Consider the following 57,261-nt stretch of genomic DNA (forward strand, 5'->3'; position numbering starts at 1 on the left):
GGGTGGCCCTGGTCATTCCACGTTCTCGCATCCCGGCAGGCGACTTCTAACGCCCAGTGCCCCATGCTGTCGATCAGTCCGATGTCCTCCGCGATGGGAATGAACTGCAAGGGCGAGACCAGGCCCATTGTGGGGTGACTCCAGCGCATCAGCGCTTCCACTCCCGTGACAATCCCGGTAGTCAGATCGAGCTTGGGCTGGTACACGAGGAACAACTCGTCTCTCTCCAGCGCGCGAGGCAGGCAACTCTCGAGCGCCAGTTGCTGCTGGCCCTGTGCGCTCATTTGCGAAGAGTAGAAGTGATGGTTTCCCGGACCCATCCCCTTGGCTCGATACATCGCCGCGTCGGCGTTCATCAACAGGGTCTCAACATCCTGCCCGTCGTCCGGAAACAGGCTGATACCGATGCTTGCCGTGGTCGGCAGCTCGCGCCCCTTGACCTCGAAGGGACGGCTGAACAAGCTCACGACTTTCGCCAACGGTGCAATCACGTCGTCCGCGTTGTCCAGCCCCTCTAGCACCAACACGAATTCGTCCCCGCCGAATCGAGCCACGGTGTCGCTCAGGCGTACGCCCTCCCGCAGGCGATTCGCACAGGTCCGCAGCAATACGTCGCCGGCACTGTGGCCGAGGCTGTCATTTATGGATTTGAAACGGTCGAGGTCCATGAACAGCACGGCGACCTTGGTTTTCCGCCGTGCGGCGCGCTGCATGGCCTGCGCCAATTGCTCCTGCAGCAAGGCACGGTTGGCCAGGCCGGTCAACTCATCGTGGTGGGCCGAATGCCGCAGCGCGGCCTCGGCTTGCTTGCGCCGCAGGTACTGGGCCAACTGACTCGCGATCGAGCGCATGAAATCCTCGATCTCACCGTCGATGGTGATCTGCGCGTGGCTGAAGAATTCGAGCGCCAAGAGCTGCGCGCCTGCAACGACCGGGATGACCACAGCCGCATTCAGGCCGCAGCGGGCAGCGAACTGATCCCGAACGTGTGACGCGTCGGCCCCATGGATCGCGCGCCACAGCGGGTTGCCGGCGGCCCAGGCGGCGTCAAGGTTCCCGTCCGGGCGCGGTCCGCTGAAGACGCCCATGGCCGCGCTGAACTCATACGATGGAGCATCGTCGGACGCCGCCCAAGCACCCAGGCAGCGCACCCGGGAGTCAGCATCCACGCCCCAGCACACCGCGGCCGCCCAATCCATCCGCGCGCCGATCGATGACAGGATGAACGCCATCGCACTCTCGGGCTCGACATCCGCGGCCAGTTCCTGGGCGACGTCGTGAGCCAACGCCAGGCGCAAGGCCGACTTCTTGTTGGCGGTCTCGTCGCGCACCGCGGCGCGCACGGTGGTGACGTCGTTCTGCACAGATCCTTGAAAGGTGACGTGGACCCACCGATCGACCCCGTCACGTGCGTTCACGCGGTGCTCGAGCTCGAGGGGGGCGTCGCCCTGTGCGGCCCGCTGGATCGCCTCGTGAAGTCCCCCCCGCTGAACCGCTGGTACGAGCGCCATCAGGCGAGCCAACGTGAGGTTCTCGCTTGTCGAGATGAACCCATAGATGCGGCGAGCCTCGTCGGAGCAGTCGATCTGGCCGGTTTCTGGATTGAGCACCCAACTGCCCAACTTCGCCAGCGCCTGCGCTTCCGCAAGTCGTTGCTGGCTGGCCCGAAGGCGCTGAGACAGTACTTTCCCATCGTCCAGAGACTTGTTCTTGGTTTGCAGGAGGAATAGCAAGTCGACGACGGGGTCGTGTACCGCGAAATCGCTGAGTGACAGCCCGAGTCGGCTAATTTCGACCATTTCGGCCACCCAGGGCGAGCCCAGGAAAACCAGTCGCCGATCCTGGACGACGAACTGCCCTCGCAGGCGCAACGGCCTCGCGCGATGCTGCAACACGAATAGCGATTTCTCGTGCAGGTGGATAGCGTTGTAGTCCAGGCGTTTCAGGACGGGACGTTGAACCATGAAGTGCTCGTCGAGCCGGGCTCCTTCGATCAAATCGGGGCACAGTCGACGCAGCACCGCTCCGGTCTGCAGTACTCGCAGCTGCTCGTCGAACGCGACGTGAAAAGGGAACGCGGCAGCGAACTGCTGAGGTGACAGGTTGAGTTCGAGGACTGACATCACTGCGTGAGCGATGGGTCGGCATCGACGTAGTCGATGCGGAAGACGTCGTGGTCGTCCGTCCCCTGAAAGGCCGTCTGTTGCACAATGATTTCTTGCGCAAAGCGCTTGCTCAGGCCCTTCAGCAATCCGACCACCATCGGCGCCAATCCCGTGCGCTCACTGCGGTAGTGCAATAGCAACCCCGTGTCGCCCTCGATCTCTTCTACCGTGAATGAGGGCGGCCTCAAAGCAGGAAAGCTCATGCCCACATGACTGTGAAGATTGTCCAGATTGTTGAGGAACGACCGCAGATCCGAGCCAAACATGGCGAGCATCTCGCCGTAGCCCGACTGCGCTGTATAGAGCACCCAATGCTCGCCAAAGGCCTCCAGGACCTGAGTGGCACCGAGGCCCAATACGTCGGTGGCTGCACCGACCAGCCTGTACGTCGTTTCGTCCGGGTAGCCGTCCATCGCGATGAACATTTCATGGTTGATACCCGCACCTTGCCGAATCCTGTCCCAGGCTGAAGTGCCGTACCCTTGGATGACGAAATCCTCAAGCGCCTGGTTGACCAGTCCATACATAGCATCACCCCCAAAAATCCGAAATGCTCGTCGCACCTGCCTCGGATGCCGGGCGCAGGGAGCCACTGGCACAGTTTAGTCCGTTCAATAAGTCGCGGCCCCGACGTACTGAGGACTTTTCGCTCGCCGCATGATCCATGTCAGTCTGAGCTGTGGCATCGGTCGCTACGCTAGCGCGCGATCTTGCGGCGGGCTTCACAGAGGATAGCCCGGTAGGAGACGTTCGCGAACGACAGCTGTTGCCGCCTGAAGTGGCCGTCGGCAGGAACGGGTTTGCGAAAGCAGCCGTTTGGGCAGTGCTCGGTCTGTCAGCTTCGCCCCCAACGCCTGCATCACCGAAATCGTCTTTTGTACATTTCAAGACTATCCCATCAAATACGCTCCAGAGCTTGATGCGGTTGCTCAGGAAACCGTACAGTGATGAAATCTCCTGGCATCACTTGGCCGCCCTCGACTACCACCCCCATGACGCCTGCCTTCCGGATCAGTGAACCGTCGACGGCCCGTTCCAGAACCGCTTGCGTCAGGCCATTTTGGAAGTCGTCAAGTTGCTTGCAGGGATTCCGCAAACCGGTCAGTCGTACACGGGCGGAAGCACCAATTTGCAGTTCCGTGTCGACCGGCAGGCTCAGGAGGTCAAGCCCTCTTGTGGTGATGTTTTCGCCGATGTCGCCGGGGGCGATATCGAAACCTATTGCAGCAAGTTCGTCGAACAACTCGGCGTGCACCAGGTGGACTTGGCGGAAGTTGGGTTGCAAGGGGTTCTGCGCCACACGCGACCGGTGCTTAACAGTCTCGCCACAGTGGGCATCCCCCTCAATGCCAAGCCCCTTCAGAAGATGAATGCTTTCCGCCCTGACCTTGGAGAACGTATGTGTTTGACTCAGGGAGACGGAAACCACAAAAGGTTGAGGGGGCAATGTGAGATGCATGCTTGCAGGTCCAATATCGAAACTCGCCCTACGACTTACCACCAACCCGTGGATGTGAGCATTTCTGGAAGATTGTCAGGCCACACAGTGTCGTCGGTTGATTCCAGGTCGGCTGCAGTCCACCATTTGTGGTCTGCCATAACTTCAAGTTCCAAGGCCGTGTGCTGGTTTCGACAGATATCCTGAACTGCTGTGAGGACGACGAAGAACTGCTCCTCAGACACCACATCTTCTCCGTCAGGAAGCTGCATGGTGAATTCGCGCTGGGTGATTGGGTCACCGACGCTGGTAACCACCATGCCCGTTTCTTCCCTCAGCTCGCGGATGGCTGCCTCAGTGAAAGTTTCACAAGACTCCACCTCGCCACCGGGCGTCGCCCAGTATTCTTGCCCAGCCAGCGCGCCTTTTTTGTGCACGAAGCGAAAGAGCAGCAGGCGGCCGGTTGGGTCCAGAACGAGCAAGCGGGAGGATGGGCGTCGGCGCAAGGTTGTATTCCAGTGAGGCTATTCGCTGGTCACCTGTAGGCTCATAATGGTGGGCGCACTTGATGGACCCACCGTTGTACCGTCGGTCTCTGCCACTGGTGTTTTGCATATACCACCAGTCTTTCCGGCACTGAATCGCCATTCAGAATAAGGCGGTTGAGCATCAACGCAAGGTCAACATCGGCGATGGACCATTGGCCACAGATGTTTTCAGCACCATGAGAAAGCAGCGTTTCTGCGGCTGAGAACAACTTTTCCGCAGATTCCCGTGCAGCCTGAGACAGAAGTGCTTTCTTTACCCCGTAGAAGACTACCTCAGTGGAGCGTTCCTGGCGAATAGGCATGAGGTCGCTGCGCAACCAGGCCTGGATCTGACGAGCCTTCGCTTTACGATGCGGCTCTAAAGGATACAAGGGCGCACCGGGAAAAATATCGTTGATGTACTCGGTGATTGCGGACGACTCCGACAGGGTGAAGCCATCGTGATGCAAGCTGGGCACCCGTTGCGTCAACGAAACATCCGCAAAGCCTGCGGTTTGTTGTTCGTTGGCGCCGAGGTCTACGGTCGCAATATCAAACGGCAAATCCTTTTCATGCAGTGCAACGAATACCGACATTGCATACGGACTGGCAAATTGGGCATCTACATATAAGCGGAGGTTTGGGTGGGGCATAACGAGCTTCAGCGACGCGTGGATGGATCCACATCTTATCCATCTAGATCAACGCATAGGATCACAAGAGCCTTTCATGAGCTCCTATCCTAGTGGCAGTATCGGAGCTCCTGGCAGAGGTGCCTCCACCGCTCCCGCCGACGAAAATCTCCCCCATGCAAGAAAGCGGGGTACGCTCCGCCACAATGAACGATCACGACCATGAATCCTATGCAATCCACGAAATTTTCCCTCCTGCCTCTCGTATTCGCCGTAGCCGCAGGCACCTTGGTGCCCAGCTTGGCGACTTTTGCAGCTGATCGCCCAGCAGCCAAGCCTGGTGCCCACAAAAAGTCCGCAGTCGAGGTGCCAGCCTCAGCGCCGTTGGCCGGGCAATCCGTCGTGGCCGGTGGCGCGCCGGCCATCCCCGCCAAGGCATGGCTGTTGATGGACTTCGACTCCGGAGAGGTACTTGCCTCAGCCAACCCCGACGAACCGTTGCCGCCAGCGTCACTGACCAAGATGATGACCAGCTTCCTGGTCGAGCAGGCCCTTCGCTCAGGCAAACTCAAAAAGGACGATCTCGTTTCGGTCAGCGAGAACGCCTGGTGCCGGGGCTCGAGCACCGAGTCGTGCATGTACCTGCCGCTGAACAGCCAGGCCACGGTGATGGACATCCTGCGCGGCATCGTCATACAGTCGGGTAACGATGCCTCCAAGGCGATCGCCGAACACATGGCGGGCTCCGAAGAGGGCTTCGCCAAGCTTATGAATGCCGAAGCCAAGCGCCTTGGGATGGCGAACACGAATTTCGTGAACCCCACAGGCCTGCCCGACCCGGCGCACAAGTCGTCTGCCCGCGATCTCGCCATCCTCGCGCGGGCGATCATCCGTGACAGCGCCGATTACTACCCGATTTACGCCGAACGCGAGTTCAAGTACAACGGTATCAAGCAAGGCAACCGCAACGCCTTGCTCTACACCGACCCCACTGTGGATGGACTGAAGACGGGCCACACCGAGGAAGCCGGCTACTGCCTGGTCACCTCAAGCAAGCGCAACGACATGCGCCTCATCACGGTCATCCTCAACACCAACAGCACAAAGGCACGTGCCGACGAGACCCGCACACTGCTGGGTTGGGGATTCAGCCACTTCGAGAAGGCCACCCCCATTCAGCCGAACGCCGTGGTCACTAATGCCAAGCTCAGGTTTGGCAAGGCCGACACCGTCGCCGCAGGCCTGGGATCGCCATGGACGTTGACCGTCCCGCGCGGTCAAAAATTGCAGACCTCGGTGCAGGTAAAGCCTGACCTGGAGGCGCCGGTCGCCAAGGGTGCCGTGATCGGCAAGGTGATCGCAGAATCGAACGGCAAGCCGATTGGTGAAACTCCGCTAATTGCACAGGCGGATGTGGAGCGCGCGGGCTTCATGCTGCGCATGTGGCAGCACTTGGTCAAGTAACTCGGGAGTGCCCCGATGGGGCTTCAGCCAAGACGACGGACACACAGGTGTGCATCGGACAGGTGACCAGCAGGTTATCGAGTTGGGCGGCTAGGAGTAAGAGTGATTGCATCGAGGTGTTGCTGCAGCCAGCTATTGGCCGCGACAAGTGTGCCGGGCGCGACGAATGCTCAGGCGTTGTCTTCGATTCCATCGACGCCGACGGCAATCGCCGTCTAAAGCCCAACACGTCAGCGGAGGAGCCGCACCGGCCCTGGATCTCGATGTAATAGCAACTCGAAGCAGCGTGCGCGTATTGCAACACGTGCGCGCAACTTGAATCCGCCGCCCGAAGCCGACACAAGGTTGGCCCATTTAGAAGTTTGCAACGTAGCGGAAGCTGTCATTCAGTTTTGAAGACTTATCTCCCTTTATTGTTTAGGTTTATCCGACATCTGCCCGAGCATGAACGCGACGGCGGCTTGACGGCAGATGTCGGATAAACCTAAACAACTGTAGCCGGTCGACCCGCACGTCGCATAAGGCTGTTGGGCAGGCAAATCAGCCGTTGCTATCCTAATAACCGAGCTGCTGCACTGGACAGCGTCCCCTCCATCCGGAAATACCCCAACACCGTAGCCACGCTATGGTGGCCGGTCATCGCCATAGTCTCCGCCAGCGGCACATTCTGCCGCCCAGCCTCGGTCACAAATCCCGAACGCAAAGAATGCGCAGAAAAATCCCCCTCAATGCCCGCAAGCGTACAGCGCATTTTCACAATATCGCGCACGGCAGCAGGGGAGAGCGCGTGGCCTACATGGCCGCCTCTGCGCACCCGCCTAAAAATCGCCCCGGAAGTGATGCCGCTGGTCTGCAACCAGGCCTCCAGGGCCTCCGCCGCAGGGCCGAGGACCGGCTTGGTGTTCTCCGGTTGATCGGCACCGGATTGGTTGGTCTTGGAAAAGGCGAGGGTGTAGCTGAACCCGTCAGGGATGCGCTTCAAGAACTGCATGTCGGCCCCAGCGACTTCCGAGCGCCGGCGACCGCCGCTGGCCCAGGCAAACAGGAGGAGGGCGCGGTCACGCACGCCCCCTGGCGAGTCGTCGCAGGTGGCCAGCAAGGCCTGCAACGGATCCTGGGTCAAAGCATCTTTTTTCTGGGGTAGGGCGCCCCGCTTGGCATAGGCTTTCCGAGTCCGCGACAACAGCTCGCGCACCTTGGGGTCATGGCAGGGGTTCTTCAGCTCACGCAGCTGGTGCGCCTTGGACAGCACAGCGATGCGATGCACCAGGGTGTTGTGCGCCATGGCACCGAGACGGCCTTTATAGCCAGACTGCACCAGGGCTTGGTCGATTTCTGGTGGCAGTTCGGACACCAAGCCCTTGGCTGTGGTCCGCTCGGCGTGGTCGACGATGAACTGCAGTACACAAGTCGTTGGCAGTGGCAAGCCAATCTGACCGCCATAGCGCAGACCGTACCAGGCCGCCCAGTAGCGCAAAGCGCCACGGTAGCTGGCCAGGGTGTTCTGCGATTCCCCTTCGCGCAGCAAATCCTCCACAGCCCGTTGGGTGACGTCCGTGAGCTCGGTGGGCTGCAGGGCGGGCGTTTTGCGGAGACTGGGTAGGCGCATATTGCTTCAAACTTATATTTTGTTATTTATAAAATGTAGTATGTATGATCTATTACATAAATTCCATATAAACCACGATAACAATCTCTTATCGTTGGTAAATATTAGACGGAGTAGGGCGATGCCACAGAAAAATATGCGGGGTGTGCAGCAGGACGATGTCTGGGCGGCGGCGGACGCCTTGATCGCCGAGGGCCTGCGCCCGACCATCGAACGCGTGCGCCTGCAAATGGGCCGCGGCTCGCCGAATACGGTGGGGCCTCTGCTGGAGGCCTGGTTCGCCACGCTGGGACCGAGACTGGGCGTCGGCGAGGCCAAGGAGGAGGCGGGCGGTCTTCCAGCGGCCGTGCAGCAGGCCAGCATCAAACTCTGGGAGGCCGCCCTGTCCCAGGCACGCAAGGAGATCGACATAGCGGCGGCGGCCGCGCGGCAGGCACTTATGGACGAGCGCGCTGTCTTCGAATCCCGGGTGGCCGAGCTGGCTCAGCAGGAGGCGGTCTTTGCGGAACGACAGGCGGCGACCGAACGCGCCCTGCTGGTCGCACAGGAGCAGATGGCGGATCTGGGCCAGCGCTTGCGGGAGGCACAGGCCCTGCTGACTGAGCGGGACCAAGAAATCGATGGACTGCTGTCCCGGTTGTCGGCTGTAGAACAGCAACGGGAAACAGAGCGCCGGCGCACCGATGAGGAGGGTCAACGCCACGCCGAAGAGCGAGGGAGGGTGGAGGAGCGGGCTGCAGCGAATGAACGCCGCCTGATGCAGGACATCGATCGCGAGCGGCAAGAGTCGAAGCTGGCCAAAGCCGCGTTGGCGGCGGCAACGCAGCGGGCGGAAGAATCCCACCAGCAGTCGGAACTGAACAAGAAACAGCTGACCGACAAGTTGTTGCATGCCGACGCGGAACTGCGGTTGATCCGCCAAGCACTGGCGTCTACCGAGGAACGCGCATCGGAACTCCGTGCCTTGCTGGATACACAAGCTGCAGCGAACGCAGCCACCCTGAAGCAATTGGACCTACTCGTAGCAAATCAAACCGTCCCCAAACCAGTGCCTACCACCAAACGGACACGGAAATTGAAGCACACCTCGGATCACAGTACAGACAAAATCCAGGAATGATCCAGGGCAGCCGAGCGTTGCAGTTGAGCATATGCTTGGCCTGCTTACGTTATGCGGCATCACCATGAAATTGCAGTGGCCGGTGCTGTCGCTGCTATCACAAGATTAGGCTTCGCGGCCAAAGGCACGGCTTAAAAGGCTACATACGCCCCCAAATAGGTATTTATCCGGACCGTCTCAAGTTGCGACTTTTATGCTCCAGAACCTCTGGTTTCTCAGTCTCTACTGCCGGATTGCATGCGAGGCAGTTAGACTGCAACTCGACCTCTCAAAAACTGGCGGGCAGCTACGATGGCAACAAGTTTCGTATTACCAAAACGAGCGTTAGAACGTATTCAGATTGGACAAGCATTTGCTGAGTATGATCTGATTCGCAATGAGCCGGAATTGTTTGTTTCCACGCCAGCTGCATTGGCAGCTCTTGATCAATCATCACAGAAGTGTTTTTTTGTAGGCCGGCGAGGTGCTGGAAAAACAGCGATCACCTATGAGTTGCTTCGTCGTACCACGGACTCTATCTCCATAGTTCCACAGATTTTCGATCTATTGGAACTGCCGTTGGCGCACGACGAATTTCGCGACACAAGACAGCGTCCCTTCAAGTCCCTTACGCACACATTCGAACGGGCGCTTCTGGATGAGTGTGTTCGTCATTTACTGGCATCCGGTCGCGTAAAAGAAAGAGCCCTCCCACCCACAATTACCAAAGAGCGAAATCTTATCGAAGATTGCGATTTTGATCAGCGCATTCTAAGCTTAACTCAAGAAATATTTGACGCATATTCCAAGTCACAGGACAAGCTGTGGCTGAGGCAAATTAATCGTAGCAAAGAATTATCAGCGGAGCTAAACTCACTCAGCGACAAGGGAGGGCTACGCGTCACACTTTTAATTGATCGCTTAGATGAGTCTTGGGATGGCTCAGAGTCGGCGATTATTTGTCTAATGGCATTAATGCATGCCGCTGTAAGGCTCTGCGCATCCACTCCAGCAGTTCGACCATATATATTTATTCGCGAAAATATATACGATCGCATCCGCTCGATTGACAATGAGTTTGCCCGACTAGAGACGGCAGTTGTATTTCTGGACTGGTCTGAGCAAAAGCTTGTTGAGCTTGTTGAGCGACGTCTTGTCCGACCATTTCCGACAAAGCCAAAGTTGGGTGGAGAGGCCTGGGCTTGCTTCTTCGAGGAGTCAGCTGAGCGCAGTAGTCGAGCGGCAGTGATGGCACTCTGCCAACACCGACCAAGAGACGTACTAATGCTGACAAGCTATGCAATTGAAGCTGCTATTAATGGCGGTCATCAAATGATGATGTTGGCGGATGTGGAGACTGCATCGAGAAGATATAGCACAAGCCGTCTCAAAGATCTTGGCGATGAATTTGCCGAAAACTATCCGAATATTAGCGTCCTCCTAGAGTTTTTCTATGGACTTGGAAATGAGTATTCGTTGATTGGCATCGAAGACTTTATTGCCAAATTGCTAGTTAACGACAAGATAAAAAAGCATTGCGCGTCGTGGTTCTTTGACTACACAACTGCATCAAGGCTCGTCGAGTTGCTTTATGGCATTGGGTTTCTAGGACTTCGACGTGCAGGTCGAACCTTCTTCAAGGAACCCGGAAAAGACTCGAACGCCAAATTGCCTATCGATCAGGCGACTCATTTTGTCGTTCATCCGACGTACCAGCCAGCACTAAACCTACGCAACATTCTCATTCAGACAGTTTCCAAGGATACCGCCCTGAAAAATGAGGGAGTATTAGAGGAGCTACCTGACAACTATAGATTCGACCAATACAAAGATGAACTTAAAAGCGCGCTTGAGGATTTAAAGACGCTCCCATTGGGACATGCTGGGGCCCAAGAATTCGAAGAAATCGTGGGCAAAGTGGTAAAGCTTTGCTTTTTTAGATCGCTTACAAACGTTCAATCGAAGTGTCGAACTGCAGATGGTTCTCAGATACGTGATTGGATAGCGTCCAATCGAGCGAGTGGCGGGTTTTGGGATATTGTTCGAGCCAAATACGGTGCAACTCAAGTTGTCTTTGAATGCAAAAATTATGAAAACCTCTCTGCCGATGATTTTCATCAGGTTCAGTATTATTTTAGTGAAACCTTCGGTCGTTTTGGTTTAATATTTTTTCGCGGGAATGAGATCAGAGACTCCTATTTGAAGCACATTGCAAATGTCGTAAATAAAAACCAAGCGGGATTGATCCTTCCATTAACGCAGAGAGATTTGGAAGTTTTTCTTCGACAAGCTATTAATGGCGTCTTTAAAGAGAGTCATATACAGGACAAGTTTGATTTTTTGGTTCGCTCGATTTCATAAAACTCGAGTCAAATCGCAACCATTTCTCGGCCTCAGCAGAATGCGAAGACGTATTAACAAGATGCTGCTAGCTCGGCAGCATCACAGTGCATGGCAGGGGAAGACCGCTTTCATCCGATACTGATGCAACTTCGCCTCAGGGGCGGCTTCACAAGGATTACCAGTCCGAGACGTCACAAACCGCCTGGCCGCGGCCATGATCGCCTCCGCGGTATCCCTCAAGCTGGGACAGATTGCCGAGCGATGCAAGCCGTTGGTGCGGGAACTGTACCGTTTTCATCCGGTCAAGCTGGCCGCGACGTACGGGGGCTGATGCTGCAACCATCCCGGCAAACCAATTGCCTGCGCCTTGACGCTCGTGCATATAAGCGTAGCTCTGGGCGATAGCTCGTTTCCTCGGCCTTGGAATGATTGCCACATTGAACACGATCTGGTCTTCAACAATCCTATATCGATGCAGTTTGCAAAAGGGCCAATTCCGGGGCACGGAGAGAAAAGGATCGCAGATGGCTCGACCATGACCTCGCGCAAGTTCGGTGGCACTTCACAGTGCCATTAACCATCGGTTCACCATGGGGTATGGCGCATTGACCATGAGTTAACCAGTGGTCGGGCAGAGACCAGCTAAATCAAGGCCTGTGGCCAACTGCCGTCCAGGCAGCATTCGCGGCGACCAGAGATATCCAAAGGTGTTGGGCTCTGACCAGATATACGCCACTGGGGTGGGCGATTGGCCGGGCGTTACCCTCAGGCATGATCTTGTGGGTGGGGTGGCTAGAGCCAAGCCTGGTTCATGGTCAATGGCACTGCAGTCGGCCAAAGACCAACCCAAACTTTGCTTAAAAACTGTTCGAAAGATTGCTTAAGACACCTAGAGCCGGGGCTGATCGATCGCCTTTGCGCCTACGCATTACTTTATACGATGTATATTATGTTAAGTTTCAAATCATGAATCTTAGTTTGACTAGCTGGCTGCACTGCCATTGACCATGAGCCGGGCCTGGCTCCAATCAGCCCTTGCACTTGGCCATAGCTAAGGGGAACGACAGGCCAACTGCCCCCTCCCGTGATGTATATCAGGTCGGAACCCAACACCACTGATCCTCATATGTCGCTGGTCGGTGCTACATCGTGCGGCATTGGCCGACGAATGGGCAGCGTGACGCGAAACGTAGTGCCTTGCCCTATGGTGCTTTCCACCTCAATGCGTCCCTGGTGTTTTTGCACAATGCCATATGACAACGACAGTCCCAGTCCGGTACCCTTGCCCACCGGCTTCGTAGTGAAGAAGGGTTCAAAAATGCGTTTGAGCGTGTCTGGTGGAATACCTGCACCATTGTCGGCCACCTCCAGCCACACATCCTCTCCCGCGGAGCCTGTACGTATCGTGATGCGCCCGCGTGCATCACCCATGGCATGTGCTGCATTGACTACCAGATTCATCACCACCTGGTTAATCTGCGAAGCCAAGCATTCGACGTCAGGGATATCTCCAAATTCCTTGACCACATCAGCCTTGTATTTGACTTCGCTGGCCACCACATTTAAGGTGGATTCAATACCATGGTGCAGATTGGCCCATTCCCATTCCTGTGTCGAATCCACGCGAGAAAAGTCCTTCAGATCTTGCACGATCTGGCGCACCCGCATAATGCCTTGTTGCGATTCGCGCATCAGCACGGGAATATCCTCTTTTAAGAAATCCAACTCAATTTCTTCACGCAGCTTGCGTAACCTAATTGCAACCTCAGGAGCAGCTATGCTGCCTTCGGCATTTTCAAATGCCTCCAGCATCTGGAAAAGCTGGGTCAAATATCCCTCCAGTGTGCTGAAGTTCGAAAAGATATAGCCAATCGGGTTGTTGATCTCATGTGCCACACCAGCTGCAAGCTGACCGATGGAGGCAAGTTTTTCTGATTGCACCAGCTGACCTTGCAGATGCTTGCGTTCCTCTATCTCTAGTTGCAATGCTTCGTTGCTAGCACTTAACTCCCTGGTGCGTTCGCGCACAGCCTCCTCCAGCCGCGTAACCTGTTCGGATGAGTCTTGTGCCATCTGCCACTTGGCAGTCAATGAAGATGCCAGTTGGTAGACCTCAATCGCGTCGAACGGTTTCTTTAGAATCAACAGCCGATCGCGCGCGTCCAGCCGGGCCAGCACCTCATCCCAGGAGGCATCTGCATATGCTGTGCAGATCACGATCTGCAGTCGCGGATCCTCCCTCCACAGGTGCTCGATAGTTTGCACGCCATCCCAGCCTGGCGGCATACGCATATCGACAAAGGCCATCGCGTAAGGCCTTGAGTCATGTAATGAAGCTTGCACCTTGGTCAGCCCTTCTCGTCCCTGATAGGCCGAATCAAGTAAGAAGGCATCAACGGCGGGCTGATCAGCATCACCAAACAAAGCCCTCTCTACCGCACCGAGCTCGACACGCTCCGACACCTGGGGCGCAAGCACCTTGCGAAAATCCTCGTGGATGGCGGGCATATCGTCAATCAGCAAAATACGCCGATTAGGTAGTTGGTTCATTGCTATCCCTCTTGGGTGTCTATAGGAATATCGAGGGTAAACGTAGCTCCTTGCCCAGTTCCACTACTATGCGCAGACAAGCTTCCGCCCATTTCCTGCGCCGCTATTACACAGCTGTGCAGACCGAAGCCGTGCCCGGTTTTTCGGGTAGTGAAACCATGCGCGAAGATGCGCGTCATATTTTCTGGCGCAATGCCTTCGCCATTGTCGGCCACGGTGATGCGCAGCGCCCTCCCCTGTTCCGAAATGACAAGGCGGGCTCCCAGCGTGATAGTGGGATTGGCTAGCCCCAGACCATCCAGGGCTTGCTTGGAATTGCCGATCAGGTTCACCAAAATCTGCAATACGCGATGTCGATCCAGCGAGAGAGCGGGCAGTGCATCAAAGTCTTTGACGATCTGCACTTTATGGCGCACAAGGGAGCTGACATTCATACGCAGCGCATCCTCCACCAATTCATTCCAGCGTACCGATTCAACCACGCGCGGGGCACTAGCGTGCGACTGCTGAGTCGCGACGATTTCCTTGATATGGTCAACACTCTTGGCCAGCAGGACAAGTTCTTCTGCCATGGCCCTATGTTCCAAGTCCAATGTCTGGGCCAATTCACGCAGGTAAATCGGTAACAACTTGCCCCTTGCGTCTTTCGTCAAAAATTCACTCAATGCATCAGCATGTTCATCTATCAGGCCCACAGCACGCGTCAGGCCTTTGAGTTTTGAGTTCCTCAACTGTGCGCTGAGCATATCCGTGGAGACATTGACACTATTAAGAATGTTGCCCACGTTGTGTAGCACGTTGGTAGCAATCTCGGCCATGCCTGCCAAACGTGAGGCATCGACCAGCTTTTTGTGCACGTCTTCGATCGTTCTCTCCGCCTCTTTCAATTTGGAGATGTTTTTAGAGGTACCAAATGTGCCAATGAGGCGTCCATCTCTGTCACGCCAGGGGCACTTTGTCGAGAGATGCCAGTCAGCCTGTCCGTCCGCATTGACTGCGACGATTTCGCTCTTTTCGATCATAGGCTGCCCCGTGCGCAGCACCTCCTGCTCATCTTTTGCGAACTCTGCCGCATGCTCGATGCCGTAAATATCAGCATCTGTTTTACCAATGACATACTCCTTGAACGCATCGACACTCTGCAAATGCGGAGGTAAGGTGTCGTCCGCATCCGCCGGTAACGCAGCACGAAATCGGTTTATTGCCGTTTGCATAAGGCTGCTGATCTCAGAACGGCTGAGCTGAACGAAGCGTGATTGCAGGTCTTTAAAGAATATCGAATCCGGCAGGTTTTCCATAAGTGTCGCGAGTAAATCCCGCTGGTAAGCCAACTCCGCTTCTGCTTGCTTGATAGCCGAAATATCCTTGGTAATACCAAACGTACCAATAATCACACCATCTTTATTGCGTAACGGCATTTTGGTGGTTAGCGCCCAGGTATCCGGTCGGCCGTCTTGCCAAGTTTCCCGCTCCACCTTGTTGATGATGGGTTGACCGGTCCGGATGATTTCCTGTTCATCTTCATACGCAGGGCGAGCATGCTCTTCGGAAAAGATATCGAAATCCGTCTTGCCCACCAGCTCATCTACAGACCTTCCTCCAAATTGGTGGGCCTGAGCCGTGCTGCACTTGATAAAACGCGATTGGATGTCCTTGAAATAAATGTGATCTGGAGAGCTGTTCAACAGCATCCACAACAAGTCTCGCTCGTAAATGAGCTTCTCCTCGGTCTGCTTGCGCTCCGTCACGTCTTGGCATGCCCCTTGGATACGGACAATCAAGCCGGCAGCGTCCCGCGCAGCTTCGCCCATACCGCGAACCCATATGTGCCGGCCTTTGGCCGTGAGCACTTCCAATTCCAAGTCAAAAGACGTGCCCTGCTGAACACATGCGTCAAAGGCATTACGGGCAGCGGCTTGCGATTGTGGAGCATAAAAACCGAAAACCTGCTCAAGCTCAGGAGCCGTGCCTGGAGGCAGGTCATGGATCGCGCACATCTCGTCCGACCAACTAATGCGGTTGTCCGGCAGATCAACAGTCCAACCACCCAGCTGTGCAATGCGTCCGGCCATGTTCAGCAGGGTTTGGTTTAGAGGATTTTCTTTTTCTTGGGCCATGGCAGTATGAAGTCCTCTTGGAAGTTGCTTACATTTGTCATCCCATCTCGGTCCGACAAAGTAGAGTGAAGTGGCATCTAGACCTTCTTGCGCACGATGCAGAACGACACGGAACGCCCCATGCAGGCGGTCGGTTGCTCTTACAAAGGTTGCACTATGCAGGCAAGTAGGCTCTTGGTGGCATCCATATGTAGGGGAATGAGGGTTTTCCCTTGGTGCAACCCACGACAGTTTGCACGGAACCCGATATCACGCGTGGTTGCATTGGGTCAGTTGCCCATCCGCTTGGAGTGAAGCATCCTTACTCATACAGCCTTGTTTCTTTCGGCGTTCAGCAACTGTCTTAACGGCTCTAAGTTCGTGGCAAAGTTGATATGGTTTGCCCACAGAGTTAGATTCTGGGTGTAAAGTGTTTCGAGCGGCTGGGACGGACGGTAGTGCGTTCGACACGCTGCAGGAGGCCAAAGACATATGGATGTTCCAATGCACAACATGCTTGCGTCCCCCCCTTTTTTGTGCGCGACGACCAAGTACTATCTAGGCCCGGCGCGCAAGCGGTACTAAGTATCGTATGAACAGCGCAATACCTGTCCCCTCTGTGGAGCCTCTGGATCAGCACGCAATGTTGGCCAATCTATCCACCGATACCTATCGGCTCTTGATGGATCACGTGCAGGCTGCCGTGTTTGTCGTACAGCATGATCGCTTCATCTATGCGAATCCAAATCTGACCCAACTGTTTGGCTACCCGTTGGAAGAAATGCTTGACGGAATGGATCCTATATTGCTGACAGCGCCAGAGTACCGTGACGCGGTGCGTATGCGTTCGCAGGCGAGGATGGTGGGAGGTGGCGGCGACTTTTACGAGATCGAATGCCTGCGTAAAGATGGGGCACGTTTTTCGGCCCAGGTCCGGGGTATACGGATTGAGTTGCCTGGCGGGGCAGCTAATCTGGTGACCTTGCACGATGTCAGCGATATCAAGCGCACTTCCCGTATTGCAGAGTCCAGGGCGCAGCTGCTAAGCAATGTGGAAGAAGTGGCCCGCATTGGCTCAGCTGAAATGGACCTAGCCACGGGGGCTGTGACGCTGTCCTCTGGAATGTTCAATATTTTCGGTGAAACGCCCAACGAGGCCATCGTGACACGAGATTGGCTGTTTTCGCGGGTACCGGCAGTGGACCGCCCATATGTACAGGCCATCAGCGAAGGAGTTTCTCCTGGTGAAATTTGTGAATTTCAGCACCGCATTGTGCATGCTGATGGGAGCTTGCGCACCGTACTGCACCGTGGTGTCGCCGAGGCCGATATTCAGGGGCGGACCGTGCGATCGGTCACCATATTGCAGGACATTACCGTACAACGCGCCGCTGAGCAACGCCTGGATGCGATGGCCAATACCGATGAGATAACGGGCCTGCATAACCGCAATGCCTTCAGCCAGCGTCTGGAAACGGTGCTGCATGAAGCCGACAGAAAAGAGGCCCAGATTGCCGTACTTGGCATCCAGATCGGTCAATTGAAATTGGTGAGCGAATCTCTGGGTAAGGCGGGTGGAAATCTTTTGCTGGCCGCCGTGGCGATGCGACTGCAAGAAAACATCGAGGCTGGCGATGAACTGGCACATTTTGGCAGCGGCGAATTTGCTGTTCTCAAGGCGCGTGATGGCGCAGTAGATGAAAACATGGCGGTGCAGCTTGCTGCGAACTTGATGGACGCATTAGCTATGCCTTTGGTGGTAGCAGACAACGAAATCAGGGTGAATTGCGCCATGGGAATTGCGTTGTTTCCCATGCATGGCCGGGAGCCTGAAGAACTGTTGAACCACATGCAAGCCGCGACCTACCATGCTGAGGCCAAAGGCAAAAACGAGATTGGTGTCTTTAGTGAGGATATGCAGTCAAAAGCGGTGACACGGCTGGCGTTGGAGTCCGGTCTACGGCGCGCGCTGGAGCGCCAGGAGTTTGAGCTGTATTACCAGCCCAAATTGGATCTTTCGAGCGGTGCGGTCATAGGGGCTGAAGCCTTGTTGCAATGGAATGCACCCGAACTACCGTCGGGTACCCGCTCTGCATTTCTGGATGTTGCGGAAGAGACCGGATTGATCGTGCCCATTGGGGAATGGGTGCTGCGCACATTGTGCGAGCAGTCTTTGGAATGGCAGCGCTTAGGGCTAACGTTAGGGAGGGTGGCGATGAATCTGTCTGCAAGGCAACTGCTGCAGCCCGATATCGTACGGCGTATACAAGCCATATTGACAGAAACCGGACTTGAGCCCCGCTATTTGGGCCTAGAAATCACTGAAGCAGTATTAGTCGGTGAGCGCGTGCACGTAACACGTGTCCTGAGCGAGCTGAACGCCCTGGGTATTGAAATATCCCTGGAGGATTTTGGCACTGGTTACTCCAATCTGAGCTACTTGCGCACCCTTCCCATCAATGTGGTCAAGGTGGACCGTTCTTTTGTACACGATGTCACCGCCGCTTCGCAAGATGTCTCCATTACCCGAGCCATTATCAACATGGCCCACAGCTTGCAAATGAAAGTGTTGGCCGAAGGCGTAGAGACCGAAGGGCAGCTTGCCCTGTTGATAGCAAACCACTGCGATCAAATGCAGGGACACTATTTCAGCGCATCTATATCGGCCAATGCGATGAGTGAAATACTGCGGCAAGGTCGGCAACTGCCCGAACACCTTTTACTACGACGCACGCACCAGCGCACCTTGCTGCTAGTGGACGATGAGGACAATATTGTTGCCGCACTCAAGCGGCTGCTGCGTCGTGATGGCTACCATATCGTGACAGCCAACAGTGGCGCCCAGGGTTTGCAACGATTGGCCGAGCATTCGGTGGATGTAATCGTATCCGACCAGCGTATGCCTGGGATGACAGGTGTGGAATTCTTGCGCCGTGCCAAGGAGCTGTATCCCGATACCGTGCGCATGGTGTTGTCAGGTTATACCGAATTGCAGTCCATCACGGACGCTATCAATGAGGGTGCCATTTATAAGTTCCTGACTAAGCCCTGGGACGACGAACGCTTGCGCGGCCACATTGCAGAAGCCTTTTCGCATAAGGAAATGGCGGATGAGAATCGCCGTCTGGGCAGCGCGGTGATCGTAGCGAACCAGGAGCTGAGTGCGGTGAATGAGCGTTTGCAAAAGCTGCTAGAGGCTCAACAGGCGCAGATCAGCCGGGAATCAAACAGCCTGGTCGTGGCACGCGAGGTGTTGGACTCTATTCCCACTGCTGTCATCGGCCTGGATCTTTCGGGAATGGTGGCTTTCGTCAACGCCGATGCTGAAAAACTGTTTGGCAGTGGCGCACTGTTGCTGGGTTGTGATGCGGAAGAGGTTTTCTCACCCGAGCTGCTGCAAGTTTGGCGTGAGGGAGATGGCAGCTACCACCAACTGCACTTGTTTGAGAAGACCTACGGAGTTGTATGCCGGATGATTGGTGGGGCTGGTCAATCACGAGGCAAGCTTCTAGTATTGACATCAGTCGACGCTCAGTTATCAGTGCACTAGCGATGCAAAAAAATACCATCCCTTTAATAGATGTGCCAGAAGCTGCGGTTCTGGCAGAGCCGGTGCTGGATGCTCAGCAGCAAGTTTTGCTGCCTGCTGGAGCCGTATTAACACCCGCTCTGGTGGCTGGTTTGCGTGATCGTGGAGTGGTCGCCGTGTCTGTGTTGGCGCCTGTTGAGCCGGAATCCGAAGCCGTCCGGGGCGAACGCCAAGTGGCGATAGAACAGCGCCTGCAGTACCTGTTCAGGTATGTACATCAGTCTGGTGAAGCCAACCCGCTGCTTAAATTGGTATCTGCATACCGGCAGGAGAGTATGCCGTGAACACTTTATCGACCGAGGATATTTTGCTTAGCGCGCGTGGTTTACCTGCGCTGCCTGCTATCGTAATGGAGCTAATCCAGTGCATGAACGATCCGCATGTCAACATGGAGCAATTGGCACTAAAGATCTCGCACGACCAAGCCTTGACATCCAAGACGTTGCGCTTGGCGAATTCTTCGTTTTATGGTTTGTCGCGTCAAGTAACTTCGATTGCAGAAGCAACCCCTATTTTGGGTATGCGTACACTGCGCAGCATTGCAATTGCGGCAGGTCTAGTGGATAAGTTGCAACGACAGGCAGATTCCAATTTTGACCTTGCTTCCTTCTGGCGGCATTCAATAGGCACCGCTTTGTGCGCTCGTGCTTTGGCGCAAGTCGCAGGTCTAGACGAAGATACTGCTTTTACCCTAGGTCTGCTCCATGATATTGGCCGCTTGGTCTTAGCCACACGACACAGCAGGGACTATGCCGCAGCCATGGCATACCGGCGTGAGCAAGATTGCTCCAGTCAACAAGCCGAACAGTTTGTATGGGGGACGGACCATACACAGGTTGGAAAAGTGGTAGCTGAGCATTGGAATTTCGCCCCCGCAATTGCAGATGCGATAGCGAACCACCACAATCCTTTGCCTCAGCCGAAAAAAAGCCTGGTCGATGTGCTGCATGTGGCTGACAACATTGTTCATGCGTTGGACTTGTCGCACTACAGGGAGGATATGGTGCCGCCGCTGTCCATGGCTGCGTGGTCTCGCTTGGCGTTGGATGAGAGTGCCTATACCCAAGTGTTCCGGGCTACGGAGGCGCAATATGAATCTATGTGCCAGATTCTCTTAACCTAGGAGACGCATCTTGACTACAAATAGCCATGCTTTGGCTCCCGCTGTGGGAGATGTGGGGGCGCTATCTGATGTGAGCGAAAATTTGACGGGAGACCAGGTTAAGGAGCTACTGCGTGCAAATGAAGAGTTGAAGCAAGTCAATGCTCGACTGTCAGACGCTCAAGACAAACTGATGCAATCCGAGAAGTTAGCATCGATTGGCCAATTGGCTGCCGGTGTGGCCCATGAAATCAACAATCCGATTGGCTTCATTTTTTCTAACTTCGGAACACTGGAGCGTTATCTTGACGATCTGTTCCAGATGCTGTCGGCCTATGAACAAGCCGAACCAGCATTGGCGGGTACGCCGCTGGGAGGGCAGTTGAAGGCTTTACGCGAGAAGGTTGAACTAGACTTTCTGAAAGAAGATATTCCGTCGCTGATGAACGAGTCTAAAGACGGCATCACACGAGTACGCAATATTGTGCAAAATTTGAAGGACTTTTCGCGTGTAGACACCACGCAGGAATGGGTCCAGGCGGACCTGCACCATGGCATTGTTTCGACCTTGAACATCGTAAACAATGAGATCAAATACAAGGCTGATGTGCTCAAAGAATTTGGTGAAATTCCAGATATTGAATGCCTGCCGTCCGAGCTCAACCAAGTGTTTATGAATTTGCTAGTAAATGCTGCGCATTCTATTCAAGTTGAACGGGGCACCATCACAATCCGCACGGGACAAGAAGGCGACAATGTGTGGGTAGAAGTTCAGGACAATGGTGGCGGCATTTCCAAGGAAAATCTGGGTCGGATTTTTGATCCATTCTTTACCACCAAACCGGTCGGCAAGGGAACTGGCTTGGGCTTGTCTCTTTCTTATGGCATTGTGAAAAAACATTTTGGCCATATCGATGTTTCTAGCGAGATAGGCGTGGGAACCCGGTTCAAAGTAACCCTTCCGATAGTTCATCCACGAGAGGCTGAGCTGTGAACACTGCACTCGAATCGGTAAGTAATCAGCCTACGAGTGTGGCGGACGAGAGTTCTGCCGCGGCAGACTTGCCTGCATGGCGAATTCTGTGTGTGGATGATGAGCCGAATATCGTGGCCGCATTACGCCGACTATTTCGCGGTAGTGGTTACAGCGTTATTACGGCAACCAGTGGTGCCGAGGCGCTAGAGCTACTCGCGCAGTCGCCTGTAGACCTGGTTTTCTCCGACATGCGAATGCCAAATATGGATGGAGCCCAATTCCTGGCGCAGGTGCGTGAGCGATGGCCGCTGACCATACGGGTACTTCTTACGGGCTATTCAGACATCAAGTCCACTATTGCGGCAATCAATAGTGGCGAGGTGTACCGCTACATCACCAAACCTTGGGATGATGTCGAAGTTCTTACAACAGCCCGACAAGTATTTGAACGCCAAACACTTGAGCGTGAAAAGCGTCGACTGGAATCCTTGCTCCAAGACAAGAACAAGGAGCTCACCGAGCTCAATGTGACCTTGGAAGAAAAAGTAATAGCGCGCACCAGCGAGCTGTCACTATTGACCCAGAAGTTGAAAAAAAACTATCTGACCTCAATCAAGGTATTTTCCAACGTCATGGAGTGGCGGGGCGGACAATTATCTGGACATGCGCGGCGGGTGGCAGACTTGGCGCGACGTACCGGGCGCGCCATGGGTATGGGCGAAACCGAGCAGCAAGATCTATTTATTGCCTGCTTGGTGCACGACATTGGGCAGATCGGCCTGTCCGACAGCATACTGGCGCGACCCGTGGCGCGGTTGACCGTGGATGAGTTGGCGCTTTACCGCAAGCATCCTGTGCTGGGTGAGCAGGCCTTAATGGCCATGGACGATATGCATGGTGTGGCGACCCTGATTCGTGCACACCACGAACGACATGATGGACAAGGCTACCCTGACGGTATTGCAGGTGATGCTATCCCGTTGGGGGCGCGTATCTTGGCCGTGACGGATACCTATGACGACTTGTTGCATGGTCATCTAAGTACAGGCAACTTGGCCGCGCAGGATGCCCGGGCCATGATTTCCCGTGGGCGGGGCACACAGTTCCATCCCGAAGTGGTGGATGTGTTTTTGCAGGTGCTGCTCAAAGCCTCGTCCGTGGATGAGGCTCCGCCGGTGATGACATCTACAGAGAATCTGCGGCCAGGCATGGTGCTCGCGCAGGATCTACTTTCCAGCGAAGGGGGCGTGCTTATAGCGGCTGACCATGTTTTCTCCGTAGAGTTGATTCGGCGGCTGCGCTTGCGTGAAAGTCGTGACGGAGTGCATATGCTGCTACCTATCAAAAAATCGTCCTGGAGGCCCTGATGCAACAACGGATTTTGCTGCTGGACGATGAAGAGCATGTGCTATCTGCGCTTAAGCGCATGTTGCGGGTGGGTTTTGGTGCGGAGTTAAGAGTTGAAACTACAGTGGATCCCGAATTGGCCTTGGCCAAATTGAAGGAGTCTCATTTTGATGTCGTAGTTTCCGACTTCCGAATGCCCTTGATGAATGGCTCAGAGTTTCTGGCGTTGGTGCGGTATATCCAACCCCATGCGGTACGTATGATTCTGAGTGCCTCGTCCGATTTCGACAGTCTTATGCAGGTGGTTAATGACGTTGAAATATTCCGTTACCTGGTCAAACCCTGGGTTGAAAAAGACTTTATCGACCATGTTCGACAAGCATTGGAGCGAGCCGGGCAGCAGCGCTACGAGCGGGAGTTGGCCGACGTAGGACGGCAGCAATTTAACGAGTTGAGCTCTGTTGAAATAGAAAAAAAGCGCTTGGAAGCCATAGAGCCCGGCATTACCCGCGTGGAGTGGGGCCCGCAGGGGGAGGTCCTGTTGCCTATTCCCCCCCTCACCGACACAAACGACAAAAGTTAAACGCGATAGCTCTTGCAAAGCGTTTGTTGAGTCACTGCGCCCAGGCCGTTGGGGCTATTTTTGTACGTTGGCCAAGAACGGCAAGGGCTCATTCCTGGAAAAATTTTACCGTTGAGTCCCTAGTACACCCTTATATTTTGCGGTGCCCCGATTCAAAGTGCAGGAAGGCCTCGCGTAAATCTGAGCGTAGCATCCCCTCATCCCAGGGTTTGGTAAGAAATTTGTAGATAGCACCGCGGTTGATTGCCTCAGAGACACTGCGCAGATCGGCGTAACCGGAAAGAACTAAACGAACGGTATGAGGATGGAGATCGCGGACTCGCGAAAGAAACTCAGAACCACTCATTTCCGGCATGCGCTGGTCCGAGACAATCACTTGCACCGGATGGATCGATAGAAGTTCCAAGCCTTCCCGTGCACTACTAGCTGTGATGATATCGTAGCCATCCAAACGCAACACGCGTTTGAGCGCAGACAGCACATTCGCTTCATCATCCACCAAAAGCAATGTCCGACGTTCGTGAGTGGGCTGGGGCGGGAGGATCAGGGTCCTCCTCAGTACCAGCAGTTCTTCGAAGTCGTCCGCTGGTAAAGGTCGACTGAAGTAATAGCCCTGCATCTCGTCACAATGGTGTTGACGCAGGTAATTCGCCTGCCCTTCGGTTTCCACGCCTTCGGCGATCACCGACATACGCAAGTTGTGGGCGAGACCAATGATCGCCAAGCATATAGCTGCATCTTCAGGCTCGGTGGTCAGGTTGCGCACAAAGGATTGATCTATCTTCAAGTGATCGATAGGCAAACGCCGCAGTCGACTAAGTGAAGAATGGCCGGTGCCGAAATCATCCAACGATATCTTGATACCAGTCGTCCTTAGCTCTTGCAACGTAGCTGCGGCCTCATCAACACTGTCCATCAACGTGGATTCAGTGATTTCTATTTCTAGGTACTTGGCATCCAGTTGGTTGGCCGCAAGTTCCTGGCGGATAAATTGGACCAAATTCTTCTGGCGAAACTGAAGCGCCGACAGGTTGACTGCCACCGGCGGCACAGATAGGCCACGATCCAGCCAAACACGTTGCTGCCGACAGACGTTCTGGACCACCCATTCACCAAGCGGCAAGATCAGACCCGTTTTCTCAGCCATGGGAATGAATTCCGATGGAGGAACTAAGCCCCGCTCAGGGTGCTGCCATCGTATCAGTGCTTCGGCACCACAAATGTCACCGCCCGCCAAATTGACCCGAGGCTGGAAGTAAACCCTTAGTTCATTGAGCGCCAGCGCCCTCCGGAGTTCAAATTCCATAGTAAAAGTGCGTAATACGCTCGTTCCTTTCTGCTGAACAAAAACGAAACCGGCTGCCCCCTTTAAACTTCACATTTGGTATTCCGCAATAGGTTATCACCTTCAATGCCGTTCTTCAGGGTAATGCTGAAAAAGTCCAAAAATGGCACACGTAGAGGACTGAGCCATGAAGAAGTCGAACAAGTTTTCATCCGAGGTCCGCGAGCGCGTAGTGCGTATGGTGCAGAAGCAATGTTGCTGCAGTCACCCTCAACTGCGATGCACTAACAATGTCTCGTAGACAAAGTTCTGCAGCACGACTTGCTTGGCTGCGTCAATATCGTGGAAGTTAATGCCGTGGGAATACACGGTCTGAAACGTGGCTCCATCGGCGGTACTGCCAGCCGATTGCTGCAGACTGCGGATGGAGGCTGTCGTTGCTATCGTGACCAACTGATCTGCGGTCTGGTCATTCAACGAAAACTCAATAGCTATGACGTCGCCAGTAGTGCCTAGAGACTTGCTGGTGGAGATCAATGCGCCTGAAAGGCTGATATCCGACAGCGTGGCTGTCGTAACGTCTTCGGCCTCTACCGGGCTTTTCACACGCACGGGTAAGTTTGCTTTGACACGAACAGCTTTGCGTAAACCCACTTTTTGGATAGCTGCGGGAAAGGCCAGCAACATAAAGTTGCGAGGCGTTAGCATCACAGACTCAATTCGGCTATCAAAGGTAAAAACGGATACGCCTGTAAAGACCCGTATGACCACCCCCATGCCTTCTTGCAAGGTAACCATGGCGCCATTGTCTTGCGGAATTGTCAGTAACAGGTACTCGCCCGCGACAAAGCCGATCAGCGTTGAGTAATGCACCACAGCGTTATTGCTGTGGTTCAAAAGAATCTGAAGTCGTACGCCAACTTGTAGATTCATGTCTTCGAATTCAATGGTGTTCTTCTTAGTCATATGTATTGCTGGGCCTGCCGCTCGCAGACAAGAGTCTGGCGGCTATGCCGCCGTGTCCATCGCGCAAATTTTAGTCGCTCACATTCCGATCCCCTAAGGCGCAGGAAAGACGGCAAGGTGTCTAAAAAAACGAGAAATGCGGATGTGACAGCGAGAAGCGAACCGTGGGCGTACTGAAGTCATTGAAAGGTACACCGAGTGCAATTTCCCCGGAGGCATGCAGCACGCAGTCATTCCGACGCAACGGTACATCGTTATCGCTGCCGACAAACCGCACCCAGGTGCCGAAGCTGCTCATATCGGTAAGAAAAAATGCCCCTTTACGCCATTCAATCTTGGCATGCAGGCGGGATACACGGGGGTCCTCGATGAAGAATTCGGCAGTTTCGGCCCGCCCCAGATGTACCGGCATAGCTGCAGACGAAAAGCTGCTGCAGTGGTCCAGATAGGCCAGATGGATTTGCCCGGTGGAGCGTTCGACAGGGTGCTCGGTTTGCAGCAACGTGGCCTGCATAGTCAGGAACTCGGACACGGCGCCGTCCTGCCATTCGAGTCGGTATAAAGGCAGGGGCTCCGCCCTGCCCCGTATGCTCACCGGCCCCAGGCGCAAAAAGCGCAGGCCAGAATCATCGCCCAACGCATCGACCAAGGCTTCAGTCATCCAGACCTGGTTGGCACCCGAAAGATCACTCAAGCGAGATGCAACATTGACCGCATCTCCATAGCAGTCACCCTCCACCTCCACCACTTCGCCGTAGGCGATGCCAGCCTTGATTTCCATGCGAATGGCGGCCGGCCATTTCAGCAACCTGAGTTGGTGGCCACGTTGAATGTCGGTCACAGCGCGAACCGCATTTTCTGCATTGATAAAGACGGCCAATACACCGTCGCCCAGCTTTTTCACCACGCGACCCTGGTACGCCACGCAGACGTCACCGATCCATTGCGTCAACCGTGTCACCGTCTGGGCCGCTTTGGCATTGCCAAGAGCTTCATAGAAAGCAGTACTTCCGGTGAGATCGACAAATACGACGGTGGCCTGAACGCCCATGGTGGTAGCGGTGTAGTGATTGTGAAAAGAAAATACGATAGTGCCGTGAAATTATGCGGGCAAAGTGTGGTTCCCCCGCTGGGCTTTCAAGTATTGGAGGCTGATGTTATGCAATCACATGCCTTAAGTATGTTCCAAGCTGGCAAATGAAGGGTTTGCTCTATAAAGACTGCACGGGGCAATTGGGTCTTGGTATAAATGCGGGATTCAGTTACTCGTGCAATACCCACTTATTTGCCTATGGCCGCCCCTAAAAACTCCGTGCTGCTCAGCCTGTTCAGCTTTTTCCGTCCGGAGTCTGGCCGGGTGGATGCTCGGCAGGAGCAGCAGTTGGAGTTGATCCGCTCGACGATGCTGTCTTGCCTGGAGACGGCAGTGGCCGACCCCTCTTACTTGGAACGCAAGATACGTACCGCCAAGGATGTGCAAGTCTTGTGGTACCTGCGCGCGGACCTGATGGCTACTTTGGCCAGCCAGAGCGGGGAAATAGATGCACGCGCCAAGATGGAGCACGTTACACGGCTGTTCCAGGGTGCGTTGCCCCGCAGCCTGAAGGCGCGTCCTAGCTCACTGGGCAGCTAAGCGGTTTTCAGTGGTGATGGGTGTGGTCGTGGCTGGGGTCCGTGCATCCAGACGGCAAATGCCCCCATACGATCAGCGCTTCGCGCCCTTCCACGGCCAGCTCCACCTTGGCACCCACAGGTAGCAAGACCTTGGTGGGAACATGCCCAAATGGCAGCTGGGTCAGAACGGGTACTTTCAGCTGACTGCGCAGCCAGGACAACACCGTCGCCATCCGGAAGTTGCCATCATGCGGCACCTTGGTGAAACCGGTGAACTGCCCCAGCACCACCGCCTTTTGGCGCGCCAGCACACCGCTGTACAGCAACTGGGTCAGCATGCGCTCGATGCGATACGGGTGCTCGCCCACGTCCTCCAGAAACAGCACGCCGCCCTGGATGTCCGGGAAATATGGCGTACCGATCTGCGACACGAGGACTGAAAGATTACCACCCCACAGCGTAGCGTCTTTGATATAAAAACTGCCGCTAGCGCAATCAGAATCTGCGCTGGCAGCTACTGAATCAATAGCAAGTTGAGCATCTTCGCGGCCCAGTCGCCAGCCGGTGCCCTCGCCCTGCCCTTCGACCAGGTCGTCGAAGCAGGCTTCCATGATGTCGTCCGGCAGCTCCGCCGTGCCGAAGTCTTCGCCCAATGCCGGCCCGGCCCAGGTGATGGCACCGGTTTGCGCCAGCAGCGCGTTTTGCAAAGCTGTGAAATCGCTGAACCCGACAAACTGCGTGCCGTGATGGATGGCATGGGTCACGGCAGCGTAGTCGATCTGGCCTAGCAGGCGCGTCAGTCCGTAGCCACCGCGTGAAATCAACGCAACGTCGGCACCACTTGCGGCCGCACGGTGGATGGCGGCAACGCGGGTGGCATCGTCGCCGGCAAAGCGCATATGGCTCTTGAGGGCATCGGTGTCGATTTCCACCGTATGGCCCAGGGATTTGAGGCGGGCGACGCCGCGTTTGAAAGCAGCCTTGTCGCGCACTGCGCCAGAGGGGGAGTAAATATAGATATGTTTAGTCACGCGCAGGAGTATCCCATTGGCCGATCAGGCAGGATTGAAATAGGTGGCGGCCTGCTGCGCCGCTTGCAGTCCCGGTGGGCAAGCCAGTTGAAGCGTCTGCCCATGCCATGTGCCGGGCACAGCTTGAGTGCCCTGCTCCGCTGCCCAGCGGGCCCATGCACGCGGAGCTGCACGATGCCCGGGATCAGGAAAAGGGGCATCGTCTGCCATATGCGCGGAGGCCGGCTGCAACACCAACAAGCCTTGAAAAACCTCGGGCATCTTTGTCAGCAAGGCCTGGCCCAACGGGTCACCCGCTTGTAAAACCAGCACTACGCGGTGCAGCGCCAGGTGCTGCACCCATTCCCGCAGGATGCGGCAATGCCAGTCCAGACTGTGTAAAGTCTCTTTCTTGGGTTTGTCGCTGCGGCCAAACCCGACCAGGTCAGGCACCAGCACGCGCTGTCCCGCCGCCAGCAATGGCGACAGCATCTGCCGGTACTGGTACCCCCAACCGGAGGCGCTGTGCAGGCAAACATAGCTGAGACCCGCAGCGTGCGGGCCCTCGTCAACGTAGGCCATGCGCAAGCCCGCGAGCGCAGGCAGATCGCTGATGTACTGCGTGGCCCATGAAAAATCGGCCAAGCCGGCAAACTGGGCTTTTGGCGTGCGCAAAGCATCTTCACGTAGTACGTGGCGCGCCTGGCGTTGCGCTGCCCGCCGCTGCTGAAAAAAGTCTTGCAGCAGTGCGGCGCATTCTTCAGCCAGCATGCCGCCGTGCACCTGGGTCTGGTGGTTCAGCTGGGACTGGGCGAATACGTTCAGCACCGATCCGGCCGCACCGGTCTTAGGGTCGGCTGCGCCAAACACCACGCGTTGCAGCCGTGCGTGCAGCATGGCGCCACTGCACATGGTGCAGGGCTCCAGGGTGACGAACATCTCGCAGCCGTCCAGCCGGTAATTGCCCAACGCCTGGGCTGCTGCACGCAGGGCGACGATTTCGGCATGGGCTGTGGGGTCATGACTATCCACGGGCGCATTGCGCCCGCTGGCAATCACCTTGCCATCTTTCACGACCACGGCGCCGACAGGCACCTCACCAGCAGCCGCGGCCAGACCTGCTTCAGCCAGGGCCAGCCGCATTGCATCGGCGTCACTCAAGGCCATGTTTGCTATGAATTAAGTAGCAACTGCCACAGATAAAACCTGCGCCAACTGCCAAAAACATCAAGGTTTTTCATCGGGCAGCATGCGCGGCTGCTGCAAGGCTGCATCCACCGCCTGTTTGACCTGCTGAGGCATGTTTTGCGCCGAGGCGGCGGCCTGCGGCGTTTGCACCGCAGGTGCCAGCTGCTTCTTGGCCAGCAGACCCAGCACAAGCACTACCAGCAGCAAACCCAGGAGGCTAAAAATAGTGCGCATGGTTCAGGTCCGATGGATCAGCCTTATTCCCACTCGATGGTGGCTGGCGGCTTGCTCGATACGTCGTAGGTCACGCGGTTGATGCCACGCACTTCGTTGATGATGCGGCCAGACACCTTCTTCAGCAACGCATAGGGCAGCTCGGCCCAATCGGCGGTCATGAAGTCGCTGGTTTGCACGGCGCGCAGGGCCACCACATAGTCGTAGGTACGGCCGTCGCCCATCACGCCCACGCTCTTCACCGGCAGAAACACGGTAAAGGCCTGGCTGGTCAGTTGGTACCAGGTTTTGCCCGTAGCTTCGTCCTTGAAGTTGTGCAACTCTTCGATAAAGATCGCGTCGGCACGGCGCAGCAGGTCGGCGTATTCCTTCTTGACTTCGCCCAGGATCCGCACACCCAGGCCGGGGCCGGGAAACGGGTGGCGGTACACCATGTTGTATGGCAGGCCCAGGGCCACGCCAAGTTCGCGTACCTCGTCTTTAAACAGCTCGCGCAGCGGTTCCAGCAACTTCAGACCCAACTGCTCGGGCAGGCCGCCAACGTTGTGGTGGCTCTTGATGGTGACGGCTTTTTTGCTCTTGGCGCCGCCGGACTCGATCACGTCGGGGTAAATCGTGCCCTGGGCCAGCCATTTAGCGCCCTTGGCGCCCTCGCCTTTCAGCTTGGCGGCCTCTTGTTTGAATACGGTGACGAACTCGCCGCCGATGATCTTGCGCTTGGCTTCGGGGTCGCTCACACCGGCCAGTTTGCCCAGGAACAGGTCGGAAGCATCGGCGCGGATGACCTTGGCGTGCAGCTTGCCGACGAACATGTCCATCACCATATCGCCTTCGTTCAGGCGCAGCAGGCCGTGGTCGACGAACACGCAGGTCAGCTGGTCGCCGATGGCGCGGTGGATCAGGGCCGCGGCCACCGACGAATCGACGCCGCCGGACAGACCCAGGATCACTTCTTCGTCACCCACCTGCTCGCGGATGTGCGCTACGGCTTCGCTGATGTAGTCGCCCATCACCCAATCGGGCTTGGTGGCGCAGATGCCCAGCACAAAGCGGTTCAGCAGCGCCTGGCCTTGCACGGTGTGCGTGACTTCGGGGTGGAACTGCACGGCATAGAAGTTACGGGCTTCGTCGGCCATGCCGGCGATCGGGCAGCCGTCGGTGCTGGCCATTAGCTTGAAGCCGGGTGGTAGCTCGGTCACCTTGTCGCCGTGGCTCATCCAGACGTTCAGCATGCCCTCGCCTTCGGGCGTGGTGAAGTCGGCAATGTCTTTCAACAAAGCGGTATGGCCGCGGGCGCGCACGGCCGCAAAGCCGAATTCGCGGGTATGGCCGGTTTCCACCTTGCCACCCAGCTGCTGGGCCATGGTTTGCATGCCGTAGCAGATGCCCAGCACTGGCAGACCCAGTTCGAACACTACCTGGGGCGCGCGGTCAGTGGTGTCTTCGGTCACGCTGGCGTGGCTGCCGGACAGGATGACGCCCTTCAGATTGCCGTCTGCGGCGTAATTGCGAATCCACTCGTCTGTCACATCGCAGGGATGGACTTCACAGAACACATGGGCTTCGCGTACACGGCGGGCGATGAGTTGGGTGACTTGGGAGCCGAAGTCGAGGATAAGGATTTTTTGGTGCGTAGACATGAACGGACGTGAGGTCAAAATCAAAAACGGGCAGCGCGTGGGCTGCCCGGATGGGGTTACTTACCGTATGCCTTATTCCGAACGGTAGTTCGGGGCTTCCTTGGTGATCTGCACATCATGGACATGGCTTTCGCGAATGCCGGCAGAGGTGATTTCCACGAACTCGGCCTTGTTCTTCATGTCGTCGATAGTGGCGCAGCCGCAATATCCCATGCTGGCGCGGATACCGCCGGCCATTTGGAAAATGATGGACACCATAGAGCCCTTATAGGGCACGCGACCTTCGATGCCTTCGGGTACCAGCTTGTCGGCGTTCGGGTTACCCGTGCTGACTTCCTGGAAGTAGCGGTCGGCACTACCTTGCTGCATGGCGCCAATGCTGCCCATGCCACGGTAGCTCTTGTAGCTGCGGCCTTGAAACAGCACCACCTCACCCGGAGCCTCTTCGGTGCCGGCGAACATGCCGCCCATCATCACGGTGCTAGCGCCTGCCGCAATGGCTTTGGCGATGTCGCCGCTGTAGCGGATGCCACCGTCGGCAATCAGCGGTACGCCGGAGCCTTGCAAGGCGGTCGCCACGTTGTCGATAGCCATGATTTGTGGCACACCCACACCCGCCACGATACGGGTGGTGCAAATGCTGCCGGGGCCAATGCCAACCTTGACTGCATCGGCGCCGGCTTCGGCCAGCGCCAGAGCCGCCGCGCCGGTGGCGATGTTGCCGCCGATCACGTCGATTTGTGGGTAGTTTTGCTTGATCCAACGCACGCGGTCAATCACGCCCTTACTGTGGCCGTGGGCGGTGTCTACCACGATCGCGTCCACGCCGGCACGAACCAGGGCTTCAACACGCTCTTCGGTGCCGTCACCCACGCCAACCGCAGCGCCTACGCGCAACTGGCCTCGGGCATCACGTGCGGCATTGGGGAAGCTGGTCTGCTTGGTGATGTCCTTGACGGTGATCAGGCCCTTGAGCTCGAATGCATCGTTGACCACCAGCAGGCGTTCCAGCTTGGACTTGTTCAGCAATGCCTTGGCTTCGGCCAAGGAGGCGCCTTCCGTCACGGTGACCAGCTTTTCGCGTGGCGTCATGATCTGGCTGACTGGCACGTCGTAGCGGGTTTCAAAACGCAAATCGCGGCTGGTGACGATGCCGACCACCTTGCCGCCATCGCAGACCGGAAAGCCCGAAATGCCCAGCTGTGCCGACATATCGATCACCTGGCGCACGGTGTGGCTCGGGGTGATGATGACAGGATCACGCAGCACGCCGGACTCGTAGCGCTTGACCTTCAGCACTTCAGCGGCTTGCTGCTTGGGGGTGAAGTTTTTGTGCACGATACCCATGCCGCCCTCTTGTGCCATGGCAATAGCCAGACGGGCTTCGGTCACCGTGTCCATGGCGGCAGACACCAGGGGCAGGTTCAGGGTAATGTTGCGGGATAGACGGGTGGCAAGAGACGTGTCCTTGGGCAGGACTTGGGAGAACGCTGGCACCAACAACACATCGTCGAAAGTGAGCGCTTTTCCTAGCAGGCGCATATCAAAGCTCCAAAAGTCGTATTGTACTAGCCCGCAGCAGGGGTATTTTTTGCGCAACAGCAGCGCTCGGAGAAGCTGTAGGGCCAAAGCATTCATACCCTTGCAGGCATGCGGCCGCTAAACTAGCGGCATGAAATTGCACAAAATGCTCGTAGTCGCTTTGGGATGTGGGCTGTCGTTGGCGGCTTTTGCGCAATGGCAGTGGATGGATAACACCGGAAGCAAGGTTTTTAGTGACCGCCCGCCACCACCCGACATTCCCGCCAAAAATATTTTGAAGCAGCCAGGCGGCACTCTGAAGATCAAGGCCGCAGCGCCGGAGGTACCGGCTTCTGCCGCATCCGCCCCCAAGATCAGTGGCGTGGACAAGGCCTTGGAAGAGAAAAAGAAGCAGGCAGAAGACGCGGAGGCCGCCAAGCGCAAGGCCGAAGCGGATAAAAATGCCGCGGCCAAGGCAGAGAACTGCACCCGCGCCCGCCAATCCAAGATTCAATACGATTCCGGCATACGCATTGCGCGCGTAAATGAAAAAGGTGAACGGGAAATTTTGGACGACGCTGCGCGCAATGCCGAATCGCAGCGCATCCAGGACGTAATCAACGCCGACTGCAAATAAAGCTGTAGACCTAGCTTAATAGCCCGATTTAGCCCCGGCTCGCTTCTGGGCAAACAAACCGGTGGTACGCGCGCCCTGACGCTTGAAGCGGGTGCGCCGCGCTTCCATAGGGTCTGCTGTCAGGGGACGGTAAATTTCCACCCGGTCGCCGTCTTCCAGTACCAGCTTCAGTTGCGCCTTGCGACCCCAAACACCCAGCGCTGCCTCGGAGAGATTGATGTCGGGAAACCGTGTCAGTACATCGCTGGCTCGCACGGCATCTTCCAGGCTGGAGCCCTGCGGCAACAACAACGAGCGTTCGAAAACCTCCCGCGGCGCCGACGAATACACCAGCGTGATGTTGATGTTCACCCGTACACCTGCTCGGCGCGTTTGACAAAGGCATCCACCAGACTGCCTGCGATGCGATCAAACACGGGCCCCACCAGGGCCGACAAGGCCACGCTGTCAAAACCGTAGTTCAGCTGCAGGTCCACGCGGCAGGCGCGTTGCTGGCCGTCGCCCACGGGGGTGAATTGCCAGTCGCCGTCCAAGTTGGAGAATGGGCCTTTGACGAGCTTCATACCCACCCGGCGCCCCGGCACATGGGTGTTCTGGGTGGTGAACTTCTGATGCAGGCCGCTGAAAGCAATACCCACTTCGGCGGTCATGCCGTTCTCATCCTGGGCCAGCACAGAGGCGTGGTCGCACCAGGGTAAAAACTGCGGATACAGCTCAACTTGGGTGACAAGCTTGAACATTTCCTCGGCGCTGTACCAGATCAGGACGGACTTATGGACGTTTTTCATAGAATGGAAGGCTGCGCGGAATTGTAAAACCTGCACCGCACGCTTTCCGACTTGTACCCCATGGCCAAAAAACCCGATACCAACACCCGCATTGCCGACAATAAAAAGGCCGCTTTCAACTACTTCTTTGAGGAGCGCATTGAATGCGGGCTGGTGCTTGAGGGGTGGGAGGTCAAGTCGCTGCGTGAAGGCAAGGTGCAACTGACCGACGGCTATGTCGTGGTGCGCAATGGCGAACTCTTCATCATCGGCTGCCAGATCCACCCCTTGAATTCGGCCTCCACCCACATCAGCCCGGACAAGGTGCGCACCAAGAAGCTGCTGCTGCACAAAGAGCAGATCAAGAAGCTGATCGTCAAGACCGAACAAAAGGGCTACACGCTGGTGCCGCTAAACCTGCATTGGAAAGGCGGCAAGATCAAATGCGAAATCGCGCTGGCCAAGGGCAAGGCCGAGCATGACAAGCGCGACACCATCAAGGACCGCGAAGGCAAGCGCGAGGTGGAGCGCGCAATGAAGTCGCGCCAGCGCTAGGCGCGTGCGGGCGGCGCTATCGCCGCTATCGCCGTCTACCCCCTGGTAAAAGCCGCTGGCTTCCGCCCAGGATGTTCGTTAGCATGGGCCTGGCACTCTGTAACGAAAGCTCACCATGAAATTGCGCAACCAAATTCTTTCTCTGGGCTTGGTCGGTGTTCTCATGGCCGGACTGGTGGGAGGCATCGGTTTGCTCAATGCCAAACGTCTGACCACGGCCATCAATGGCTCCATCGGCATGGGGGTTGCACTGCAAAGCAGCCAGGAGGCGGACATGATGCACGACGCCGTGCGCGGCGATGTGCTGCTGGCCCTGCTGGGAGCGACCAGCAAGGACGAAGGCCAGATTGACGAAGCCAAAAAAGGTTTGTCCGAGCACGCCAAAATATTTAACGATGCGCTGAAAACGCTGCAAGGTCTGCCCATATCGCCCGAGGTCAAGGCTGTCGTCGATAAGACCTTGCCGATGGTGAAGAGCTACACCGACTCTGCCGCCGTAGTACTGGGCCAGGCATCCACCGACCTGGCAGCCGCACAAGCCGCCGTGCCGGCCTTCCAGAAAGCCTTTGCCGACCTGGAAAAGCAGATGGCCGAACAGTCCGACGCCATCGAGAAAAGTGGCCACGACATGAACCAGGAAGCGCAGGACCAGGCCAACCAGTCCCTGGTGCAAATTGGTCTGGCCCTGGCCCTGGCCAGCGCCGTGCTGGTGGTGGCGGCGCTCTGGCTGGCCAAATACCTGGCGCAACCCATGGCCCACGCCATGCACATCGCCGACCAGCTATCAAAGGGGGATTTGTCGGTCGCGGTGCAGCCTGCAGGCAACGAAGAAACCATACAGCTGCTCAAGTCCATGGCGCACATGCAAGCCAATTTTGCGGGCATCGTGCACAGCGTTAAAAGCAATGCCGAAAGTGTGGCCACGGCCAGCGCAGAAATCTCTCAGGGCAATCACGACCTGAGCGCGCGCACAGAAAACCAGGTCAGCGCGCTGGAACAAACCGCCGCGTCCATGGAGGAACTGGGCTCCACCGTCAAACAGAATGCCAGCAACGCCCAGCAAGCCAACCAGTTGGCCCAGAACGCATCCACCGTGGCCGTGCAAGGCGGTCAGGTAGTAGGCCAGGTGGTGGAAACCATGAAGGGCATACATGACAGCTCGACCAAGATTTCCGACATCATCAGCGTGATCGACGGCATTGCCTTCCAGACCAATATCCTGGCCTTGAATGCTGCCGTGGAAGCCGCCCGCGCGGGCGAGCAAGGTCGCGGCTTTGCCGTGGTGGCCAGCGAGGTGCGCAGCCTGGCCGGACGCAGCGCCAACGCGGCCAAGGAGATCAAGTTTCTCATCAACGACAGTGTGGAGCGGGTAGCCCGGGGCACCAGCCTGGTAGACCAGGCCGGTAGCACCATGACCGAAGTAGTGGGTGCCATTCGCAAGGTCACCGACATCATGGGCGAAATCAGCCGGGCCAGCAACGAACAGTCAGTCGGCGTGTCACAGGTCGGTGAAGCCGTCACCCAAATGGACCAGGCCACCCAGCAGAACGCGGCCCTGGTCGAAGAAATGGCCGCCGCCGCCAGCGGGCTCAAGACCCAGGCTGACGGCCTGGTGCAAGCCGTGGCTGTGTTCAAACTAGCCTGATCTGAGGCAATGGGGGAACTTCAGCGCGCGCGCCGTATCATTCAGGGCATGCGTTATTGGCTTTGGTTTCTGCTCATCGTCTCGCTGCCCTTGCGTGCCTGGGTGGGTGATGCCATGGCTTTGGAAATGCTGAAGCCCCACCCAGCCGCTATGCAAAATATAGCTACTGGCGCAGCTATTACCAGCGCCAGCGCTGTTTTTGATGAGGATATGCCAGCCGAACACATGGATTGCGCCGGCCATTCCAGTCAGCCCGAACCCGATGCGGCGCCCCACTGCGGCGATGGCAGCTGCAGCCTGTGCCAGGTCTGCCACTCCGTGGCAACGGCGGCGTCCATACCAGTCTCGGCGCTGGCGTGGACACCCCATGTACGGCCCCATGCGGGCGGCACGCCGTACGCCAGCGCCGCCGCCGCACTAGCGCTGAAACCACCCATTTCCTGAACTCCCTAGCCGTAGTCCGTCTGTACTGCGCCTGATGGCGCTTGTGCGGGGCGGATAACGGTGGCCTGCCGGCCACCTCGCTCGTGTTGTTCAGGAGAATTCTGTGAAAAAAATGTCTTTCGTGGCGGGCACGCTGTTGTGCACGCCCGTCTTTGCCCAGCTGCCATCGGCGGCTGACCCCAGTATTACCGTGCCGCCCGTGGCCTACCGCTCGGTCTTTGCCAGTACCCCTGCCGGCATGGAAATGCAGGCCAGCGACTGGAAGGAGGCCAACGCCCAGGTCGGCCAGTTCCGCCGGGGCCACGCGGATGTCTTGAAGTGGGAGCAGGCCCAGCGCCCGACCACGCAGTCCAATGCATCCAAGCGGTAGCCGTATGCGAATCGCTAAGCTCAAACCTATCAGCACGGCCCTGGCCCTGCTGACCCTGGCCGGCTGCGCCTCGCTCTCACCCGATGGTGGCCTGGCTGACGTGCAAAAGCTGGCCCAGGGTAAGACCACTGGCGCGCCCGTGCTACTCAGCCAGGACCCGCAGGCATCAAATACCGCCGTCGCCGAGCTGCTGGCGCAGCCATTGCAGGCCGAAGCAGCGGTGCGCATCGCCCTGCTCAATAACCCCAGGCTGCAAGAGTCGCTGGCCACGCTGGGCGTGAGCGATGCCGACCGGGTACAGATGGGGCGTCTGCCCAACCCGCACTTCGCCATCGGCCGCTTCACAGAGGGCGATAGCCGCGAGATCGAGCGCATGCTGAGCTTCAATGTGCTGGGCCTGCTGACCCTGCCCTGGCGCGCCCAGTGGCAGGGCCAGCAACATGAACTGGCCAAGCTGCAGGCCGCGCAAGACGTTGTGCGCCTTGCGGCCGACACCCGCAAGGCCTGGATCAACGCCGTGGCCGCCCAGCAAAGTGCCCGCTATCTACGCGATGTCAAAGAGGCAGCCGAAACCGGTGCCGAACTGGCCCGGCGCATGGCCCGCACCGGCAACTGGAGCCGCCTGGAGCAGGCCCGCGAACAGGTCTTCCTGTCCGATGCCACGGCCCAACTGGCCCGTGCCGAGCAAAAGGCCTTCAGCGAACGTGAAAAGCTCACCCGCCTGCTCGGCCTGTGGGGCATGCAAGCCAGCTTTAGCCTGGCCGAGCGCCTGCCCGATCTCCCGAAAGCTGCGACCGAGATGGACGACATTGAGGCCCGCGCGCTGCGCGAGCGCCTGGATGTGCGCTCCGCCATTGCCGAGTCGGACTTTGTCGCGCAGCAAGCCGGTTTCCAACGGGTCGAGGGCTATCTGGATGGCCTGACCCTGACGGCCACCCGTAACACCAGCTTCAACAACGCCAGCGGCGAGAAAACCGCCAAGCGTGGCTGGGAGCTGGAACTGCCCTTGCCCTTGTTCGACTGGGGCGGTGCGCGCAACGCCCGGGCCCAGGCCGTGTACCGGCAGTCCACGGCACGGGTGCGCCAGGCAGCGGTGCAGGCCCGCTCGGAGGCACGCGAAGCCTATTTTGGCTACCGCAGCACCTACGACCTGGCCGTGCACTACCGCGACCAAGTGGTGCCGCTGCGTCAGCTAATCCATGAAGAGCTGGTGTTGCGCTACAGCGGCATGCTGGCCAGCGTGTGGGAGCTGTTGGCCGATACCCGCCAGCAGGTTCTGGCCGTCAACAACGCCCTGGAAGCCCAGCGCGACTTCTGGCTGGCCGAGGCCGATCTGCAGACCACCCTCAGCGGCACCTCGCCTGGCGCGTTAGCGTCTTCTGCCTCCGGCGCCAGCGCCGAGGCCCTCACATCGCAAGGACATTGATATGGACCGTAGAACTTTTTTTGGTGGCACGGCCTTCTCTGCCGTGGCGGCTGCCAGCGTCAGCCGGGTTGCTTTGGCCGCGCTACCCGTGCCGGTGATCACCACCACGCCCGTTACCGCGCCGCCGCTGCAGCCCAGCACCGGCCAACCCTACAACCCGGTGGTCACCCTGAATGGCTGGACCTGCCCCTGGCGCATGAACGCCGGAGTGAAGGAATTCCACCTGGTGGCCGAGCCGGTGGTGCGTGAAATCGCCCCCGGCATGAACGCCACGCTATGGGGCTACAACGGCCAGTCGCCCGGCCCGACCATTGAGGTGGTGGAAGGTGACAAGGTGCGCATCTTCGTCACCAACCGCCTGCCCGAACACACCACCATCCACTGGCATGGCCAGCGCCTACCCAATGGCATGGATGGCGTGGGCGGACTGACCCAGCCGCAGATACCGGTCGGCAAAACCTTTGTCTACGAATTTGTGGCGCGCCGGCCCGGCACCTTCATGTACCACCCGCATGCGGATGAAATGGTGCAGATGGCCATGGGCATGATGGGCTTCTGGGTCACGCACCCCAAGGCCAGCCACCCGCTGATCAGCAACGTGCAGCGCGACTTCTGCTTTCTGCTGAACGCCTACGACATCGCCCCCGGCAGCACCACGCCCCGGCCCAACACCATGCTGGACCAGAACCTGTGGACCTGGAACAGCCGCGCCTTCCCCGGCATAGACAGCCTGAACGTGCGCCTGGGCGACAAGGTTCGCATCCGCGTGGGCAACCTGACCATGACCAACCACCCCATTCATCTGCACGGCCACGAGTTCGTGGTCACCGGCACCGATGGTGGCCCAGTGCCAGTCAGCGCCCGTTGGCCCGAGGTAACGACCGACATCGCCGTGGGCCAGATGCGCCAGCTGGAATTCGTGGCTGACGAGGAAGGCGACTGGGCCCTGCATTGCCACAAAAGCCACCACACCATGAACCCCATGGGCCACAACGTGCCCAATATGATCGGCGTGGACCACCGGGGCCTGGTGCAAAAAATCCAGAAACTGGTGCCCGACTACATGCTGATGGGCGAGCGCGGCATGGCCGACATGGGCGAGATGCAAATGCCCATCCCCGACCAGACCCTGCCCATGATGACCGGCACCGGCCCCTACGGTCCGCTGGAAATGGGCGGCATGTTCACCACGCTGAAGGTGCGCAAAGACCAAAAGCCGGGCAGCTACGCCGACCCCGGCTGGTACACCCAGCCCCACGCCAGCCAGGCATTCGAATGGACCGGCGCCCTGGCCGAGCCGACGCGCCCCGCCCCGATACCGCCCGGTGATGCCATGCAGGTCCGCAAGCCCGGCAGCGGCCATGAAAACCATTGAGTCCCATGTTCACTATTAAAACCATAGCTACTCCCGCAGGTACTACCTGCGCCAGAGCCCTATTTTCCTTAAACCACCCAGCACTGAAAAAACCTATGCGCACACCCTACCCTAGCCTGATCGCCGCCCTCATCGCCCTGTCTTGTACGGCCAGTTGGGCCCACGGCGACGAAGCCCATAACAGCCAAATGGCTGCAATGAAAAAAGAGCAAAAAGCTTGGGGCGTTGCCGGCGATGCCCAGGCCGTGACGCGCACCGTCACGCTCAGCATGACCGACGCCATGCGTTTCGAGCCCAACCAGATCAGCGTGAAAAAAGGTGACACGGTGAAGTTCGTCATCCAGAACAGCGGCGCCATGCAGCATGAAATCGTCATCGGCACCAAGAAGGACCTGGACGCACACGCCGCCATGATGGCCAAGTTTCCCAATATGGAACATGACGAGCCCCACATGGCCCATGTGGGCGCGGGCCAGACCGGCACCCTGGTCTGGACCTTCAACCGAGTCGGCAGCTTCGACTTCGCCTGCCTGATCGCCGGCCATTACCAGGCCGGCATGACCGGAAAAATCACCGTCGCTGCCCAATAACCACCACACCAAACCTGAAAGGAATTTTCATGCGCAACACTTCCCGACTCTTTACCGCTCTCGCATCCGCCGTCTTCAGTGCTGGCGTGCTGGCCCAGGCCGCCCTGCCCCTAGTGGATGGCGAGGTCCGCAAGGTGGACCTGTCCGCCCAGAAGATCACGCTGAAACATGGCGAAATCAAAAACCTCGACATGCCGGCCATGAGCATGGTGTTCAAGGTGAAGGATCCAGCCCTGCTGGACAAGGTGAAGGCCGGCGACCGCGTGCAGTTCACCGCCGAGGACGTGAACGGCGCGCTAACGGTGGTGTCGATTGAGCGTGTAGCGCCCTGATCTGAAGAGTCTTACCAGGCCCCTTTGGGCTGTTTCGCCCGCACGGCGGCCGAGATCGCGGCCACCGCGTCCGGGCGGACGCCCAACTGGGCGAAATCGATGGCGCTGAGCTGTTGTTGGTTCTTCAGCAACGGGTCGGCACCTTCGTCCAGCAGCAGGCGCACGGCGTCGGTGCTACCGTAGCGCGCGGCCATCATCAGCGGCGTCGTGCCGTTGGGTGACGCGGCGTCGATATAGGCGTCGTTGTCCAGCAGCAGGCGCATCACGGCCACCTGGCCGCGCGTGGCGGCGTAGTGCAAGGGCGCCCAGCCGACCTTGTTGACGTCCGCGCCCTTGTCGATCAGCTTCTTGCACAGGTCCAGCTCGCCGGCCAGCGCGGCGATCATCAGCGCGCTTTCGTCCTTGGGGTTGCGGGTTTCGGCTGCGATCTGGGGCCAATCCAGCAAAGCGTCAGCCGCCTTGTAGGACTCGCTCTTGATGGCCAGGAACAGGCCGGACAGGCCTTGCTCGTTGCTGGTATTGCCATCAAATCCGCGCTGCAGCAGCGCCCGGACGTCGCTGGCATTGTCACGCTTGATGGCGGTGAAAAAGTCTTCAAAAGAGCCCGCGTTTGCAACACTAAACCCTATAAAAACAAATAGATAGGCCAGCTTCTTAAAGTATTGCATCATGCCAAAACCCCGCTGAACAGTCGGTCAAAATTGGCGCTGGTAGCTTGCGCTACTTCTTCCACCGGGATGTTCTTGATCTGCGCGATCTGCTGCGCCACATAAGGCACGTACGAGGGGTTGTTGGTTTTGCCACGGAAGGGCACGGGCGCCAGATACGGGCTGTCGGTCTCGATCAGGATGCGGTCCATGGGCACCAGGGCCGCCACATCGCGTATGTCCTGCGCCGTCTTGAAGGTCAGGATGCCCGAGAAGGAAATGTAGAAGCCCAGGTCCAGCGCGGCGCGGGCCACCATGTCGGTCTCGGTAAAGCAGTGGAATACGCCGCCAGCCGCACCGGCCGAGCCGTCTTCACCCTCCTCCCGTAGGATGGCCAGGGTGTCATCCGAGGCGCTACGGGTGTGAATCACCAGCGGCTTGGCGGCCTGGCGTGCGGCGCGGATATGGGTGCGGAAGCGCTCGCGCTGCCACTCCATATCGGCTACGGTGCGCTCGCCCAGGCGGTAGTAGTCCAGCCCGGTTTCGCCTATAGCCACCACACGTGGCAGCGCAGCGCGCTGAACCAGGTCGTCCAGCGTAGGCTCCTGCACATCGTCGTTGTCAGGATGCACGCCGACGGTGGACCAGAAGTTGTCATAGCCGGTGGCCAGGGCATGCACGTCGGGAAACTCTTCCAGCGTGGTGCAGATGCACAGGGCGCGGTCTACACGCGCGGCGGCCATAGCGGTACGGATGGCGGGGAGCTGCGCGACCAGGTCGGGCATGCTGAGGTGGCAATGGGAATCGGTAAACATGGCGACCGCCAGAGGGGCGGTGGTTGCGGTGAAGGCGGTGGAACGGCGGGGCTTAAATAGTCTGCGTAGGCCGATCCGAGCCCAGGTGGGCACCCAGGATCTCTTCGATCTTGAGCTTGAGCAAGCGGGCTTTTTCGTCCTTGGGGAACTGAATGCCCACGCCCTGGGTACGGTTGCCGGCTGCGCGCGGTGGTGTAACCCAGGCCACGCGCCCGGCGATGGGGTGGCGCTGCGGGTCATCGGGCAGGGACAACAGCACGTACACATCGTCACCCAACTGGTATTCCCGCGTGGTCGGCACGAACAGCCCGCCCTGGGTGAACATCGGGATGAAGGCGGCATACAGCGCACCCTTTTCCTTGATGGCAAGCTGGATGACGCTGGGACGGGGCGAGGCGTTGTTACTGCTCATTGGCAAGCACCATGGATAGCGTTAAAGACGCGAGTTTAGGACGTTTTGGGCCCGGCCCACCAAAGACTCCAGCAGCAGCCCCGCATTGAACGGGTGCTCCACCACGCGGGCGGTGGCGTTCAGGTCCTTGGCCCACTGGGTTAGCAGCTTGCCGGACGGTGCTGATGGCAGATCCTTGGCGGCAAAAAAACGCGGCGCAGCACCTACGCGTACCAGCAGCAGGTCGTGGCAAAGCTTTTGCAGCGCGTCCACCACCTGGGCCGGCCCCCAGTCGGCAAACGTGGTCAGCACACCCTGGGCCACAGCGCGCGGCAGGGCCGACCAGCTCTGTGCTGTACGGCCAGCCTGGGCCCATTGCAGCGCATCTTCGGGGCGGCCACCGGCGGCGGCCAGCAGCACAGGCGCGTCGGCCGCGGGTACGCCCTGGGCCTGTAGCCAGGTTGTGGACTCGACCGTATCGGGCCAGACCATGTTGTGACCCATGCAGCGGCTGCGGATGGTGGGCAGCAGTTGGTGGGCGGCGCCCGTGGCCAGCACGAACTTCACGTCACCCGGCGGTTCTTCCAGGGTTTTGAGTAGCGCATTGGCGGTGATGTGGTTCATGCGCTCGGCCGGATAGACCAGCACGGCCTTGCCGCGGCCACGGGCGCTGGTGCGCTGCGAGAACTCCACCGCGTCGCGCATGGCATCGACGCGGATTTCCTTGCTGGGTTTGCGCGACTTGTTGTCGATCTCGGACTGGGCCTTTTCGCTCAGCGGCCAGCCCAATTCCAGCATCATGGCCTCGGGCATCAGCAGGCACAGGTCGGCATGGCCATGCACATCGATGGCGTGGCAGCTGGCGCATTGTCCGCAAGCGCCCTGTGCACCCGGCGTGTCGCACAGCCAGGCGCGCACCAGTTCCAGCGCCAGCCGGTACTGGCCCAGGCCGGACGGCCCTTGCAGCAGCCAGGCGTGGCCACGTTGGGCCAGCAAGGTACTGCGCTGCTGCGCCACCCACGGGGGGACCAGGGCTTCACTCATGCCAGGGCCTTCAGGTAGCCGCGTTGCACCAGCACCGCATGCACCTGTTGCCAAACGGCCTCCCGTGGCAGCGCCGCATCGATGCGAGCGAAGCGGGCGGGTGAATCCTCGGCGCGGCGCGCATAACCGTCGGACACGCGACGGAAGAATTCGGTGGGCAGGGACTCGAAACGGTCGGGCACACGGGCACTGGCCAGCCGCTCGGCGGCGATTTCGGGCGCCAGCTCAAACCACAAGGTTAGATCAGGATTGCGAATGAAATCGGCCTCTGGCGCAGATACTGTCTGCACGAAGCGCTCTAATTGTGATAGCACATCAAGCCGAAAGCCGCGCCCACCGCCCTGGTAGGCAAAGGTGGCGTCGGTAAAGCGGTCGCAGACCAGCACGTCGCCACGCGCCAGCGCCGGCTCTATCACCTGCTGCAGATGGTCGCGCCGCGCGGCGAAGACCAGCAGGGCTTCGGTCAGCGGGTCCATGCTGTCGTTCAAGACCATGGCGCGCAGCTTTTCGGCCAAGGGCGTACCGCCAGGCTCGCGCGTCAGCGTGACCGCCCTGCCCTGCGCCCTGAAAGCTGCGGCCAGAGCCTCGATATGGCTGGATTTGCCCGCACCGTCTATGCCTTCGATGCTGATGAAAATTCCTGCTTTCATTAACCAATTACCCCTGACATCCAGAGCCTTCTATAAAACACATGCCAGCTCTTACCGCCTGCTTCCAGAGATACCGCGGAGCCGGCTTTGCCGGGCCGCTGGTATCGCCCCCTGCAAGGGGGTGGGCGAAGACACGAATTGCGTAGCCTGGGGGTGAGCATCATTTTTGTCTGATGTATTTGTTCACGGCGCGATTGTGCTCTTCCAGCGTGGCGCTGAACTGGCTGCTGCCGTCGCCCCGTGCCACAAAGTACAAAGCTGCCGTGGGGGCCGGCTGCACTGCCGCCAGCAGAGCCTGCTTGCCCGGCATGGCGATGGGCGTGGGTGGCAAGCCCGCGCGCAGATAGGTGTTGTAGGGGCCGTCTGTCTGCAGGTCGCGTTTGCGCAAATTGCCGTCAAACCCGGCTCCCAGTCCATAGATGACAGAGGGGTCGGTCTGCAGCGGCATGCCTATGCGTAGCCGGTTGTTGAATACGCCGGACACCATAGGGCGGTCGCCCGGCTGGCCGGTTTCTTTCTCGACGATGCTGGCCAGGATCAGGGCCTCGTCCGGCGTATGCGCCTGGGTGGAGGGTTGGCGCTGGGCCCAGGCGGCTTCCAGCTTTTTGTCCATGGCATGCAGCGCACGTTTCAGCACAGCCAGATCGCTGCTGCCCTTGGAATAGGTATAGGTATCGGGAAAGAACCGGCCCTCAGGCGCCACGCCGGGCCGGTCTAGTGCGGCCATTACGGCCTCGTCGCTCAAGGCAGCGCTATCGGGCTTGAGCTGGTCGGCCCGTGACAAGGCCGTTCGCACCTGGCGAAAGTTCCAGCCCTCTACCAGGGTGACGGCGCGCATGGCTTCGTCGCCGCGTACCAGCTTGGATAGCAGCTCCAGGGGCGTGGTGCCGCTAGTGATTTCATAGCTGCCGGCCTTGATCTGGCGGGCCTGACCCGACACGCGGAACCAGGTAAAGAGCAGCACGGCAGGGGTTTGCACGCCCGCATCGACCGCAGCCTGGGCTACGCCGCGTGGACTGGTGCCGGGCTCGATGGACAGATCCAGCGTAGCGCTGGACAGGGACAAGGGCTGGTACAGCCACCATCCGGCCGCTGCCGCGCATACGCCCACGATCAGCAACAAACTCAAAAACAGGCGACGCACAGTAGACCTTTGTGAAACCGGACAAATAGCCATTGATGATAATTCAGCCCATGACCATCGCACTCAACGCCGCACTCCACGGGATTGCCCCCCTCCATCACCTGGGCGTGATACGCGCCGAAGGCGCTGACGCAGCCAAGTTTCTGCACGGCCAGCTGACCCAGGACTTTGCCCTGCTGGGCCAGGACCAGGCCCGCCTGGCCGCCTTCTGCAACGCCAAAGGCCGCATGCAGGCCAGCTTCATCGGCTTCAAGCGCAGCCCGACCGAGATACTGCTGATATGCCACCGCGACCTGCTGGCCCCCACGCTGAAGCGCCTGAGCATGTTTGTCATGCGCGCCCAGGCCAAGCTGACCGACGCCACGGCCGACTTCGCGCTGTACGGCTTGGTGGGTGGCGACATTGCCCCGGCCCAGCCCGCCTGGACCCTGGCCAGCGCTGGTGATGCCACCACCATCGCCCTGTACCCGGCGGACGGACTGGCACGCGCATTGTGGATCGCACCCGCGCAAACCACGCCGCCCACTGGTCCTTCGCTCAGCCCCGAGCTGTGGCTGTGGAGCGAGGTGCGCAGCGGCGTGGCCACGGTGTCGCAACCGATTTTTGAAGCCCTGGTGCCGCAGATGCTGAATTACGAATCGGTCGGCGGCGTGAACTTCAAAAAAGGTTGCTACCCCGGCCAGGAAGTGGTGGCACGCAGCCAATTCCGTGGCACGTTGAAACGCCGTGCGGCCATAGGCCATGCGGACGTGAGCATGCTGCCAGGGCAGGAAATCTTCCACTCCAGCGATGCCGAGCAGCCCTGCGGCGTGGTGGTGCAGGCGGCGGTCGCGCCTGAGGGCGGCTGGGATGCGATTGTGTCCCTGCAGCTAGCCGCCATGCAAGACGGCAGCCTGCATGTGGGCGCGGCGGATGGCGCCGTGCTGAGCCTGCTGCCCCTGCCTTACGAACTACTCGCCGATATCTAGTCCAAATGCGCCACGCAGGGCCCTGGCCGCGTCAGCATGGGCTTGGCGCGCCTCGGGGATGGCGCGGCCCATTTTGATGAATTCATGGGTCACGCCACGGTAGATCTCCAGGTCTACCGGCGTACCCGCCAGGCGCAGCTTGTCAGCGTACTGCAGGCCCTCATCCACCAGCGGATCGCATTCAGCCAGGCCGAACCAGGCCGGAGCCACGCCTTCCACATCCTGTGCCTGCAGTGGCGCAAAGCGCCAGTCCTCACGGTCCGCCGGGCTGCGCAGGTACTGGCCGAAGAAGAAATCGATGTGTTCACGCTCCAACACCAGGCCGCTGGCAAAGCGGGCATGCGACGCGGTATCGCCATGCGAGGTCGTGCCCGGGTAGAACAGCATTTGCAGCGCCAGCGGCAGGCCCGCGTCGCGCGCCTGGATGGCGGCCACGGCAGCCAGCGTGCCGCCCGCGCTGTCCCCGGCCACGGCCATCTTGCCGGGCTGCAGGCCCAGGCTGCGGGACTCGGCGGCCAGCCAGGCCAGCGCGTCCCAGGTGTCGTGCACCGCGGTGGGAAAGCGGTGCTCCGGCGCCAACCGATAGTCCAGCGAGACCACGGCGCAGCCACTCAAGCGGCTGAGTTCGCGGCACAGTATGTCGTGTGTGGCCACGCTGCCCACGGTAAAGCCACCGCCGTGCAGGTACAGCAGCACCGGCAGCGGCTCGAACGACGGCGCTACCAGCCTGGCCTGCAGCGCATGCCCGTCGCGCGCCGGAATCTGCAGGTCTTGCACCCGGGCCAAGGCGGGCGAAGGAATTTCCAGCACGCCCGCCCCCAGGGCATAAGCCGCGCGGGCCTGCTCCGGAGTCAGGCTATGCAAGGCCGGGCGGCGGGCGCGGGCCATGCGGCTCAACACAGAACGCATCTGCGCGGTCAGGTGGGAGTCAATAGACATAGGATTGAAACCTGCTCTGACGCAGGTAAATCGTGCGCAAGCAGCTAGCAAATAAATAGCAAATAGAACTAGAGACGGGGCAGAAACGGCGCGCTCTGGTCGCGCCAATCTAGCGGGTCCTGCTGCAGCACGATGTCGATGTCCAGCCCCAGTGGCACACCGATTTCTCCGGGGAAGCTGACAGCCAGCGCGTTGTCGTCCAGCGCGCCCTCTTTGGCGCGTACCCGCCAGGCAGCCAGGTGCAGCACGCCGGCCAGGGGTTCGTAGCTTTCGTTGTCGAACGGTGCAATCTGGTACTGCAGCGCGTCCACCAGGCGTTCGGGCAGTTGCCATTGGCGCGCCAGGCCGGCGGCTACATCGGCATAGCTATAACCCAGGCGCTTGTGTTCCAACCGTGCACGGCGCAGGTCGAATGGCGGCTGGGTCTGGTTCAGCGCCTCCATCTCATCCGGCATGGCAATATGCAGTGCCAGCTCGCCCACGGCATGTAGGAGCCCGATGGCATAGGCAGTGCATGGGTTGTTGCGTATGGTGCCGGCCAACGCGCGGGAGAGCTTGGCCACGTCCACGCTGAAATGCCAGAACTGTGGCAGCGACAAACTGACCAGGGTCTGCGGCCCCAGGCTGTGTGTGGCGGTATGCGCCAGGCCGCGCAACTGCTCGGTGCTCAGGATGGCCAGCGCCTCGGGGATGCTATAGACCTGGCCAGCCATGGGCGTGCCGGCCGCGTTGGCCTGGGCCAGCAGGCGCACGGTCAGCACCGGGTCGACGCCTACCAGCTGGCCCAGCACCCGCAGATTGGGGTCCGGGTGGGCCAGCTCATTCAGAAACATGGCCACCACCTTGGGCGCATAGGGCAAGGCCAGCTCGGAGGCCAGCAGCGCATTCAACTCCATGGTTGTGTCTCCATTCGTATACGGCATGGTACGGCAAACCGCCTGCTGCGCACCATGGGCGCATGCGGTTTACCGTGCTAATCAGCGCTTGGGTTGCAGCTTGGCAAAAGCCGATGCCATGGCCGACTGCGGCGCCGGGCCGTTGTCGCGACGCGGCTGTTGCTGACCACGGCTAGCGCCCTCGAAGCGGTTGTCACGGGGACCATCCCGGCGGGCCGGCGCCTCGCCCAGCTTCATGCTCAGCGCAATGCGCTTGCGGGCCACATCCACCTCGACCACGCGCACCTTGACGATGTCGCCGGTCTTGACGACCTCGCGCGCATCGGTGGTGAACTTGTGGCTGAGTTGGCTGACGTGCACCAGGCCGTCCTGGTGTACGCCCAGGTCCACAAAGGCGCCAAAGGCCGCCACGTTGCTGACCGTGCCTTCCAGTACCATGCCTTCGACCAGGTCCTTGATGTCTTCCACGCCATCGTTGAAGCGCGCTACCTTGAAGTCCGGGCGCGGGTCGCGGCCGGGTTTCTCCAGCTCGCCAATGATGTCTTTGACGGTAATGACGCCGAACTTCTCATTCGCAAACAGCTCGGGCCGCAGCGTCTTCAGCATCTCGGCGCGGCCCATCAGCTCGGTCACCGGCTTCTTGGTCACTTCAATGATTTGCTCGACCAGCGGATAGGTTTCGGGGTGCACGCCGGTCATGTCCAGCGGGTTGTCACCGCCGCGGATGCGCAAAAAGCCCGCGCTTTGCTCGAAGGTCTTGGCGCCCAGGCCGCTCACGTCCATCAGCTGCTTGCGGTTCTTGAAAGCGCCATTGGCCTCGCGCCAGCGCACCACGGCCTTGGCCACGTTCGCAGACAGGCCGGAGACGCGGCTCAACAAGGGCACGCTGGCGGTGTTCAGGTCCACACCTACCGAGTTCACGCAGTCTTCGACAACGGCTTCCAGGCTGCGCGCCAGGTCGTTCTGGCTCACATCGTGCTGGTACTGGCCCACGCCAATGGACTTGGGGTCGATCTTCACCAACTCGGCCAGCGGGTCTTGCAAGCGGCGCGCGATGCTGGCCGCGCCGCGCAGGCTCACGTCCACATCGGGCATCTCTTGCGACGCGAATTCGCTGGCCGAATACACCGATGCGCCGGCTTCGCTGACCACCACTTTCTGCACTTCCACCGGTGGCAGGCCGGCTTGCTCGCTCATTTTGGCCAGCAGCTTGATCAGGTCGGCCGCCAGCTTGTCGGTTTCACGGCTGGCTGTGCCGTTGCCGATGGCGATCAGGTTCACGCCGTGTTTGGCGCACAGCTTGCCCAGGGTGTGTAGCGAGCCTTCCCAGTCCTTGCGCGGCTCGTGCGGGAAGACGGTGGCGGTTTCCACCAGCTTGCCCGTCGTATCCACCACGGCGACTTTCACGCCGGTACGGATGCCCGGGTCCAGGCCCAGCACCACACGTGGGCCGGCCGGTGCAGCCAGCAGCAGGTCGCGCAGGTTGTCGGCAAATACCTTGATGGCTACTTTTTCGGCGTCTTCGCGCAGCTTGGCGAACAGGTCGCGCTCGGTAGACAGGCTGAGCTTGACGCGCCAGGTCCAGGCTACGCATTTGCGGATCAAATCGTCGGCCGGGCGGCTTTGGTGGCTCCAGCCCAGGTGGATGGCGATGCGGCCCTCGGCCAGGGACGGCTTGCCCGGCTCGGGCTCGACTGGCAGTACCAGCTTGGCATCCAGGTATTCCAGCCCACGGCCACGGAATACAGCCAGTGCGCGGTGCGATGGCACGCGGCCAATCGGCTCGTCGTAGTCGAAGTAGTCGCGGAACTTGGCGATGTCGGGGTTGTTCTCGTCCTTGCCAGCGGCCAGCTTGCTGCGCAGCAGGCCTTCATTCCACAGCCAGCTGCGCAGGTTCTGGATCAGCGCAGCATCTTCGGCCCAGCGCTCGCTGAGAATGTCGCGTACGCCGTCTAGCACGGCCTGCGCGGAGGTGAAGTCGTCACCGTTTTCACCCTTCTCGGCTTTCACAAAGGCCTGGGCTTCATCGGCCGGTACCAGCGCGGGGTTGGCAAACAGCTTGTCAGCCAGCGGCTCGATGCCGTTTTCTCGGGCGATCTGGCCCTTGGTACGGCGCTTGGTTTTGAACGGCAGGTACAGGTCTTCCAGTTCCTGCTTGGTGGCGGCGGAAAAGATGGCCACGCGCAGCGCGTCGGTCATCTTGCCCTGCTCTTCGATGCTGGCAACGATGGCCGCACGCCGGTCTTCGAGTTCGCGCAGGTAGCCCAGGCGAGTTTCGAGCTCGCGCAGCTGGATGTCGTCCATCCCGCCGGTCACTTCCTTGCGGTAGCGCGCGATGAACGGTACGGTGGCACCGCCGTCCAGCAGCTCTACAGCGGAGCGGATTTGTTCTTCTCGGACTTGGATCTCGGTGGCCAGCTGGCGGATGATTTTCTGCATGAACGGGAATCGATATGGCAAGGGGCGTGAGTTTGCCACAGCTGGAACGTGTGTTTATTTGTATCTAAAAAGCGATTAAAACCTAGGTGATGACTGCACTAGAAGCTATTTATTTGATAGCACATGTCAATTCTGCGCTGGCTTTCCAGATACGCCTCGTGCTGGATACCAAGTGCGACATGGCGCAAGGCACACGCCCCATAAAAACGCGGTGGAGGTCCGTGAAGACCAGCCACCGCGTGTTGGACATACTGGACGTATGGGTTTAATTCAACTTAATATCAGTCGAATTATTTTCATGACAAGTATGCTTATTGCAGTTGCCATTGCTGGCAGGCATTGTTGAGCCAAGCCCATTGCTGGATATTGGTCGTGTCGGCGGTGCCGCAGTTGGAAACATCCAATACCTTTCCGCTGTTGCGCGAGGTCAAGCGGAACCAGGGAGCGGTGGTCGTTGTTACCTGCCATTGCTGACTGGTGCTACTGCTGCAAGTATTTTGGATCACGTTGCCGCCATTGGCGGTGGAGGATCCGCTAACATCCAGGCACATGCCGCTGTGCTCGCTATAGATGCTGGAGTATCCATTGCCCAAGTCCACCATTTGCCAATTCTGCCAAGCAAACCCGTTGCACGTATAGAGATCGACATTGCTACCCGCACTGGTATTAGGTTGCTGAACGTCCATGCACTTATTGCTGTTTTGATTGACGAGTTTTTTATAAGAACTCAGAGCATTTCCACTGTAACCCGCTGCAACAATATTGGCCTGCACGGCGTTTTCGGTTGCATCAGAAGGCTTGCCTGCTGTCATTGCGCCTTCATAGAAATTACCGACTGCCACCTTGCTGTTATCGCCGCCAATACCCAAAATAATGGCGCCTTCTTTGTGGAAGGGTACATATCCTGACGTTGTGGGTAAGGGCCCTGCATAATCTGTTTTTAATGCGCCAGTTTGGGCATCTCCATCTCTAATGGAATATGTTGTGGCATCTTGTTTAATCATGGCCGTGACAAAAGTGGTGTTGCGGCCAGTATTATTCGTATTGCTTCCATTGCCGCCTAGGAATAAACCGTTCTCAAGGTCTGCCATGACCCAGGGGCCAGATCCGGTACATGCGAACCAGCACAGAGTACCAAAGTAGACAGCATTCATGTGTCCATTGCCGGTATCAAGGTTATTTGTCTCGGCATTACCATAATCAAAGCAGCAACCATTATTCACATGGGTAGCACTGGTAACCATGTATACGCCTTCTGATGCGCTACCGGTTGCAATGCCTGTGGTGTTATTGCGCCGATACCCGACGCCCGCGGAGATATAGACCGCATATGCAGACTTTCCGCCAATCGTCACCTTTAATGCGGTAGCACTGCCTGTGATGTCTGCGCTGCCGTTCCCCCCGGCCGGTGCAACAGTCAAGTGATTTCCATTCGCGGTCTGGTCATAGATCGTTTCAATGGTACATACAGAGCCTGCGCAGAAGGCATCTTGTGCTGCAGCGTTGGCAATACCACCGGCTGTCAAAGTGCCAATATCCATGGTGGCGCCATTAGATGCGCGCTTGACCTGGTACAGTTTTCCGTTATATGCCCCAAACAAGGCTCGCACTGTGCTGTGGGCCGCAGAGCACGGCGTACCGCCCGAAGCGTAAATATCACAGGTACTTGTGGCGGCAGAAGCTTTCTGGAAAAAACCTGCGCTTAAAAATACCATCAACGCCAAAAGCATTAAAAAGCGATTTAGTGTCTTGGCGGTAAGTCTACTTAATGGGGGATGCCCATCCAACTGCAAATAATGGTTTTTCATTTTAGTCTCCGTGGTTATTTACTTTGATACCATGCCTCTCGACATGTCATTCCACGGGTCATTATTTCTAAACCCGTAAAATTGATTTAGGCAGAACGCATGGCGTTCGATGCCTGATAGGGTGAATTCAATGGTGTGAATCTATGGCGCGCAAACCCGCGATATTCCAACTCGCGCACCGCCTCAGCTGGGGCCCAGGTGAGCGAAGTACTTTTTTCGCCCACGGCGGTCATACACCACCGGTGGGAGCCGGGGATGGCCGAGGAATCGGTTTCTCCGCCTCAACTCCGCCATCGGTCGCGATGCGCAATAGCCGGGCTTCTGCATGGTCAAGAGCGTCAAAATATTCACCGGTAGCGGACTTTTTCCGGCTCTGCACCAGATTCGCCAGATCGGTGCTTGCTTGGCGGTCGCCCTGTTCTGCCAGCGCTTCGAGCTGCCAGACCAGATTTGCCGCGTCGGCGTTGGTCTTGGCGCACTCAGATGCCGTCGCATTCGGTTGCTGGGCAACCTGGCATGGCCATATCAGATCAAGCTTTGCGCGTACGGCCGTTACATCTCTACCCGCGGTGGGGGATAGCGGCACCGGATCGTTCGAACAGTTCGATGGGCCGCTTCCGAATGGGCTGATTTGCATCATGTCGGCGCAGCGCTGCTTGCCAGGCGCATCCGCTATTGCTGAGGCCGTGCTGCTGAACGGTGGCAATGGCTTGGCGCCATCCAGTTGCCGGGCGCTTGCCAAAGGCTGCTCAGCGCTGTTTGATTGGCTGCCGCCTATCAGTGCGTAATAGCACAGGCACGCTGCGGCGATCACGCATATGCCCGGGAACATTTTTTGAGCAACAGACATTCTTTTCCTGCTTTTGCTGGGCTTCCCCGCGAGCATCTAGACACCTTATGGCCCTGCCAAGAGCAGGATCGGCATACTTGCATACGCAAAGCATAGGTGCCGGGATGTTCTACCGAACGATCAGCCCGGGAGGGAAATTCAGCTCGCGTCGACATCCCCCAACGCAAACCCGATTAGCCGCTCAAACCGATTGTTCGGAGCCATCGTAGTCGTCATCATTTCAAGAAACCAATCACATCTTTCAAACGTGACATATCGTTTTTAGTATTTGTAATACCACTATTGATACTTAAATGCATATGTCTTATCCAGAGCTATCCGTTCAACAACATCCCACTCAACTCCTGCCGCGCAAGACTGCGGCTGCTGGCGTCAGACATACCAATCTGCTGCACGACTCGCCCTTGGTCGAACACAAAAGCCACATCAGCCAGCGCCAGCACGTCTTCCACGTCATGGGTAATCATTAGCGCCGGGATGCCCCATTGGCGGCGCACCTGGGCTAGCTCGTCGCGCAGGCTGTGACGCAGACGGGGGTGCAAGGCGGCAAACGGCTCATCCAGCAGCAGCACCTGGGGCTGGCAAGCCAGTGCGCGAGCCAAAGCCACGCGTTGCTGCTGCCCACCAGACAGGGTGATGGGCCGGCTGTCCGCTAGCGCGGCTAGGCCAAAGCTGTCCATCAAGGCCTGCACATGGGCCTGCTCAATGGGCAACAGACGTTTTTTGCGCCAGGACTTCAGGCCGAAGGCAATGTTTTCGTATACCGACAGGTGCGGGAACAGTGCGTAGTTTTGCGGCAGGTAGCCCACGCGGCGCTGGGGCGGCGGCACGTGCACGCCCTGCCCTGCGTCGAACAAGCTGCGGCCGTCCATGCGAATATGGCCTCGGTGGGGCTTGAGCAGGCCGGCAATAGCCTGCAGGGTCAGCGACTTGCCCGCGCCCGAAGGGCCGTACAAGGCGGCAAACGGCGCGTCTGTCGCGAAGCGCACGGCCAGATCGAAGCGCCGGCGGCGGTCGGCGACAGTGAGCTGGATGTCTACGTCAATCACGGCTTTCCAAAGCCGTAGCGCGCCAGCACTTGCTGGGCCGCATCGGTGAACAGGAAGGCGATGAAGTTCTTGGCCAAGGCCTTTTGCTTGCTGTCGGCCACCACGGCGATGGGGTACGACACTGGGGTGTGGCCGGTGGTGGTCAGCACGATCTTGACCTTGTCGCCCAGCAGCGCCGCATCGGTGCGGTAGACGAAGCCGGCCTCGGCCTCGCCACGGCTCACATAGTCCAGCACTTGGCGCACGTTATCGGCCTGCACGAACTTGGGCTCCAGGGCGGTCCACAGGTGGGCGCCGTCCAGCACCTGCTTGGTATAGCGGCCGGCGGGCACGGTGGCGACTTTGCCGATGGCGATTTTGCGCACATTGGTGCCGCCCAGGTCTTGCAGGCTTTTCAGGCCCAGACCATCTTTGCCGGGTTCGATCAGCACCAGGCTGTTGCTGACGAAGTCCTTGCGGGTGTCTATGTCGATCAGTTTTTGGGCCGCACCCCGGTCCATGGTGTCCTGGTCGGCGCTGACGAACACGTCCACCGGCGCGCCCTGGTTGATCTGCTGCAGCAGCACGCCGGAGGCCGCAAAGTTGAAGCGCACGGTGGCGCCGGGCTGACTGGCTTCAAACTTGGGGCCCAGCTCCTTGAACGCATCTGTCAGGCTGGCAGCGGTGGAGACGGTGATCTGCTGCGCGCCGGCCAGCAAGGGCAAGGCCAGCAAGATGGAAAGCAGTCTGGAAAGCAGTAAGGAAGGACGCACGTGAAAGCTCCTGAAAATTAACGCAAAGAAAAGAAGCGGTTGGACAGCACCAGTACCGCAATGGACAGCACCGAGGTGACCAGCACCAGCAGCAGCGCCCTGTCGTCCTGCCCAGCCTGCACCGCGTCGTAAATAGCCATGGACAGGGTCTGCGTCTGCTGCGGGATGGAGCCGGCCACCATCAGCGAGGCGCCGAACTCACCCATGGCCCGCGCAAACGCCAGCAGCGTACCGGCCAGGATGCCCGGCCAGGCCAGCGGCAGCGTGACGCGCATGAACACCGAGAAAACCGATTGACGCAAGGTGCTGGCAGCGGCCTCCAATGCAGGGTCCACACCCGCAAACGCTGCACTCGCCGACTTGAGCACCAGCGGTAGCGCGACCACGGCCGAGGCGACCACCGCGCCGTGCCAGCTGAAGATGATGGTGTAGTCCAGATGCGTGCGCAGCCAAGCGCCCAGCGGGCTGCGCCGCCCCGCCGCCACCAGGATGGCATAGCCGATGACGGTAGGCGGCAGCACCAGCGGCAGCATGCAAGCCGCTTCCAAAAGGCTACTGCCAGGAAACTTTTTGCGGGCGAATACCCAGCCCAGCGCAACGCCTGCCAGCGTCGCCAGCAAGGTCGCCACAGCAGCCACTTTCAGCGACAAGATGAGGGGAAACCAGTCCATGGAGGCGAGTAGCGCGGGCATGGCGGGCATTGTATCTGGCTGTATATAGCGGTACGGGGCTGTTCATCATGGCGCCAGCAGCGCCTGCAGTGCGGCAATGTCCGCAGCGGCTGCCGTGCGGGCTGCCTGCTCCACAGCTCGGTAGTGCTGCACCAGCTTCTCGCCCAGGGGGGACAACGCAGTGCCCCCGCCCTGCACGCCGCCGGCCACGGTGGTCACGGCTGGCGACACCAGGGCGCGGTTCATTTCGTCCACCAGCACCCAGGCGCGGCGGTAGGACATGCCAAGCTGCCGGGCAGCGGCGGAGATGGAGCCGGTTGCGGCAATGGCTTCCAGCAGATCAACCTTGCCCGGCCCGATGGCAACGCTGGCATCGCGGTAGATGCGCAAGCGGAACTGGGCTTTGCTGGTAGCGGTGCTCACAGCGGCTTGGCGAACAGGCCGATGGTCAGACACACGCCGATGCCGACGATGGCGATGCGTAGGTATTTCTCGTTCACCCGGTGTAGCGCCCAGGAGCCGATGAGGCCGCCCACGATGGCTCCTGCGCCCAGCACCAGCGCGGGCAGCCACTGCACCTGGGGTGAAGTGATGAACAAGGCCACGGCGGATGCATTCATCACCCCGGCCAAGGCGTTCTTGGTGGCCCCAGCATTGCGGGTGGGCAAGCCGGCCATGGTCAGTGCCGCCATCATCAGAAAGCCAATGCCGCCGCCGAAATAGCCGCCGTAGATGGCAATGCAAAACTGCGCCACCGCCGCGCCCGCCGGCCCAATATGCACCGAGGCCTCACCCGGCTTGCGAAAGAAACTACCCCAGGCAAACACCGTGGTGGCAAACAGCACCAGCCAGGGCACCAGGCGAGTAAAAATGTCTGACGGGGTATGCAGCAACAGCAGGCCACCCAGCGCCCCGCCCAGCACGCTCACCAACAGCAGCGCCCAAAACGGCAGCGCGCCCGCGCCGGTGACCAGCTTGCGGCCCGCAAAACCGGATGTCACCTGCCCCGGAAAGAGCGCCACCGTGGAGGTGATATTGGCCGCCAGTGGCGACATGCCCGACAGGATCAGCGCGGGCAA

General features: G+C 58.7%; 54 protein-coding genes (1 of these 54 only partly in view). 20 read left to right on the forward strand and 34 right to left on the reverse strand.

Annotation, left to right across the window (positions count from 1 at the left end; genetic code table 11):
* The 5 genes from AC07O2_RS23020 to yfcF form a co-directional block, all read right to left on the reverse strand.
* A partial coding sequence (locus tag AC07O2_RS23020; RefSeq protein WP_495234546.1) for a diguanylate cyclase domain-containing protein occupies positions 1-2,123 on the reverse strand: 2,123 nt, incomplete at its 3' end.
* Positions 2,123-2,692, reverse strand: coding sequence for a heme NO-binding domain-containing protein (locus tag AC07O2_RS23025; RefSeq protein WP_495099441.1), 570 nt, complete (start codon positions 2,690-2,692; stop codon positions 2,123-2,125). The genes AC07O2_RS23020 and AC07O2_RS23025, both read right to left, overlap by 1 nt.
* 371 nt (positions 2,693-3,063) lie before the next feature.
* Entirely contained in the window at positions 3,064-3,624 is a 561-nt protein-coding gene (locus tag AC07O2_RS23030; protein WP_495234547.1) for an MOSC domain-containing protein, read from the reverse strand.
* Positions 3,625-3,659: 35 nt separating this feature from the next.
* The gene (locus tag AC07O2_RS23035) at positions 3,660-4,109 is read right to left on the reverse strand and encodes an NUDIX hydrolase (RefSeq protein ID WP_495234548.1); all 450 of its coding nucleotides are present in this window, start codon (positions 4,107-4,109) and stop codon (positions 3,660-3,662) included.
* A 41-nt stretch (positions 4,110-4,150) separates the two neighbouring features.
* The gene (gene yfcF / locus AC07O2_RS23040) at positions 4,151-4,783 is read right to left on the reverse strand and encodes a glutathione transferase (protein ID WP_495234549.1); all 633 of its coding nucleotides are present in this window, start codon (positions 4,781-4,783) and stop codon (positions 4,151-4,153) included.
* Positions 4,784-4,993: 210 nt separating this feature from the next.
* Between yfcF and AC07O2_RS23045 the strand changes: the two genes are divergently transcribed.
* Complete coding sequence (locus AC07O2_RS23045) at positions 4,994-6,226, forward strand: D-alanyl-D-alanine carboxypeptidase family protein (protein WP_495234550.1); 1,233 nt, start codon at positions 4,994-4,996, stop codon at positions 6,224-6,226.
* A 550-nt stretch (positions 6,227-6,776) separates the two neighbouring features.
* On the opposite strand, the gene AC07O2_RS23050 is transcribed toward AC07O2_RS23045, so the two are convergent.
* Complete coding sequence (locus tag AC07O2_RS23050) at positions 6,777-7,835, reverse strand: tyrosine-type recombinase/integrase (RefSeq protein WP_495234551.1); 1,059 nt, start codon at positions 7,833-7,835, stop codon at positions 6,777-6,779.
* 121 nt (positions 7,836-7,956) lie between these two features.
* Here AC07O2_RS23050 and AC07O2_RS23055 point away from each other — a divergent pair, with 121 nt between their 5' ends.
* Together AC07O2_RS23055 and AC07O2_RS23060 are read left to right on the forward strand one after the other, a co-directional pair.
* The gene (locus AC07O2_RS23055) at positions 7,957-8,955 is read left to right on the forward strand and encodes a DNA-binding protein (RefSeq protein WP_495234552.1); all 999 of its coding nucleotides are present in this window, start codon (positions 7,957-7,959) and stop codon (positions 8,953-8,955) included.
* 291 nt (positions 8,956-9,246) lie between these two features.
* Complete coding sequence (locus AC07O2_RS23060; protein ID WP_495234553.1) at positions 9,247-11,295, forward strand: P-loop ATPase, Sll1717 family; 2,049 nt, start codon at positions 9,247-9,249, stop codon at positions 11,293-11,295.
* A gap of 1,104 nt (positions 11,296-12,399) precedes the next feature.
* On the opposite strand, the gene AC07O2_RS23065 is transcribed toward AC07O2_RS23060, so the two are convergent.
* Both AC07O2_RS23065 and AC07O2_RS23070 read right to left on the reverse strand, forming a co-directional pair.
* Positions 12,400-13,827, reverse strand: coding sequence for an ATP-binding protein (locus tag AC07O2_RS23065; RefSeq protein WP_495234554.1), 1,428 nt, complete (start codon positions 13,825-13,827; stop codon positions 12,400-12,402).
* Between the two features lie 2 nt (positions 13,828-13,829).
* Positions 13,830-15,944: a PAS domain-containing protein gene (locus tag AC07O2_RS23070; RefSeq protein WP_495234555.1), complete on the reverse strand. Its 2,115-nt coding sequence runs from the start codon at positions 15,942-15,944 to the stop codon at positions 13,830-13,832.
* 622 nt (positions 15,945-16,566) lie between these two features.
* On the opposite strand from AC07O2_RS23070, the gene AC07O2_RS23075 reads away from it, so the two are divergent.
* The 6 genes from AC07O2_RS23075 to AC07O2_RS23100 are packed head-to-tail and all read left to right on the forward strand — an operon-like array spanning position 16,567 to position 23,520.
* Positions 16,567-19,473, forward strand: coding sequence for an EAL domain-containing protein (locus AC07O2_RS23075; protein ID WP_495234556.1), 2,907 nt, complete (start codon positions 16,567-16,569; stop codon positions 19,471-19,473).
* 2 nt (positions 19,474-19,475) lie between these two features.
* Positions 19,476-19,796 carry a hypothetical protein gene (locus AC07O2_RS23080; protein ID WP_495234557.1) on the forward strand — a complete coding sequence of 107 codons (321 nt, stop codon included), beginning with the start codon at positions 19,476-19,478 and terminating at the stop codon, positions 19,794-19,796.
* A complete protein-coding gene (locus AC07O2_RS23085) occupies positions 19,793-20,635 on the forward strand; it encodes an HDOD domain-containing protein (RefSeq protein ID WP_495234558.1) in 843 nt (280 codons plus the stop codon). Before AC07O2_RS23080 ends, AC07O2_RS23085 begins: the two co-directional genes overlap by 4 nt.
* A 10-nt stretch (positions 20,636-20,645) precedes the next feature.
* Positions 20,646-21,608: an ATP-binding protein gene (locus tag AC07O2_RS23090; RefSeq protein ID WP_495234559.1), complete on the forward strand. Its 963-nt coding sequence runs from the start codon at positions 20,646-20,648 to the stop codon at positions 21,606-21,608.
* Positions 21,605-22,957, forward strand: coding sequence for a response regulator c-di-GMP phosphodiesterase, NosR family (gene nosR, locus AC07O2_RS23095; protein WP_495234560.1), 1,353 nt, complete (start codon positions 21,605-21,607; stop codon positions 22,955-22,957). Before AC07O2_RS23090 ends, nosR begins: the two co-directional genes overlap by 4 nt.
* Positions 22,957-23,520, forward strand: a complete 564-nt coding sequence (locus AC07O2_RS23100; protein ID WP_495234561.1) for a response regulator — start codon at positions 22,957-22,959, stop codon at positions 23,518-23,520. The genes nosR and AC07O2_RS23100 overlap by 1 nt, the downstream gene beginning before the upstream one ends.
* A 130-nt stretch (positions 23,521-23,650) precedes the next feature.
* Here the strand turns inward: AC07O2_RS23100 and AC07O2_RS23105 are convergent, their stop codons facing one another.
* From AC07O2_RS23105 to AC07O2_RS23115, 3 genes are all read right to left on the reverse strand, one after another.
* A complete protein-coding gene (locus tag AC07O2_RS23105; RefSeq protein WP_495234562.1) occupies positions 23,651-24,826 on the reverse strand; it encodes an EAL domain-containing protein in 1,176 nt (391 codons plus the stop codon).
* Between the two features lie 249 nt (positions 24,827-25,075).
* A complete protein-coding gene (locus AC07O2_RS23110) occupies positions 25,076-25,771 on the reverse strand; it encodes a flagellar brake protein (protein WP_495234563.1) in 696 nt (231 codons plus the stop codon).
* A gap of 121 nt (positions 25,772-25,892) precedes the next feature.
* Complete coding sequence (locus AC07O2_RS23115; RefSeq protein ID WP_495234564.1) at positions 25,893-26,822, reverse strand: FHA domain-containing protein; 930 nt, start codon at positions 26,820-26,822, stop codon at positions 25,893-25,895.
* Positions 26,823-27,062: 240 nt separating this feature from the next.
* Between AC07O2_RS23115 and AC07O2_RS23120 the strand changes: the two genes are divergently transcribed.
* Positions 27,063-27,404 (forward strand): hypothetical protein, encoded by a 342-nt coding sequence (locus AC07O2_RS23120; protein WP_495234565.1) that lies wholly within the window; start codon positions 27,063-27,065, stop codon positions 27,402-27,404.
* 7 nt (positions 27,405-27,411) lie between these two features.
* Here AC07O2_RS23120 and AC07O2_RS23125 read toward each other — a convergent pair whose 3' ends face one another.
* The 5 genes from AC07O2_RS23125 to guaB all read right to left on the reverse strand — a co-directional run bounded on the left by AC07O2_RS23125 (position 27,412) and on the right by guaB (position 32,999).
* The gene (locus tag AC07O2_RS23125; RefSeq protein ID WP_495234566.1) at positions 27,412-28,416 is read right to left on the reverse strand and encodes an LD-carboxypeptidase; all 1,005 of its coding nucleotides are present in this window, start codon (positions 28,414-28,416) and stop codon (positions 27,412-27,414) included.
* A 24-nt stretch (positions 28,417-28,440) separates the two neighbouring features.
* Positions 28,441-29,562 carry a tRNA adenosine(34) deaminase TadA gene (tadA, locus tag AC07O2_RS23130; RefSeq protein ID WP_495234567.1) on the reverse strand — a complete coding sequence of 374 codons (1,122 nt, stop codon included), beginning with the start codon at positions 29,560-29,562 and terminating at the stop codon, positions 28,441-28,443.
* Between the two features lie 60 nt (positions 29,563-29,622).
* Complete coding sequence (locus AC07O2_RS23135) at positions 29,623-29,817, reverse strand: hypothetical protein (protein WP_495234568.1); 195 nt, start codon at positions 29,815-29,817, stop codon at positions 29,623-29,625.
* Positions 29,818-29,840: 23 nt separating this feature from the next.
* On the reverse strand, positions 29,841-31,457 hold the full coding sequence (gene guaA / locus AC07O2_RS23140) for a glutamine-hydrolyzing GMP synthase (protein WP_495234569.1): 1,617 nt from the start codon (positions 31,455-31,457) through the stop codon (positions 29,841-29,843).
* A gap of 72 nt (positions 31,458-31,529) precedes the next feature.
* Entirely contained in the window at positions 31,530-32,999 is a 1,470-nt protein-coding gene (gene guaB, locus AC07O2_RS23145) for an IMP dehydrogenase (RefSeq protein ID WP_495096674.1), read from the reverse strand.
* Positions 33,000-33,129: 130 nt separating this feature from the next.
* On the opposite strand from guaB, the gene AC07O2_RS23150 reads away from it, so the two are divergent.
* Positions 33,130-33,615 carry a DUF4124 domain-containing protein gene (locus tag AC07O2_RS23150; RefSeq protein WP_495096675.1) on the forward strand — a complete coding sequence of 162 codons (486 nt, stop codon included), beginning with the start codon at positions 33,130-33,132 and terminating at the stop codon, positions 33,613-33,615.
* 15 nt (positions 33,616-33,630) lie between these two features.
* On the opposite strand, the gene AC07O2_RS23155 is transcribed toward AC07O2_RS23150, so the two are convergent.
* A complete protein-coding gene (locus AC07O2_RS23155) occupies positions 33,631-33,966 on the reverse strand; it encodes an RnfH family protein (protein WP_495234570.1) in 336 nt (111 codons plus the stop codon).
* A complete protein-coding gene (locus AC07O2_RS23160; RefSeq protein WP_495096677.1) occupies positions 33,963-34,403 on the reverse strand; it encodes a type II toxin-antitoxin system RatA family toxin in 441 nt (146 codons plus the stop codon). Before AC07O2_RS23160 ends, AC07O2_RS23155 begins: the two co-directional genes overlap by 4 nt.
* 60 nt (positions 34,404-34,463) lie before the next feature.
* Between AC07O2_RS23160 and smpB the strand changes: the two genes are divergently transcribed.
* From smpB to AC07O2_RS23200, 8 genes are all read left to right on the forward strand, one after another.
* The gene (smpB, locus tag AC07O2_RS23165; RefSeq protein WP_490594157.1) at positions 34,464-34,937 is read left to right on the forward strand and encodes an SsrA-binding protein SmpB; all 474 of its coding nucleotides are present in this window, start codon (positions 34,464-34,466) and stop codon (positions 34,935-34,937) included.
* Positions 34,938-35,052: 115 nt separating this feature from the next.
* Positions 35,053-36,582, forward strand: a complete 1,530-nt coding sequence (locus AC07O2_RS23170) for a methyl-accepting chemotaxis protein (RefSeq protein WP_495234571.1) — start codon at positions 35,053-35,055, stop codon at positions 36,580-36,582.
* 48 nt (positions 36,583-36,630) lie between these two features.
* The gene (locus AC07O2_RS23175) at positions 36,631-37,026 is read left to right on the forward strand and encodes a hypothetical protein (protein WP_495234572.1); all 396 of its coding nucleotides are present in this window, start codon (positions 36,631-36,633) and stop codon (positions 37,024-37,026) included.
* A 103-nt stretch (positions 37,027-37,129) separates the two neighbouring features.
* Complete coding sequence (locus AC07O2_RS23180) at positions 37,130-37,396, forward strand: hypothetical protein (RefSeq protein WP_495234573.1); 267 nt, start codon at positions 37,130-37,132, stop codon at positions 37,394-37,396.
* Positions 37,397-37,400: 4 nt separating this feature from the next.
* Positions 37,401-38,822, forward strand: coding sequence for a TolC family protein (locus tag AC07O2_RS23185; RefSeq protein ID WP_495234574.1), 1,422 nt, complete (start codon positions 37,401-37,403; stop codon positions 38,820-38,822).
* 1 nt (position 38,823) lies between these two features.
* Complete coding sequence (locus AC07O2_RS23190) at positions 38,824-40,197, forward strand: multicopper oxidase family protein (RefSeq protein ID WP_495234575.1); 1,374 nt, start codon at positions 38,824-38,826, stop codon at positions 40,195-40,197.
* A gap of 95 nt (positions 40,198-40,292) precedes the next feature.
* A complete protein-coding gene (locus tag AC07O2_RS23195; RefSeq protein WP_495234576.1) occupies positions 40,293-40,787 on the forward strand; it encodes a cupredoxin domain-containing protein in 495 nt (164 codons plus the stop codon).
* A gap of 29 nt (positions 40,788-40,816) precedes the next feature.
* The gene (locus AC07O2_RS23200; RefSeq protein WP_495096684.1) at positions 40,817-41,119 is read left to right on the forward strand and encodes a copper-binding protein; all 303 of its coding nucleotides are present in this window, start codon (positions 40,817-40,819) and stop codon (positions 41,117-41,119) included.
* Positions 41,120-41,130: 11 nt separating this feature from the next.
* Here the strand turns inward: AC07O2_RS23200 and AC07O2_RS23205 are convergent, their stop codons facing one another.
* From AC07O2_RS23205 to mltG, 6 genes are all read right to left on the reverse strand, one after another.
* Positions 41,131-41,790, reverse strand: coding sequence for an ankyrin repeat domain-containing protein (locus AC07O2_RS23205; RefSeq protein WP_495096685.1), 660 nt, complete (start codon positions 41,788-41,790; stop codon positions 41,131-41,133).
* Positions 41,787-42,581 carry a TatD family hydrolase gene (locus AC07O2_RS23210; protein WP_495096686.1) on the reverse strand — a complete coding sequence of 265 codons (795 nt, stop codon included), beginning with the start codon at positions 42,579-42,581 and terminating at the stop codon, positions 41,787-41,789. Before AC07O2_RS23210 ends, AC07O2_RS23205 begins: the two co-directional genes overlap by 4 nt.
* Before the next feature lie 52 nt (positions 42,582-42,633).
* Positions 42,634-42,993, reverse strand: coding sequence for a PilZ domain-containing protein (locus AC07O2_RS23215; protein WP_495096687.1), 360 nt, complete (start codon positions 42,991-42,993; stop codon positions 42,634-42,636).
* A 21-nt stretch (positions 42,994-43,014) separates the two neighbouring features.
* The gene (locus AC07O2_RS23220) at positions 43,015-44,016 is read right to left on the reverse strand and encodes a DNA polymerase III delta subunit-related protein (protein ID WP_495096688.1); all 1,002 of its coding nucleotides are present in this window, start codon (positions 44,014-44,016) and stop codon (positions 43,015-43,017) included.
* Positions 44,013-44,666: a dTMP kinase gene (gene tmk, locus AC07O2_RS23225; RefSeq protein WP_495096689.1), complete on the reverse strand. Its 654-nt coding sequence runs from the start codon at positions 44,664-44,666 to the stop codon at positions 44,013-44,015. The genes AC07O2_RS23220 and tmk overlap by 4 nt, the downstream gene beginning before the upstream one ends.
* Positions 44,667-44,826: 160 nt before the next feature.
* A complete protein-coding gene (gene mltG / locus AC07O2_RS23230) occupies positions 44,827-45,810 on the reverse strand; it encodes an endolytic transglycosylase MltG (RefSeq protein ID WP_495096690.1) in 984 nt (327 codons plus the stop codon).
* Positions 45,811-45,860: 50 nt separating this feature from the next.
* Between mltG and ygfZ the strand changes: the two genes are divergently transcribed.
* Positions 45,861-46,778, forward strand: coding sequence for a CAF17-like 4Fe-4S cluster assembly/insertion protein YgfZ (gene ygfZ / locus AC07O2_RS23235; RefSeq protein WP_495096691.1), 918 nt, complete (start codon positions 45,861-45,863; stop codon positions 46,776-46,778).
* On the opposite strand, the gene AC07O2_RS23240 is transcribed toward ygfZ, so the two are convergent.
* The 10 genes from AC07O2_RS23240 to AC07O2_RS23285 all read right to left on the reverse strand — a co-directional run.
* The gene (locus AC07O2_RS23240; protein WP_495096692.1) at positions 46,761-47,717 is read right to left on the reverse strand and encodes an alpha/beta hydrolase; all 957 of its coding nucleotides are present in this window, start codon (positions 47,715-47,717) and stop codon (positions 46,761-46,763) included. The two genes, ygfZ and AC07O2_RS23240, sit on opposite strands and share 18 nt — an antisense overlap.
* A 68-nt stretch (positions 47,718-47,785) precedes the next feature.
* Entirely contained in the window at positions 47,786-48,613 is an 828-nt protein-coding gene (locus AC07O2_RS23245; RefSeq protein ID WP_495096693.1) for an HDOD domain-containing protein, read from the reverse strand.
* A gap of 81 nt (positions 48,614-48,694) precedes the next feature.
* Positions 48,695-51,052: a Tex family protein gene (locus AC07O2_RS23250; RefSeq protein ID WP_495234577.1), complete on the reverse strand. Its 2,358-nt coding sequence runs from the start codon at positions 51,050-51,052 to the stop codon at positions 48,695-48,697.
* 311 nt (positions 51,053-51,363) lie between these two features.
* Positions 51,364-52,860: an arabinofuranosidase catalytic domain-containing protein gene (locus tag AC07O2_RS23255; RefSeq protein WP_495234578.1), complete on the reverse strand. Its 1,497-nt coding sequence runs from the start codon at positions 52,858-52,860 to the stop codon at positions 51,364-51,366.
* A 229-nt stretch (positions 52,861-53,089) separates the two neighbouring features.
* Entirely contained in the window at positions 53,090-53,710 is a 621-nt protein-coding gene (locus AC07O2_RS23260) for a hypothetical protein (RefSeq protein ID WP_495234579.1), read from the reverse strand.
* Positions 53,711-54,024: 314 nt separating this feature from the next.
* A complete protein-coding gene (locus AC07O2_RS23265) occupies positions 54,025-54,759 on the reverse strand; it encodes an ABC transporter ATP-binding protein (RefSeq protein ID WP_495234580.1) in 735 nt (244 codons plus the stop codon).
* Entirely contained in the window at positions 54,756-55,511 is a 756-nt protein-coding gene (gene modA, locus AC07O2_RS23270) for a molybdate ABC transporter substrate-binding protein (protein ID WP_495234581.1), read from the reverse strand. The genes AC07O2_RS23265 and modA overlap by 4 nt, the downstream gene beginning before the upstream one ends.
* 17 nt (positions 55,512-55,528) lie before the next feature.
* Positions 55,529-56,203: a molybdate ABC transporter permease subunit gene (gene modB / locus AC07O2_RS23275; RefSeq protein WP_495234582.1), complete on the reverse strand. Its 675-nt coding sequence runs from the start codon at positions 56,201-56,203 to the stop codon at positions 55,529-55,531.
* A 45-nt stretch (positions 56,204-56,248) separates the two neighbouring features.
* On the reverse strand, positions 56,249-56,605 hold the full coding sequence (locus AC07O2_RS23280) for a winged helix-turn-helix domain-containing protein (RefSeq protein ID WP_495234583.1): 357 nt from the start codon (positions 56,603-56,605) through the stop codon (positions 56,249-56,251).
* Positions 56,602-57,261 carry the 3' portion of a sulfite exporter TauE/SafE family protein gene (locus tag AC07O2_RS23285; RefSeq protein WP_495096703.1) on the reverse strand. The gene runs 78 nt beyond the window's last position, so the window shows 660 of its 738 coding nt (coding positions 79-738); its start codon lies beyond the right edge, outside the window — the gene reads right to left on this strand; it ends in the stop codon at positions 56,602-56,604. The genes AC07O2_RS23280 and AC07O2_RS23285 overlap by 4 nt, the downstream gene beginning before the upstream one ends.

Source organism: Rhodoferax sp. GW821-FHT10B06 (genome assembly GCF_059415605.1).

What these genes read in the sequence shown, in the direction of transcription:
- AC07O2_RS23245 (WP_495096693.1), bottom strand. Translation starts at nt 48,613, where the DNA reads ATGGAGTTGAATGCGCTGCTGGCCTCCGAGCTGGCCTTGCCCTATGCG.
- ygfZ (WP_495096691.1), top strand. Translation starts at nt 45,861, where the DNA reads ATGACCATCGCACTCAACGCCGCACTCCACGGGATTGCCCCCCTCCAT.
- AC07O2_RS23160 (WP_495096677.1), bottom strand. Translation starts at nt 34,403, where the DNA reads ATGAAAAACGTCCATAAGTCCGTCCTGATCTGGTACAGCGCCGAGGAA.
- AC07O2_RS23080 (WP_495234557.1), top strand. Translation starts at nt 19,476, where the DNA reads ATGCAAAAAAATACCATCCCTTTAATAGATGTGCCAGAAGCTGCGGTT.
- AC07O2_RS23055 (WP_495234552.1), top strand. Translation starts at nt 7,957, where the DNA reads ATGCCACAGAAAAATATGCGGGGTGTGCAGCAGGACGATGTCTGGGCG.
- AC07O2_RS23260 (WP_495234579.1), bottom strand. Translation starts at nt 53,710, where the DNA reads ATGTCTGTTGCTCAAAAAATGTTCCCGGGCATATGCGTGATCGCCGCA.
- AC07O2_RS23195 (WP_495234576.1), top strand. Translation starts at nt 40,293, where the DNA reads ATGCGCACACCCTACCCTAGCCTGATCGCCGCCCTCATCGCCCTGTCT.
- AC07O2_RS23110 (WP_495234563.1), bottom strand. Translation starts at nt 25,771, where the DNA reads ATGACTAAGAAGAACACCATTGAATTCGAAGACATGAATCTACAAGTT.
- AC07O2_RS23250 (WP_495234577.1), bottom strand. Translation starts at nt 51,052, where the DNA reads ATGCAGAAAATCATCCGCCAGCTGGCCACCGAGATCCAAGTCCGAGAA.
- AC07O2_RS23105 (WP_495234562.1), bottom strand. Translation starts at nt 24,826, where the DNA reads ATGGAATTTGAACTCCGGAGGGCGCTGGCGCTCAATGAACTAAGGGTT.
- AC07O2_RS23065 (WP_495234554.1), bottom strand. Translation starts at nt 13,827, where the DNA reads ATGAACCAACTACCTAATCGGCGTATTTTGCTGATTGACGATATGCCC.
- AC07O2_RS23200 (WP_495096684.1), top strand. Translation starts at nt 40,817, where the DNA reads ATGCGCAACACTTCCCGACTCTTTACCGCTCTCGCATCCGCCGTCTTC.
- AC07O2_RS23220 (WP_495096688.1), bottom strand. Translation starts at nt 44,016, where the DNA reads ATGAGTGAAGCCCTGGTCCCCCCGTGGGTGGCGCAGCAGCGCAGTACC.
- AC07O2_RS23050 (WP_495234551.1), bottom strand. Translation starts at nt 7,835, where the DNA reads ATGCGCCTACCCAGTCTCCGCAAAACGCCCGCCCTGCAGCCCACCGAG.
- AC07O2_RS23100 (WP_495234561.1), top strand. Translation starts at nt 22,957, where the DNA reads ATGCAACAACGGATTTTGCTGCTGGACGATGAAGAGCATGTGCTATCT.
- AC07O2_RS23185 (WP_495234574.1), top strand. Translation starts at nt 37,401, where the DNA reads ATGCGAATCGCTAAGCTCAAACCTATCAGCACGGCCCTGGCCCTGCTG.
- AC07O2_RS23135 (WP_495234568.1), bottom strand. Translation starts at nt 29,817, where the DNA reads ATGCGCACTATTTTTAGCCTCCTGGGTTTGCTGCTGGTAGTGCTTGTG.
- AC07O2_RS23025 (WP_495099441.1), bottom strand. Translation starts at nt 2,692, where the DNA reads ATGTATGGACTGGTCAACCAGGCGCTTGAGGATTTCGTCATCCAAGGG.
- AC07O2_RS23070 (WP_495234555.1), bottom strand. Translation starts at nt 15,944, where the DNA reads ATGGCCCAAGAAAAAGAAAATCCTCTAAACCAAACCCTGCTGAACATG.
- AC07O2_RS23210 (WP_495096686.1), bottom strand. Translation starts at nt 42,581, where the DNA reads ATGTTTACCGATTCCCATTGCCACCTCAGCATGCCCGACCTGGTCGCG.
- AC07O2_RS23045 (WP_495234550.1), top strand. Translation starts at nt 4,994, where the DNA reads ATGCAATCCACGAAATTTTCCCTCCTGCCTCTCGTATTCGCCGTAGCC.
- tmk (WP_495096689.1), bottom strand. Translation starts at nt 44,666, where the DNA reads ATGAAAGCAGGAATTTTCATCAGCATCGAAGGCATAGACGGTGCGGGC.
- AC07O2_RS23175 (WP_495234572.1), top strand. Translation starts at nt 36,631, where the DNA reads ATGCGTTATTGGCTTTGGTTTCTGCTCATCGTCTCGCTGCCCTTGCGT.
- AC07O2_RS23255 (WP_495234578.1), bottom strand. Translation starts at nt 52,860, where the DNA reads ATGAAAAACCATTATTTGCAGTTGGATGGGCATCCCCCATTAAGTAGA.
- AC07O2_RS23120 (WP_495234565.1), top strand. Translation starts at nt 27,063, where the DNA reads ATGGCCGCCCCTAAAAACTCCGTGCTGCTCAGCCTGTTCAGCTTTTTC.
- yfcF (WP_495234549.1), bottom strand. Translation starts at nt 4,783, where the DNA reads ATGCCCCACCCAAACCTCCGCTTATATGTAGATGCCCAATTTGCCAGT.
- modB (WP_495234582.1), bottom strand. Translation starts at nt 56,203, where the DNA reads ATGCCCGCGCTACTCGCCTCCATGGACTGGTTTCCCCTCATCTTGTCG.
- AC07O2_RS23150 (WP_495096675.1), top strand. Translation starts at nt 33,130, where the DNA reads ATGAAATTGCACAAAATGCTCGTAGTCGCTTTGGGATGTGGGCTGTCG.
- AC07O2_RS23075 (WP_495234556.1), top strand. Translation starts at nt 16,567, where the DNA reads ATGTTGGCCAATCTATCCACCGATACCTATCGGCTCTTGATGGATCAC.
- AC07O2_RS23030 (WP_495234547.1), bottom strand. Translation starts at nt 3,624, where the DNA reads ATGCATCTCACATTGCCCCCTCAACCTTTTGTGGTTTCCGTCTCCCTG.
- AC07O2_RS23215 (WP_495096687.1), bottom strand. Translation starts at nt 42,993, where the DNA reads ATGAGCAGTAACAACGCCTCGCCCCGTCCCAGCGTCATCCAGCTTGCC.
- AC07O2_RS23190 (WP_495234575.1), top strand. Translation starts at nt 38,824, where the DNA reads ATGGACCGTAGAACTTTTTTTGGTGGCACGGCCTTCTCTGCCGTGGCG.
- AC07O2_RS23115 (WP_495234564.1), bottom strand. Translation starts at nt 26,822, where the DNA reads ATGGGCGTTCAGGCCACCGTCGTATTTGTCGATCTCACCGGAAGTACT.
- guaB (WP_495096674.1), bottom strand. Translation starts at nt 32,999, where the DNA reads ATGCGCCTGCTAGGAAAAGCGCTCACTTTCGACGATGTGTTGTTGGTG.
- AC07O2_RS23240 (WP_495096692.1), bottom strand. Translation starts at nt 47,717, where the DNA reads ATGTCTATTGACTCCCACCTGACCGCGCAGATGCGTTCTGTGTTGAGC.
- smpB (WP_490594157.1), top strand. Translation starts at nt 34,464, where the DNA reads ATGGCCAAAAAACCCGATACCAACACCCGCATTGCCGACAATAAAAAG.
- AC07O2_RS23060 (WP_495234553.1), top strand. Translation starts at nt 9,247, where the DNA reads ATGGCAACAAGTTTCGTATTACCAAAACGAGCGTTAGAACGTATTCAG.
- tadA (WP_495234567.1), bottom strand. Translation starts at nt 29,562, where the DNA reads ATGGCCTTGAGTGACGCCGATGCAATGCGGCTGGCCCTGGCTGAAGCA.
- AC07O2_RS23170 (WP_495234571.1), top strand. Translation starts at nt 35,053, where the DNA reads ATGAAATTGCGCAACCAAATTCTTTCTCTGGGCTTGGTCGGTGTTCTC.
- guaA (WP_495234569.1), bottom strand. Translation starts at nt 31,457, where the DNA reads ATGTCTACGCACCAAAAAATCCTTATCCTCGACTTCGGCTCCCAAGTC.
- AC07O2_RS23205 (WP_495096685.1), bottom strand. Translation starts at nt 41,790, where the DNA reads ATGATGCAATACTTTAAGAAGCTGGCCTATCTATTTGTTTTTATAGGG.